At 41.6% G+C, this 57,671-nt stretch carries 54 protein-coding genes and 1 tRNA gene (1 of these 55 running past the window's edge); 32 read left to right on the plus strand and 23 right to left on the minus strand.

Annotated features, from left to right (window positions below):
- Positions 1-553 precede the first annotated feature (553 nt).
- Positions 554-1,843: a hypothetical protein gene (locus tag FWF39_RS01025; RefSeq protein ID WP_343381576.1), complete on the plus strand. Its 1,290-nt coding sequence runs from the start codon at positions 554-556 to the stop codon at positions 1,841-1,843.
- Positions 1,844-1,976: 133 nt separating this feature from the next.
- Here the strand turns inward: FWF39_RS01025 and FWF39_RS01030 are convergent, their stop codons facing one another.
- Positions 1,977-2,360 (minus strand): hypothetical protein, encoded by a 384-nt coding sequence (locus tag FWF39_RS01030; RefSeq protein WP_343381577.1) that lies wholly within the window; start codon positions 2,358-2,360, stop codon positions 1,977-1,979.
- A 151-nt stretch (positions 2,361-2,511) separates the two neighbouring features.
- Between FWF39_RS01030 and FWF39_RS01035 the strand changes: the two genes are divergently transcribed.
- A complete protein-coding gene (locus FWF39_RS01035; protein WP_343381578.1) occupies positions 2,512-2,814 on the plus strand; it encodes a hypothetical protein in 303 nt (100 codons plus the stop codon).
- 111 nt (positions 2,815-2,925) lie between these two features.
- Here FWF39_RS01035 and FWF39_RS01040 read toward each other — a convergent pair whose 3' ends face one another.
- Positions 2,926-3,345, minus strand: a complete 420-nt coding sequence (locus FWF39_RS01040; protein WP_343381579.1) for an HIT family protein — start codon at positions 3,343-3,345, stop codon at positions 2,926-2,928.
- Between the two features lie 86 nt (positions 3,346-3,431).
- Here FWF39_RS01040 and FWF39_RS01045 point away from each other — a divergent pair, with 86 nt between their 5' ends.
- Positions 3,432-3,716 (plus strand): iron-sulfur cluster assembly protein, encoded by a 285-nt coding sequence (locus FWF39_RS01045; RefSeq protein WP_343381580.1) that lies wholly within the window; start codon positions 3,432-3,434, stop codon positions 3,714-3,716.
- 16 nt (positions 3,717-3,732) lie between these two features.
- Here FWF39_RS01045 and FWF39_RS01050 read toward each other — a convergent pair whose 3' ends face one another.
- The 4 genes from FWF39_RS01050 to FWF39_RS01065 form a co-directional block, all read right to left on the minus strand.
- Positions 3,733-4,494 (minus strand): ABC transporter permease, encoded by a 762-nt coding sequence (locus FWF39_RS01050; RefSeq protein WP_343381581.1) that lies wholly within the window; start codon positions 4,492-4,494, stop codon positions 3,733-3,735.
- Positions 4,491-5,480, minus strand: coding sequence for an ATP-binding cassette domain-containing protein (locus FWF39_RS01055; protein WP_343381582.1), 990 nt, complete (start codon positions 5,478-5,480; stop codon positions 4,491-4,493). Before FWF39_RS01055 ends, FWF39_RS01050 begins: the two co-directional genes overlap by 4 nt.
- Positions 5,481-5,665: 185 nt before the next feature.
- Positions 5,666-5,932 carry a YdeI/OmpD-associated family protein gene (locus FWF39_RS01060; RefSeq protein ID WP_343381583.1) on the minus strand — a complete coding sequence of 89 codons (267 nt, stop codon included), beginning with the start codon at positions 5,930-5,932 and terminating at the stop codon, positions 5,666-5,668.
- Positions 5,925-6,152: a hypothetical protein gene (locus tag FWF39_RS01065; protein ID WP_343381584.1), complete on the minus strand. Its 228-nt coding sequence runs from the start codon at positions 6,150-6,152 to the stop codon at positions 5,925-5,927. The genes FWF39_RS01060 and FWF39_RS01065 overlap by 8 nt, the downstream gene beginning before the upstream one ends.
- Positions 6,153-6,498: 346 nt before the next feature.
- Here FWF39_RS01065 and FWF39_RS01070 point away from each other — a divergent pair, with 346 nt between their 5' ends.
- The 3 genes from FWF39_RS01070 to FWF39_RS01080 all read left to right on the plus strand — a co-directional run bounded on the left by FWF39_RS01070 (position 6,499) and on the right by FWF39_RS01080 (position 9,254).
- Positions 6,499-7,275, plus strand: a complete 777-nt coding sequence (locus tag FWF39_RS01070) for an ABC transporter ATP-binding protein (RefSeq protein WP_343381585.1) — start codon at positions 6,499-6,501, stop codon at positions 7,273-7,275.
- Positions 7,272-8,990 carry a hypothetical protein gene (locus tag FWF39_RS01075; RefSeq protein WP_343381586.1) on the plus strand — a complete coding sequence of 573 codons (1,719 nt, stop codon included), beginning with the start codon at positions 7,272-7,274 and terminating at the stop codon, positions 8,988-8,990. Before FWF39_RS01070 ends, FWF39_RS01075 begins: the two co-directional genes overlap by 4 nt.
- A 72-nt stretch (positions 8,991-9,062) precedes the next feature.
- Positions 9,063-9,254 carry a hypothetical protein gene (locus tag FWF39_RS01080; RefSeq protein WP_343381587.1) on the plus strand — a complete coding sequence of 64 codons (192 nt, stop codon included), beginning with the start codon at positions 9,063-9,065 and terminating at the stop codon, positions 9,252-9,254.
- A 126-nt stretch (positions 9,255-9,380) separates the two neighbouring features.
- On the opposite strand, the gene FWF39_RS01085 is transcribed toward FWF39_RS01080, so the two are convergent.
- Complete coding sequence (locus tag FWF39_RS01085; RefSeq protein WP_343381588.1) at positions 9,381-10,592, minus strand: hypothetical protein; 1,212 nt, start codon at positions 10,590-10,592, stop codon at positions 9,381-9,383.
- Between the two features lie 326 nt (positions 10,593-10,918).
- On the opposite strand from FWF39_RS01085, the gene mobQ (FWF39_RS01090) reads away from it, so the two are divergent.
- From mobQ (FWF39_RS01090) to FWF39_RS01100, 3 genes are all read left to right on the plus strand, one after another.
- Positions 10,919-12,556: a MobQ family relaxase gene (mobQ, locus tag FWF39_RS01090; protein ID WP_343381589.1), complete on the plus strand. Its 1,638-nt coding sequence runs from the start codon at positions 10,919-10,921 to the stop codon at positions 12,554-12,556.
- Between the two features lie 315 nt (positions 12,557-12,871).
- The gene (locus FWF39_RS01095) at positions 12,872-13,009 is read left to right on the plus strand and encodes a hypothetical protein (RefSeq protein WP_343381590.1); all 138 of its coding nucleotides are present in this window, start codon (positions 12,872-12,874) and stop codon (positions 13,007-13,009) included.
- Positions 13,010-13,683: 674 nt separating this feature from the next.
- A complete protein-coding gene (locus tag FWF39_RS01100) occupies positions 13,684-14,301 on the plus strand; it encodes a DUF996 domain-containing protein (RefSeq protein ID WP_343381591.1) in 618 nt (205 codons plus the stop codon).
- Between the two features lie 512 nt (positions 14,302-14,813).
- On the opposite strand, the gene FWF39_RS01105 is transcribed toward FWF39_RS01100, so the two are convergent.
- Entirely contained in the window at positions 14,814-15,314 is a 501-nt protein-coding gene (locus FWF39_RS01105; protein ID WP_343381592.1) for a PIN domain nuclease, read from the minus strand.
- A 296-nt stretch (positions 15,315-15,610) separates the two neighbouring features.
- On the opposite strand from FWF39_RS01105, the gene FWF39_RS01110 reads away from it, so the two are divergent.
- Both FWF39_RS01110 and FWF39_RS01115 read left to right on the plus strand, forming a co-directional pair.
- Complete coding sequence (locus FWF39_RS01110; RefSeq protein ID WP_343381593.1) at positions 15,611-16,873, plus strand: type IV secretory system conjugative DNA transfer family protein; 1,263 nt, start codon at positions 15,611-15,613, stop codon at positions 16,871-16,873.
- Positions 16,874-16,878: 5 nt separating this feature from the next.
- On the plus strand, positions 16,879-17,358 hold the full coding sequence (locus tag FWF39_RS01115) for a hypothetical protein (RefSeq protein WP_343381594.1): 480 nt from the start codon (positions 16,879-16,881) through the stop codon (positions 17,356-17,358).
- Between the two features lie 93 nt (positions 17,359-17,451).
- Here the strand turns inward: FWF39_RS01115 and FWF39_RS01120 are convergent, their stop codons facing one another.
- Positions 17,452-19,065, minus strand: a complete 1,614-nt coding sequence (locus FWF39_RS01120) for a recombinase family protein (RefSeq protein ID WP_343381595.1) — start codon at positions 19,063-19,065, stop codon at positions 17,452-17,454.
- A 72-nt stretch (positions 19,066-19,137) separates the two neighbouring features.
- Complete coding sequence (locus FWF39_RS01125; RefSeq protein ID WP_343381596.1) at positions 19,138-19,305, minus strand: hypothetical protein; 168 nt, start codon at positions 19,303-19,305, stop codon at positions 19,138-19,140.
- Positions 19,306-20,059: 754 nt separating this feature from the next.
- On the opposite strand from FWF39_RS01125, the gene FWF39_RS01130 reads away from it, so the two are divergent.
- Complete coding sequence (locus FWF39_RS01130; protein ID WP_343381597.1) at positions 20,060-20,680, plus strand: hypothetical protein; 621 nt, start codon at positions 20,060-20,062, stop codon at positions 20,678-20,680.
- Between the two features lie 75 nt (positions 20,681-20,755).
- Here the strand turns inward: FWF39_RS01130 and FWF39_RS01135 are convergent, their stop codons facing one another.
- The 5 genes from FWF39_RS01135 to FWF39_RS01155 all read right to left on the minus strand — a co-directional run bounded on the left by FWF39_RS01135 (position 20,756) and on the right by FWF39_RS01155 (position 24,866).
- Positions 20,756-22,282 (minus strand): hypothetical protein, encoded by a 1,527-nt coding sequence (locus FWF39_RS01135; RefSeq protein WP_343381598.1) that lies wholly within the window; start codon positions 22,280-22,282, stop codon positions 20,756-20,758.
- 6 nt (positions 22,283-22,288) lie between these two features.
- Positions 22,289-22,759 (minus strand): hypothetical protein, encoded by a 471-nt coding sequence (locus tag FWF39_RS01140; protein WP_343381599.1) that lies wholly within the window; start codon positions 22,757-22,759, stop codon positions 22,289-22,291.
- Between the two features lie 10 nt (positions 22,760-22,769).
- On the minus strand, positions 22,770-23,174 hold the full coding sequence (locus tag FWF39_RS01145) for a hypothetical protein (RefSeq protein ID WP_343381600.1): 405 nt from the start codon (positions 23,172-23,174) through the stop codon (positions 22,770-22,772).
- 226 nt (positions 23,175-23,400) lie between these two features.
- Entirely contained in the window at positions 23,401-23,808 is a 408-nt protein-coding gene (locus FWF39_RS01150; protein WP_343381601.1) for a hypothetical protein, read from the minus strand.
- Positions 23,809-24,107: 299 nt separating this feature from the next.
- Positions 24,108-24,866 carry a class I SAM-dependent methyltransferase gene (locus FWF39_RS01155; RefSeq protein WP_343381602.1) on the minus strand — a complete coding sequence of 253 codons (759 nt, stop codon included), beginning with the start codon at positions 24,864-24,866 and terminating at the stop codon, positions 24,108-24,110.
- Positions 24,867-25,134: 268 nt separating this feature from the next.
- Between FWF39_RS01155 and FWF39_RS01160 the strand changes: the two genes are divergently transcribed.
- Positions 25,135-26,709 carry a recombinase family protein gene (locus FWF39_RS01160; protein WP_343381603.1) on the plus strand — a complete coding sequence of 525 codons (1,575 nt, stop codon included), beginning with the start codon at positions 25,135-25,137 and terminating at the stop codon, positions 26,707-26,709.
- Between the two features lie 744 nt (positions 26,710-27,453).
- Positions 27,454-29,007: a MobQ family relaxase gene (mobQ, locus tag FWF39_RS01165; RefSeq protein ID WP_343381604.1), complete on the plus strand. Its 1,554-nt coding sequence runs from the start codon at positions 27,454-27,456 to the stop codon at positions 29,005-29,007.
- A gap of 7 nt (positions 29,008-29,014) precedes the next feature.
- Here mobQ (FWF39_RS01165) and FWF39_RS01170 read toward each other — a convergent pair whose 3' ends face one another.
- Entirely contained in the window at positions 29,015-29,614 is a 600-nt protein-coding gene (locus FWF39_RS01170) for a hypothetical protein (protein WP_343381605.1), read from the minus strand.
- A gap of 305 nt (positions 29,615-29,919) precedes the next feature.
- Between FWF39_RS01170 and FWF39_RS01175 the strand changes: the two genes are divergently transcribed.
- From FWF39_RS01175 to FWF39_RS01200, 6 genes are all read left to right on the plus strand, one after another.
- Positions 29,920-31,065, plus strand: a complete 1,146-nt coding sequence (locus FWF39_RS01175) for a hypothetical protein (RefSeq protein ID WP_343381606.1) — start codon at positions 29,920-29,922, stop codon at positions 31,063-31,065.
- A 277-nt stretch (positions 31,066-31,342) separates the two neighbouring features.
- Entirely contained in the window at positions 31,343-32,905 is a 1,563-nt protein-coding gene (gene mobQ, locus FWF39_RS01180) for a MobQ family relaxase (protein WP_343381607.1), read from the plus strand.
- A gap of 12 nt (positions 32,906-32,917) precedes the next feature.
- A complete protein-coding gene (locus FWF39_RS01185) occupies positions 32,918-33,553 on the plus strand; it encodes a hypothetical protein (RefSeq protein ID WP_343381608.1) in 636 nt (211 codons plus the stop codon).
- 552 nt (positions 33,554-34,105) lie between these two features.
- On the plus strand, positions 34,106-35,548 hold the full coding sequence (locus FWF39_RS01190; protein ID WP_343381609.1) for a type IV secretory system conjugative DNA transfer family protein: 1,443 nt from the start codon (positions 34,106-34,108) through the stop codon (positions 35,546-35,548).
- Positions 35,541-36,116, plus strand: a complete 576-nt coding sequence (locus FWF39_RS01195; RefSeq protein ID WP_343381610.1) for a hypothetical protein — start codon at positions 35,541-35,543, stop codon at positions 36,114-36,116. The genes FWF39_RS01190 and FWF39_RS01195 overlap by 8 nt, the downstream gene beginning before the upstream one ends.
- A gap of 13 nt (positions 36,117-36,129) precedes the next feature.
- Positions 36,130-36,612, plus strand: coding sequence for a hypothetical protein (locus FWF39_RS01200; protein WP_343381611.1), 483 nt, complete (start codon positions 36,130-36,132; stop codon positions 36,610-36,612).
- Between the two features lie 257 nt (positions 36,613-36,869).
- Here the strand turns inward: FWF39_RS01200 and FWF39_RS01205 are convergent, their stop codons facing one another.
- From FWF39_RS01205 to FWF39_RS01225, 5 genes are all read right to left on the minus strand, one after another.
- Positions 36,870-38,444 carry a recombinase family protein gene (locus tag FWF39_RS01205; RefSeq protein ID WP_343381612.1) on the minus strand — a complete coding sequence of 525 codons (1,575 nt, stop codon included), beginning with the start codon at positions 38,442-38,444 and terminating at the stop codon, positions 36,870-36,872.
- A complete protein-coding gene (locus tag FWF39_RS01210; RefSeq protein ID WP_343381613.1) occupies positions 38,441-38,605 on the minus strand; it encodes a hypothetical protein in 165 nt (54 codons plus the stop codon). The genes FWF39_RS01205 and FWF39_RS01210 overlap by 4 nt, the downstream gene beginning before the upstream one ends.
- A gap of 250 nt (positions 38,606-38,855) precedes the next feature.
- Complete coding sequence (locus FWF39_RS01215; RefSeq protein ID WP_343381614.1) at positions 38,856-39,062, minus strand: hypothetical protein; 207 nt, start codon at positions 39,060-39,062, stop codon at positions 38,856-38,858.
- A 140-nt stretch (positions 39,063-39,202) separates the two neighbouring features.
- Entirely contained in the window at positions 39,203-40,444 is a 1,242-nt protein-coding gene (locus FWF39_RS01220) for a hypothetical protein (protein WP_343381615.1), read from the minus strand.
- 258 nt (positions 40,445-40,702) lie between these two features.
- The gene (locus FWF39_RS01225) at positions 40,703-41,443 is read right to left on the minus strand and encodes a hypothetical protein (protein WP_343381616.1); all 741 of its coding nucleotides are present in this window, start codon (positions 41,441-41,443) and stop codon (positions 40,703-40,705) included.
- Between the two features lie 476 nt (positions 41,444-41,919).
- On the opposite strand from FWF39_RS01225, the gene FWF39_RS01230 reads away from it, so the two are divergent.
- The 3 genes from FWF39_RS01230 (at position 41,920) to FWF39_RS01240 (ending at position 44,864) form a co-directional block, all read left to right on the plus strand.
- Complete coding sequence (locus FWF39_RS01230) at positions 41,920-42,444, plus strand: hypothetical protein (RefSeq protein WP_343381617.1); 525 nt, start codon at positions 41,920-41,922, stop codon at positions 42,442-42,444.
- A gap of 18 nt (positions 42,445-42,462) precedes the next feature.
- Entirely contained in the window at positions 42,463-43,224 is a 762-nt protein-coding gene (locus tag FWF39_RS01235) for an AAA family ATPase (RefSeq protein ID WP_343381618.1), read from the plus strand.
- Between the two features lie 77 nt (positions 43,225-43,301).
- On the plus strand, positions 43,302-44,864 hold the full coding sequence (locus tag FWF39_RS01240) for a recombinase family protein (protein WP_343381619.1): 1,563 nt from the start codon (positions 43,302-43,304) through the stop codon (positions 44,862-44,864).
- A 573-nt stretch (positions 44,865-45,437) separates the two neighbouring features.
- On the opposite strand, the gene FWF39_RS01245 is transcribed toward FWF39_RS01240, so the two are convergent.
- Positions 45,438-46,754, minus strand: a complete 1,317-nt coding sequence (locus FWF39_RS01245) for a hypothetical protein (RefSeq protein WP_343381620.1) — start codon at positions 46,752-46,754, stop codon at positions 45,438-45,440.
- A gap of 411 nt (positions 46,755-47,165) precedes the next feature.
- Here FWF39_RS01245 and FWF39_RS01250 point away from each other — a divergent pair, with 411 nt between their 5' ends.
- The 6 genes from FWF39_RS01250 (at position 47,166) to FWF39_RS01275 (ending at position 51,777) form a co-directional block, all read left to right on the plus strand.
- A complete protein-coding gene (locus FWF39_RS01250) occupies positions 47,166-47,303 on the plus strand; it encodes a C2H2-type zinc finger protein (RefSeq protein ID WP_343381621.1) in 138 nt (45 codons plus the stop codon).
- Between the two features lie 29 nt (positions 47,304-47,332).
- A complete protein-coding gene (locus FWF39_RS01255; protein ID WP_343381622.1) occupies positions 47,333-47,779 on the plus strand; it encodes a YbhB/YbcL family Raf kinase inhibitor-like protein in 447 nt (148 codons plus the stop codon).
- Positions 47,780-47,845: 66 nt separating this feature from the next.
- Entirely contained in the window at positions 47,846-48,985 is a 1,140-nt protein-coding gene (locus FWF39_RS01260) for a hypothetical protein (protein WP_343381623.1), read from the plus strand.
- Positions 48,986-49,142: 157 nt separating this feature from the next.
- Positions 49,143-50,069, plus strand: coding sequence for an ABC transporter ATP-binding protein (locus FWF39_RS01265; protein ID WP_343381624.1), 927 nt, complete (start codon positions 49,143-49,145; stop codon positions 50,067-50,069).
- The gene (locus FWF39_RS01270) at positions 50,066-50,917 is read left to right on the plus strand and encodes an ABC transporter permease (protein ID WP_343381625.1); all 852 of its coding nucleotides are present in this window, start codon (positions 50,066-50,068) and stop codon (positions 50,915-50,917) included. The genes FWF39_RS01265 and FWF39_RS01270 overlap by 4 nt, the downstream gene beginning before the upstream one ends.
- Before the next feature lie 179 nt (positions 50,918-51,096).
- Positions 51,097-51,777: a DUF996 domain-containing protein gene (locus FWF39_RS01275; protein WP_343381626.1), complete on the plus strand. Its 681-nt coding sequence runs from the start codon at positions 51,097-51,099 to the stop codon at positions 51,775-51,777.
- A gap of 645 nt (positions 51,778-52,422) precedes the next feature.
- On the opposite strand, the gene FWF39_RS01280 is transcribed toward FWF39_RS01275, so the two are convergent.
- Positions 52,423-52,576 (minus strand) — tRNA-Tyr (locus FWF39_RS01280).
- Between the two features lie 362 nt (positions 52,577-52,938).
- On the opposite strand from FWF39_RS01280, the gene FWF39_RS01285 reads away from it, so the two are divergent.
- The 3 genes from FWF39_RS01285 to FWF39_RS01295 all read left to right on the plus strand — a co-directional run.
- On the plus strand, positions 52,939-53,157 hold the full coding sequence (locus FWF39_RS01285) for a hypothetical protein (protein WP_343381627.1): 219 nt from the start codon (positions 52,939-52,941) through the stop codon (positions 53,155-53,157).
- Positions 53,158-53,254: 97 nt separating this feature from the next.
- Positions 53,255-54,220, plus strand: coding sequence for an ATP-dependent 6-phosphofructokinase (locus FWF39_RS01290; protein WP_343381628.1), 966 nt, complete (start codon positions 53,255-53,257; stop codon positions 54,218-54,220).
- Positions 54,221-54,652: 432 nt separating this feature from the next.
- A protein-coding gene (locus FWF39_RS01295) for a hypothetical protein (protein WP_343381629.1) crosses the window boundary here: on the plus strand, positions 54,653-57,671 show its 5' portion. The gene runs 1,670 nt beyond the window's last position; the window shows 3,019 of its 4,689 coding nt (coding positions 1-3,019); its start codon is at positions 54,653-54,655; its stop codon lies beyond the right edge, outside the window.

The following is a 57,671-nucleotide window of genomic DNA, read 5'->3' on the forward strand; positions in this document are numbered from 1 at the left end:
ACACCTATACTGTTGGTTCCTACAAGGTTTACGTGGACACTAAAGGCAATACTCAGATTCGTGATTGCCGTATAGTGTAACAAATCAACACCTTTTTATATATTTTTTTAAAATTAAAAAAAAATGTTATTTTTGTAGAATATTGCTCTTTAATGAGAGTATGTTTTTGTATTTAATTCTGATTATTTGTAAAGAGTGCAGGGGGTGGGATTGTCGTGTTTGCGTCTGGAGCTTTTCCTCAAAGTCACGGCTTAGACTTTGAGATGGCATATTTAAACACTAAACGGAAGTATGTTGCTTATCTCTAATAAGCCTAACTTTTTCGTAATCTCAAACAAAACCACTAACAACATCAAATAGTTGTGTGATAAATATTAAAATTAAAACTCTAACTTTATTCTGGTTAAAAATCAGCCTAAACCCCGATCAAAATGTTCAGCTAAACATGCCCAAAGGGTAAACCAAGAAAACAGCTCATACCCTTTCTTTCCTCACAGCCATATTAACAAAAACTGTTTTATATGAAGAGCCCTAAATACAGATAGGGTTAAACATGAATAAAATTATCCTTTTCATGTTGCTTTTCTTTTTCATAAGCGCAACATTTGCAACAGCATTCACTTCTGTTTCTGCTTCAGAGTTAGTTGAGGATTCCTGGAATACGATGGCTCCAATGAATCACGCCAGAGCTCATTTGGGCGTTGTTGCTGTGGATAGCAAGATCTACGCAATTGGCGGCAGTCTGGCAGTGGTTCCCATCCTTAATGACGGCACCCTTAATGCAAGCATTTACATGGCCACTAACGAGTGCTATGATCCAAAGACCAACACATGGATTACTTTAACCTCTATGCCTACCCCAAGGTATGATTTTGCTATAGCGGCTTGCGAAGGCAAAATCTACTGCATCGGCGGCTATGGTTACACTGAAAAAGGGTTGACGTACAGTCCTCTCACTGTGAACGAGGCCTATGATATAGCCACTGATAGTTGGAGTACTAAAGCCGCTATACCATTTAGTGGAGGGCAAACAGAGGCGCAAGTTGTAGATGGAAAAATTTTTGTCATAGACGAAGACCTCAATACATTGTTTATGTATGATCCAGTTACGGATTTATGGATCACAAAAACCAGTATGCCCAATAGAGGAGCAGGTCTTGCTTTGGATGTGGTGGAGGGGAAAATAATAGTTACGGGTAAATTTTACTCCAACAGAGAATCTGGGGTATCCCGTGATTTGAAGGTTTGGATTTATACTCCCGAAGTGGATACGTGGAGGGAAGGAACCGCGGGATATAGAACGACGGATAGTTTTGCAGCGGGGGCAACAACGGGTCTTTATGCGTCTCAAAAGTTCTATGTTTTTTGTGGAGATGGGGCAACAAAGGCTACGTTTGTTTATGATCCTGTAGATGATGTTTGGTCAACTGTTAAAGCAAGACCGGCAGGTCGTTGGTCTTTTGGTGTTGCTGTTGTTGATGATGTTTTTTATGTAATCGGGGGATTTACCGAAGGTTTCACTGATAAGAATCCGGGGCCTTCACCGCCTTCATCGCTAAATGAGCAGTATGTGCCTCTTGGTTATCAGGGTGCTCTGTCCTCAGATCCGGGGTCTTTGTTAGATAATCTGGTTCTTGTAGGGGTAGTGGTTGTAGCGGTTGCGGCTGTTGCTGTGGCAGGGACCTTATTGTTCTTTTTCAAAAACAAAGGAAAAAATAAAGAACAACCCTTGGCGTATCTAACTTCTGTATCTACGTTATTAGCTTTTAATTTCGCCCTTTTTCCTCTTGTGTTTATTTTAAATTGGCGGGTGCTGTTGCAATATCCTTATTTTTCTAGCTAAGAAGAAAAATAACCGTAGTGCCGAAAGTGGGACACATCTATCTGTGTCTGGAGTACTTCCTCAAAATCATGGCGTAGATCCTTGAGCGTCTGTGGTGTCTGACCTTTTTGATGAGGCGCTTATTTTAATCGCCTTAAGGCTTTTGTAATGCTTTACGGAGGGTATCTGCGGTGAAGGCTCCAACTATGAATAATATGAAAAAGGGTACCCAATACTGGGCGGTCAGTGGACCTGTGAGTTCTCTAACGATCATTAGCGGTATAAGGGCGGTGAGAAAACCTGAGCAAAATATCGCACTCACTCTATCCCATAGCTTTTGCGTTCTGTTTTCATTTTTAGGAAGTTTAAAACCAGTTTTATGCATAATATATCGTAAAATCAACAGCAATATGAACCAAATAGAAACAAATGTGAGCGACCCTAAAAGATTCGTGGCCCAAACAACAAAATAAACAATAGGCACAACAAGCACTGCCAAAGCTATCAACAAAAACACAGTGCCCTTAGTTATTTTCATAAACTCAGCCCTAAGATAATATGTAAAAACATTTTTTATAACTTTTTTGTGCTTCCTACCACAAAATATGGTTACAAACCCATGATGAGTATTTGGGGTTAGTTGCCATAATTGACTTATTTTTGGGTGAGATTTTTTTATGGGGATTATTTTGGAAAAAAATGTTTTGGTAAATCTTGATGAGTTGGATGGTAAAGATGTTATTGATATAAGCGGTACCGTTCTTGGGCAGGTGAAAGGTTCTAGAGTTAGCGTTAAAAATTGGCGGATTACACATTTGAAGGTCAAGTTATCCAATCAGGCGGCTGAGCAGTTGGGGTTTAAGAAACGGTTTGGAAGTGCAAGTGTTTGTATGCCCGTTTCACTGGTCTCGGCAGTAGGAGATGTTATAACCACTGAGAGTACGCTAAGTGAATTACGTCAAACCGCCGAGATTATAGAGTGCCCCGAGTAGTTAATTACCGCTTATCGAACGGCCCCGCGTATTTACGGCATTTCACTGTTTCTAGTAAAGGTAGGTTAAACTTTTTTCGGGAACTCAGGCTACAAGGTCGAGTGGAAAGAGTTAGAGATGTTGTTTGATTTTCGCGGCCATTTCATCGAGTTCTTTGCGTTCTGCTATGTTGAGTTCAGTGAAACTTGGCAAAGATAGTCCGTTGAAACGTGAAACTATATGAACGTGATAGTGAAAGATTACTTGTCCTGCTGCTTTACCGTTTTGTTGGATTATGCTTATGCCATCGGCGTTGGTTGCATTTTTTATGGCGGTTGCAAGGGTTTTTGTTACGGCGTAGATTTCTTGTAGATCATTTTTTGGGATATCAAAGATGTCGGCGTAGTGATTTTTGGGGATAACAAGGGTATGGCCTTTGCTTAGGGGTTTTATATCAAGAAATGCTAGAACAGTGTTGTCTTCATATAGTATGCTTGAGGGGACAGTTTTTTGGATAATTTTGCAGAATATACAGTTTTCGTCGGTGTTCAATTCATATCACCAGGTGTTGTTTTTGTTGATCAAACAGTTTATATGTTGTGCACTTTTATATGTCTTTTATCTGAAGATTGATGTTTATGACTGAGCTGGAAGACAGAGTGCGTACTGAGGTGGGCAGTATTCTTGATCCTGAAACGGGGCAGACTTTTGAGGAAATGCAACTAATTCAGAGGGTTAAAGAAACTGCGTCGGGTATGGTTACTGTTGAGTTTATGCCAACTAGTCCGTTTTGTCCCATCGCCTTTAAACTTGCTGCAGACATCCGTGAGGTTGTCAAAGCTGTTTTGGGGGTAGAGAGGGTGGTTGTTTATTGTCGGGGTCATGCGATGGAAGAGCAGATTAATGAAATGGCCAACAAATAAGTTGGTGTGCTGTTGGTTATTTCATTTTGCTAAATGCCCATGTGCCGATGCCTATCATGATTGCGTCAAATATGCACAGAACGGCTATGTTGATGTAGAGGGGGTTTAGGGGTGTCCATGCTGAGCCTGAGATGACTGTGCGCAGAGCATCTACGCCGTATGTGAGGGGGTTAAATCTGGCAGCAATTTGTAGCCATTCTGGAGTGCCGGCGCCTGTAATGGGGAACAGTGAACCGCTTAGGAAGAACAGTGGCAGGTTGATGAAGGTTTGAATGGCTCCAAAGTTTTCAAGACTGCCCATGAAGCTAGCTATGATTAGGCCTATACTGACTAAACCAATGGTGATTAGTAACATGATAGGCAGAGCAGCAAATAATGAGAGTGGGTTGAAGGGGATACCCAATATGAATCCGAAGGCAAATACGATTAAGCCTTGAATCATTGCGGCTGTGCTATCGCCTAGCATTTTGCCCAGAAAGATTGTGAAGCGCGATACTGGGGAGACTAGAACCTCTTTCATAAATCCGAATTCTTTATCCCAAATTACGCTTATACCCATAAACATGGCTGTAAAGAGCAACGTTTGTCCAATGATGCCTGGGAAGAGGTACTGTTGGTAATCTATGCCCGGTATGACTAGGCGTGCTCCAAAACCGGCTGCGAAAACAACCAGCCACAATAATGGCTGAATAAAGCTAACAACGACGCGTACGCGATCGCGCAGGAAGCGTTTGAGTTCTCTTAGCCAAAGGGTGTAGAGGGCTCGTGTTTCGCTCATCGTATCGCTCTCCTGTGAATGGCCGCTAACCCATGTAGCTCTTTAGTTGAATCTGCGCGTATTGAGCGTCCGGTGTAGTGTAGAAATACGTCTTCGAGATTGGGTTCTCGAGATACCAAGGATTCGACATATATGTTGTTGTGTGCGGCTAGTTCCATGATACGCGGCATTGCAGTTTTACCATTGGGCACCGTAATTTCTATGGCGCCATCGACTATGCGGGTTTTGTTAAATCCCAGCCATTCCGTCACTAGCTTTGAGAGAGACTCAAGATCGTTTGCCTGAACGGTTATAACATCGCCCTCAAGAGTGTCCTTTAGCTTAGAGGGAGTATCTAATACCGCGATTTTGCCGTGATCCATAATTGCAATACGATCCGAGAGCCTATCGGCTTCGTCCATGTAGTGAGTGGTTAAGACAACAGTTATGTCATGGGCTTCTTTGAGTTCTTTTATGTATTTCCAAATGTGATCACGTGTTTGGGGATCCAAGCCCACGGTGGGTTCATCAAGGAACAAAACTGTAGGGTAATGAAGTAAACCTCTGCCAAGCTCAAGTCTGCGCCGCATACCACCAGAATAGGTACGCAATAAACTATCTGCTCGGTCTTCGAGCTCTACGAGATTGAGAATACGCGCGATACGATCGCGTTGCTCTGATGCCGGCACGCCATAGAGGTTGGCATGCATGTAGAGGTTTTCTCTACCGGTTAAACGGTCGTCTATACTTGGATCTTGAAAAACAATACCTATGGATTTGCGGACTTGATTGGCTTGACGCATTATATCAAAGCCATTTACTAGAGCAGTACCTGAGGTAGGTTTTAGAATAGTACAAAGCATAGAGACAGTTGTTGTTTTACCTGCACCATTGGGCCCAAGTAGCCCAAAGATTTCACCTTTCTCCACAGTTATATCTAAACTATCAACTGCTTTGAAGTGGTCGTATGCTTTTGTTAGTTTGAGGGTTTCAATAGCATGAGGCATTTTGGTCGCTCTTTTTAAAGGAAACCATGAATGATTTAAAGATATTTGCCAACATACCAGATTAGCTAGATCATTTGCGTAATACGGTAATGCACAAAGACAGTATGTAGAAGATGAGCAGCAGTCTTAGATGTTAACATACGGATAAAGATAGATAAACTATTGATATTTGATACAAATAAAAATCAGCTACATAGGTTGAGGTTTATATTTAGTCGATCAATAATCTTTGCCAAATCACGTTGTCGGGCCTCCTCGCTCTTAAACGAAAGGTATCTACCTGTGTATGAAAGCCGAACAGACGGTGGCATCTTACAAAAGTTTTCATATGCGGGAGATATACCTACCAGCTTTTCTGTGAACTCTTCGATTTGTTTGTCTGTTATCGGTTCGCGCTTTGGTGTGTCCCAGGTACCGTTTCTTTTTGCGGCCTCAATTGCTTTTTCACCCAATTTGGTCACAACTCCTTTTTCTTGTAGTGTCTCCACCGTTTTCTTGTTTTTTTTCAGACCAAGGGCTTTTTGTACGACGTTGAGCAAAATATTTTATGTATTTTGTTTCATCGATACTTTTCATCTGCCCGTCTATCCACCCAAAACAAAGTGCTTCTTCCAAGGCGTCATTTGCAGATAAAGTAATAACCGCTTTTGTTTTTCCAAATACAAGCCACACGCCGCGTCTAACTTCAGCGTTCTCTTGTAGCCATGTGCGAAAATCAGTGCGTGAAAGAAATAGCAGTTCAGGTACATCTGGGCGCATAATCAAACAATCATTTAACCGAAAATATAAACAATCTGCACTGTTCTTGTTCGAGTCAGCAACTCAAAAAAAGGATACCTATAATTGATGATGATGCACAGATCAAACAGCTACTTGTTAGTGTGGAGCCTGATCTTAAAAGTAGCCTACGTAACTTTTTCAGTTTTTTAAGCATAGTTGCTTAATTTTAGATTTTAAGCATTAGCTAACATTAGGCTTAAATACTGATAAAAACTATTTGCAATGGGCGTGTCAGAGCATGAGTAGCAGTTCAAATGCGGTTGAGTTAAGAGGCGTAACTAAACGCTTTAATGAATTAGTGGCCGTAAATAACATTAATTTAACCCTAGGTACAGGCGAAATCTTTGCCTTGTTAGGACCCAACGGTTCAGGTAAATCCACCACCCTCAAGATGTTGCTGGGTCTTTTGCAACCAACGGCGGGCTCAGTAAATGTGCTTGGGATTGATGTAGCTAAAGATCCGGTTGCAGTTAAGCGCCAAATTGGCTATGTTCCCGAGTCTCCGGATTTATATGAATTTTTAACCGGTATTGAATATCTTGATTTCATAGCTGACATCTACAATGTCTCAGCAGCTGAAAAAAAGCAACGTATCACAGAATATCTAAAGGCACTTCAGCTTGAAGGCCGAGAGGGAGACATGATAAACAGTTACTCAGATGGTATGAAAAAGAAAATCAGCCTCATCTCAGCTTTTTTACATAAACCAAAACTACTCATTCTCGACGAACCACTAAACGCACTTGATCCCCGAAGTGCAAGAATCATCAAAGACTACCTCCAATCCCTCAAATCACAAGGCGTCACAACTATTCTCTCAACCCATGTGCTAGAAATCGCAGAAGCAGTGTGCGATCACATAGGCATCATGTATCAGGGTAACATCTTGGCACTGGGCAGCATGAGTGAACTTAGAGAAAAAGCCAGCTTACCCAGCTCAGGCTTAGAAGACATATTCCTCAAGTTAACAGGAACAGGCGACCTAAAACCGGTCGTTGAGGAACTGTTAAAATGAATTGGCGAACCATCCGCTACCTAATTAGCGTAGATCGCAAATCCGAGCGGCTAATAAGAGGCGTTAAAACTACTCGATACAAGGAGCGGGGCATACTTGCCTACTGGTACTATTGGGTTGCTGCAATCATTGGTTTGGTCGGCGGATACTTAGCCACACTTTTGACTGATCTAATTTATGCAAGTCCTGAACAGATAATATCTGAGCCGCTCGATGTTGTGGCTACGGGTTTCTTTATTGCACTACCAACGCTAGTTATGCTGGGATGTATCGTTTTTACGATGTTCCAACAGATTCAACTATCAGGTAGGAAAGCTTCTCGAGTGGTGAATTATTGGTTACCCATCACTTGGCAAGAACATACGGTAGCATCAATTTTATCTAACCTGCTGGGGGTTCCCCTCTCATTGGTTATAGGGTTTTCCGCAGGTGTCCTTGTCTTTTCGGCCTTTAACGGTTTAATATTAGCAGGTATCTTGACCTCTCTGATGTTATGTGGGTCAGCATTTATCGCAAGCACCACAACAGAAATTGTCCGTATAGCACAGACAAGATTTACCGGTGCAGTTTACAAATCTAGTGGCAAAGCGGCTGTCTGGGTACGCTTTATTGGTACGCTTTTATTCTTTTTGATCTTCTACCTTGTGTACTTTGCGATAGTTCAGGGTCCCGCACAATCCATCCAAGGCCTAACAGCGGCACAGAATAATTTGTGGTTTATACCATTTGTCTGGTTTGGTCTTACCCTATTCTATCTCTTAAAGGGCATATTTTTAGAAGGCCTGCTCTTTCTTGGACTATCGGTATTATTCGCAGGAGCACTGTGCTACTTAGCCATTGCGCTCAACAAACGGTTTGGTCTCTATGAGCCGCCGGCAATTACAGTCCAGACTAAAGGAACACAATACGCACCTAAAGCAGGCATCCTAAATAAATTCGGTTTAACTAGCATTGAAACAGCAATAATTCGTAAAGACATACGGTCCTTTACAAGACGCCGAGAACTAATAACAATATTCATCCTGCCCATAGTCTTTATGATAGTACCCATTTTTACCTCCATAAACACCAGCACTGGAGGGGAAGACATGATGGCTGAAGCTATAGTTAACTTGATGTTTAGCGGTATGGCTTTTATTTTACCGGCTGCCTTGATGGCAATGCTATTGGGTAACATGCTCATAGGAGAAGAGGGCCAGGCGGTTTGGCGCATCTATGCCTCACCAGTCTCTGCCAAAAATTTGGTCAAAGCCAAATATATCTTCTTAATCGGAATGGCAACTGTTGCACTGATTCTAACAAGCACTGTCGGAGCCATCTTCTTTAAAGCATCACCCACAATGATAGCAGTTGGTGTTTTGGAAGGATTGTTTGTGCTTTTTGCGTTGGGTACAATCGGTTTGCTGTGCGGGTTTAAAGGTGCCGATTTTACTGGAACGTTCCGGCAACGAATGATCCGCCCAGAATGGGGACTAATAAGCTTCCTTGCGTGTCTGGGTGCAACTTTAGCAATACTGGCACCGCTTGTACCATATCTACTTGTAAATGTTATAGGTGGACTTTTGCCGTTACCGTTTGCACTTCCAGCGCTGGGATTAACTGAACTGGCGATTTCCGTAGGAATCAGTGGAGCCATTGCAACAGTGATTACAGTCGTTTGCTATAGAGCCAATCTAAACTATGCAAAGGAACTCATACGTAAAGCAGAAATTTAGAGGTATCTAAGAACGAAAACGTTATATGCAGATAGAGTATCAAGACAGGTTTAACTTGCTTGGGGAATCTGTATGGGAACTGAGGGGAAAGGAACAATCTTTCGCAGAAAAGATGACCGCTACCTGCTTTATCTACCTGTCCGCTTAGTAGATGACAGTATGTTTCCACTAAAATGCGAAAACTCAATGCCAGTTAAAATCCGCTTCAACCCAAACGATGGAAAACTAGTCGTTGAAAAATGGACCGAAAAAGAAAACGAATAGAACAAAATTTTTTATTTTAATTTTAGTTTAGTTAGCTCAAACTACGCAAGAACAGATAATTTCGTGTGAGCTGAGTTTTTAGTTAAAATTAAATTGCATGTTTTTTCCGTTTCCTTTGTTTAGTGGTTACAGTTTTTGTGCTCTTTTGAAATAGAAAAATAAACCTCCAACAATAACACTGACAAGTACAACTATAGAAACTATAAGCACCACATAACCCGTCAGGCTCTCATCGTTAATATTGTCGCTGTCGTCGGTAGGATATATATTGTTATACTGTGTAGCGGTGTTACCAGAAATCACACCAGCCCGCTTGTTAAATGTGCCAGCGTTATATAAGCCTCCACCAACTTCAGCTGTATTGTTAGAAATTACACCATTTTCAGACAAACTAAAAGTGCAATCATAATCATTGAATACCCCACCACCATTACCAAAAAGATCCTCAACAACTTCAGCTATATTGCCAGAGATTACACCTCCAGACATACTAAAAGTTGCATCTCTATAACCACCCCCATTGTATATGCCACCACCATCCATCGCCTTATTGTTAGAAATCATACCGCCAGACATCATAAAAACGCCTTCATTGCACACACCACCACCCATAACAAGATAGGGCGGAGATACACCGTTTCCAGAAATCTCACCACCAGATAAACTAAAATTCGCACCATTTCTACCGTTGAACACCCCACTACTTTCTAGGTTATCAGAGATTTTGCCCCCAGACATACTAAAACTACCACCGCTGCGTACACCCTCACCCTCAAAGTTGCCTGAAATTTCACCACCAGACATAGTAAAATAGCCTTGGTTAGACACACCAGCGCCAAAAGGTGCATTGTTTTTAGAAATTATGCCTCCCGACATATTAAAAACGCCTTCATTGTAAACACCCCCACTACCAAAACCGCTAATATAACTAGGCTCAAGACGATTATCTGAAATCTCGCCACCAAGCATATCAAAAATACCTTGATTGTACACGCCACCTCCACCAGCCGGGCCGTTCTTCCCTACGTAGTGGGTATTTTCAGAAATTTTGCCGCCTAACAGTCTAAAATTGCCTTGGTTCCACACCCCATATTTGTGATTGCCCGAAATTTCGCCATCAGACAGGATAAGAGCACCGCCAGAATTAACCAATACTCCCGTAGCACGATTGTCATCATCTCTATGAGTTACAATGATACCGTCAAGCAACAACGAGCCATCCGTCTCAACAACAATAATAGTGCTCTGCTCATTGGTACCAATTAATTTGTAAAATTTTGTTGCACTTGTGCTTACCAGCGTACCAAAAGAGGATTTTAGGCTGGCGGCGGCATTCAAGGGAGTATAGCCTTTATCTTAACATAGAAATCGAAATCTATATCGGAGCGTAGCAAGGTGGCGCTCCGATTTTTTGTTAGAGTTGCCGCTATTGGTGGGGCCCTTAGCTCTCGGCACGGGCGGTTGTATGTTCCAGCCCAAAAATCGCGAAAAGCGGAGCAAGTGGCTTTTGTGTCCCAAGCCTCTACTAATATCGCTCCGGCGGCGAGGTTGGCCAGCTCCTTGCGGGGCTTCGCCCCGATCATGGGCGTTGCCTGCCTTTTCCCTTTCCGATTTTTTTGTTTATTACAAAAAAACGAAAGGGCGCACCTACACATTGCCCCGCAATGCCGCACCGAGAAACCCTACACAACATGCGGCATTGCGGGTTTGTTAGAAGCTCAAAAGCGGAGGGTTCCGTAACGGCGATTTATCACCTCAACGTCCAAATTATCGGGCGCAGTTCGGGACGGTCGGCTGTTGGTTCGGCTGCGTATAGAGCGGCGGAAAAGTTAAAGGCTGTGGGCGCGGCGGCGTATCGGTCGGGACAGGATTTAGGGGGCGAAGGCGACGAGGGCAACGAAATAACCCATGACTACACAAGAAAAAAAGGCGTGGTGTATAAAGAAATTATTTTGCCCGACAACGCGCCGCCCGAATTTGCAGATAGGCAAACCCTTTGGAACGCCGTAGAAGCAAAGGAAAGACGGCGCGACGCACGACTCGCGCGGGAAATCGAGGTAGCGCTACAAATAGAGTTTGATTTAGAAGAACAAAAAACCCTGCTCCGCGAATACATAAAAGAAAATTTTGTTGACAAGGGCATGATTGTTGATTTTGCCGTGCATAACAAGGGAGACGGCAACCCGCACGCGCATTTAATGCTCACGACGCGCCATGTTACGCCCGACGGCTTCGGAGGCAAAAACCGCGACTGGGACGAAGATACCGAGCTGTTAAAATGGCGTAAAAATTGGGCGGTGATTAATAATCGCAAGTTTGAGGAAAAAGGACTTGACGCGCGTATCGACCACCGCACCCTAAAGGCGCAGGGCATTGACCGCGAGCCGACAATCCACCTCGGACACGAAGCATCGGCACTGGAGAAAAAAGGCATACGCACCGAACGCGGAGACATAAATCGCGAAATCCAACGCCGCAATGAAGCACGCGCCCAAAAGGAGCACAAGCAGGAATTAACGGAACCCGCAACAAATGAAAAAACAGTTATCGAAAAACCCACTACCGAAAAAACGGCGCAAACCCTAAACGAATTAAGAATTGACTATATCACGCTTGAAAAAAACTTGTCTGAACTAATAACACAGCGCAACGAAATCCGCGAGGAACTTCCGCGCTTAAAATTCCGCGCCGAAAATATGGAGGAACACGCCCGAAATATTGATGTGCTTCAAGGCAGAATCGCCGAACTACAGGAAAATCGCCAAAATCTAAACTTTTTGCAATGGACAAAGAAACAAGAAACAGACGAAGCAATCGAACACGCCAAACAAGAAGCACGCCGCGCCGAGATATTTTTCAAAAACCGCTTCAACGTAGACCCCGACCAAACCCCCACAGAAATAAAACGCATACAAAAAATAATCCGCGAAAAACAAACCGACCTAACCACCAAAAACGCCGCCATCCTTGACATAATGAACACACAAGACAAAATCCTATTAGAATATCACACCCAAAAACTCCTCGCCCAAACCCATTACGACAAAGACCAACTAAACACACTATTGCAACAAATAAACACCCCGCCCGAGACCATTCGCGACCGCCTGCTCCAAGAGCGCATCGACCGACGGCTAAACATCATTCCCGACGAAAGTTTCCAAAAAGTTATCGAAAGACTACCCCAAAATCAGGCGCAAACCCTAATAGACGAACGCAAACGCGCCCAAGAAAAAGAACTTAAAGAACTCGAAAAACTACGCGAGCAGACCAAAGCCCATGACTTAACGCGCAGTCGCTAATATCAAAGAAAAGCCGAAACACTTGCAATTCCGTGAATTTCAAGTTTTTAACGGCTCATTAAAACTGGATGGACGCTGACACTAATGACTATGCCATGAGAGGTAACCACTCATGGCATAGTCATTTTGTGTTGGCATCCATCCAGTGACTAAAAGTGCGCAAGGATATGTTGCTTCGCAACATCGCATAGTGGACAAACCCTACGGAATATGCTGTTTTGAGGGTTCAAGACCGCCCTCAATCGCGAAATCCAGCGGCGCAACGAAGAACTCGCCGCCAATTTTAATTCGCCCACCGAAGGTGCGGCATCAGGCGTGGGGAGTCAAAAGCGAGAATCTGCACCCATTAACGCCGCTAAAGAAACACGCGCCGCGCTAATTGACGCGAGTTTCAAAATGCGGCAAGAAGAATCGGAGTATAAAGGTATTGCAGGGCTTGATGTGGAGCGGTAAAGGCGGTGGGTTTGCTCAGCGACTGAAAGTCGCAAATTGCGGCTAAAGCCGCTTGCCCCGCTCCGAATATTCCACTTTTTAAAATGATTCGCATCCGTTCGTTCGCCTTGATTCGCTGGATGACGTAAGATAGTGGAATGTGCGAGAGGGCTTCACTCAATACATTTGTGGGCTATTGGGTATTCTTGCACTGTAGTTGGAAACGTGTTGTGAAATATGATACAGGAATCAAGGTCATTCATCATTCCGTTTCCTCTCTGCTGTGTCAATTATGCTAAAGCTTTTCGCCTAAAGGCGAAGGTTTTAAACCTGGCACATGGAAAATAAAACTCAAGCGGTCAGAGTTAGATAAAAGATACGCCCGCGAAGCAGAGATTAAAAAAGAGCTGGAGGTTATTGAGACAGAGTATCGTATTCAAAAGCAAATTGCCGATAATCACCCCGACCGTGCGCTGATATATGACTTGTTGGAACAAATGAGGGAAACACCCGCGTCAGCCCGCGCAAGTTTACAACAAATGCAACTCGAACGGCACCTTGACACAATCGCGCGAACGAAACCTTCGAAAAAACCACCGAATAACAAATAACGGTTTTCTGCGTTTCCGAAAATGAGAAGAAGACAAACGCTTTTATATTAAACATTAAATAAGGTGTATTAGGGCATAATTAAAATGAGTGATTTCGATTCAAGTAAAACTTTAGCCGGCATCGGCTCAATACTGCTAATGATTCCCCTCGCAGGCATCGTCGGCGTTATTCTCATCTATCTTAGCATGAAAAACTTTGCCGAATACTACAAAGACAACAGCATCCGCCAAAACATGCTCACAGGCGCAATCTTTTGGATAATCGGCATAATCATGAGCGGCATTGGCATACTCTTCGGGCTTACCATTATAGGCATTCTTATTGCGATACCGCTCTTTATAGTGGCAGCCGTCTTTGAGTTATTAATGGTGATATACGTCCGAAGGGCGCTACATGTATTAGCTGACCGCTCAGGTGTAAATCTATTCCGCACGGCAGGAACATTACTGTTAGTCGGCGCAATACTTACAATATTTGTTATTGGCGCTTTCTTCATGTTTATTGCATACATACTCTTAGCTGTAGCTTTCTTCTCGCTCAAACCAAACACAAACCCGCCAACATACAATAATTGTTCAGCACCGTCTCCACCGCCTCAAACTACCTCAACAGCAAGCACTGACACCAAATTCTGTACCCACTGCGGCGCACCTGTTCCAATAGATTCTGCTTTCTGCTCGCGTTGTGGAAAACAAGCATAGGCATAAAATGAATAGCTAATTCCCACACATTTTTTTATTGTTTATCCATTTTTAAGAGGCTGATGATGTCGCCGTCCCCATCGGCGGCGCTTACGCTCAAACCCCTCGCGCCCCCTCGCTCATCGCTCCGAAGTCGCGCTTCGTTACGCGAGGGGATGCTACACTTCGCTCCGCTCGGAAGTGCATGAACCGAGCTTCCGCTCGCTTGCGCGCCGCCTGACGGCGACCGTAATGAGGGCGCGCAGAGTAAAGATTCCGAAGAATGTTATTAACAGCTAACATAAGCGTACCCAAGAAGTGCAAAGAAAAAGAAGAATGCAATGATGCGGAATCATTCCCCGCAACAGCAAACCTTGTTCTCGTTTGACAGCCGTTCTCTTACCTCTTTTCTAAACGCAGAATCATTATAATATTTCAAACGCTCATCTTGCGAAAGGTTCTTTGTAATTTCATAGTTATACCTCCGCATTGCGTGAATGTCCTCAATAGTAAAATTCGGGCTGGTTACAGGCTTATTTATCTTTTTCATCCTCATCACCTCTCACGAAAAATTCAGGCGTACATATCGCGATATTATCCTTTCCATATCCAGACAACGCCGAAACAACCTTTACACCTGTAATTGTGTTGTAATTAACTATATGACTAAAATTCCAAGAAACAATACTATCACAATTATGAATCATAGCAACGGCTAAATGTAGTGCGTCATCCATGCAATTTGGTTTAAGAATACCATTATCAATAAACATCTTCGCGACACCTTCAATGTCCTTGTCAATGCTTACCATAATGTATTCTATCTCGTCAAGAAACCCTCGAAGTTTATCCCTTTTTGCTTTCTCTTTGCAATCTTCAATTTCCATTTCTACAACCGTTGACAATACAATGTCATATTTGCCGCTTTTCAAGTATTCCCAAAATTTCAAAGTGCTTGCTGTCCAGTCAGGATGATTGCTTTGGTCTAAATGGCTGATGACGCTTGTGTCAAGATAAATTTTCGGTTCCTTCAAGACAATCTACTCCTTATGCCATTTGTTATATACATCTTTATTACATTATAATATGTTTTTCATAAAAAGTCAATTTTTTATTCTAAAGTTTATAAATCCAAATGTATCTATTTTGGTATATCATGGGTTATAATTGGGATTTCGGGGCAGAAATTACTGGTTATATTATGAATTTTTTAGTGCAAATTTTTTCGAGCGTAGTGTCAGCGTTTTTGCGTCTTTTTGGAAGGCAACCGAAAAATCCATATAAAAATGCCGAGCAAATCACACATGCGGCAAAAAATCCCCCTGTCAACATGAAATTAGCAAGCTCCGAACCTCGCGGGATATTCTTTGGAAAACAGTATAATCAATATGTTGTAAAGTCCGAAGAAACCGACGGGCACGTTTTAGTCGTCGGCGGCACAGGTTCGGGAAAAAGCTCATGCGTCGCCATTCCTACGCTCCGAAACTGGCGGGGAACAATTTTCGCCGTCGATATAAAAGGCGAACTATACACAAACACCCGCCAACACCGCAGAAACATTAAACTTTTCGACCCCGAAAACAAAAGCAACCGCTATGTTTACGACCCCTATGTTTTTCTAAACCAAAGCAACAACCCCGCACAGGAAGCCCGCGCAATCGCCCAAGCCGTAATACCTCTGCCGTATGACGTAAAAGAGCCGTTCTGGATTGAGAGCGCACAAATCATCTTGACGGGTGCAATTTTGCACTACCACCACGCAAAATGCACCTTTATTGAAACGCTCCGCAACATTCAAAGCCAAAACCCCCAAGCCCTAATAAAAATCATCTCCGACAGCACAAACGACAAAGCGGCACTATGCGCCAAGTCCTTTGACGGCATGGACGGCAAAGTTTTAGCGGGAATCTTTGCCGAAATCAGCCGAGGCATAATCGCCCTTGTAACCGACGACGATATTGTTAGCGCGTTATCATATGAAGAAAGTAAGGAAATCATATCGCCGTTGGACTTAGAAAACGGTTCTGATGTATACATCAGAATCCCCGAATACTTGCTTAGGCAGTGGAAAAACCTCTTGACGCTTATGGTTAATCAGTTTATTTCATTCTTTGAGCGGCGCAAAGAAAGCACGGACAATCGCCCTATTCTGTTTTTATTAGATGAGTTTCCAAGACTTGGTAAAATTCCCGCCATGACCGACGCATTAGCGACGCTCCGCTCTAAAAAAATCACTATCTGTATAATTATTCAAAGCCTCGCCCAACTCAAAATGATATATGGACACGACGCGCAGGAAGTAATCGCGGACACATGCGCTTTTAAGGCGATATTGGGCGCGACCGACGCGAACACGCAAGAATATTTCTCAAAACTTGTCGGCACTTATGAAAAAATCCGAAGCTCCCACTCACAAAATTTTGACCCCTATATCGGTGCACCCACAGGGCACGGCACACAAACCTCCCAAGACTACGAAAAACGCATAATCAAACCCGAAGAATTCGCCACCTTGCAACACGAGCTTATCCTTTTATATCCTTTGCCCTTTAACTTTTGCAGGGTACATAAACAGCCCTATTATTTGAGGTGAGCCGCTTGGACGAGAAAGATACACGTTCCTATGTAGAAACGCTCCAATCCCTGCAACGCGACATCAATTCTTTAAAAAAATTTAGTTCCCTTCATCCTTCACTTGAAAAAACCATTGATGGTTTGCGCAATTCTCAGACCCTTCTCTATGAAGCCCTCGCCCAGCATGGCGTAACTGCCGAAGCAGTGCATAAAGTCATAGTGGAGAACAGCGACAAACAACTCATCGCCGAAATTATGCGGCTGCAAGCCGCCAAAGACAAAATCAATAAACAACTCGCCGCCCCCGACCTAACCCCACAAAAACGCCAATCCTTAGAGCACTCCTTTGCGCGAACAAAACAAGACCATGCCGACAAATGGCAAGAAATCATCAACAGCCCACGCCGCGCCGAATTAATCCGCATGACTGAACAAGCCATAACAAAAAACCTCGAAAAATCACGTACCCGTGACCGCACTCATGACCTCGACCGAAGCCACTAAAAATTATACAAAAATAAACGATTTGGTTATTTGCCACATTTTATTTTGAATGTTGTTACACTTCACAATAAAACTGCCACATGGCAAATATATTTATTGTGAAGTCAAAGTGTTTGATAAAAAACCTATAAAGCGATAAAATATTTCTACAGTTTGAGCACGGTTCTTGCCCACGCCGACAGCGTTATAGATTGTGATGTGGTCTATCAGTTCGTGCAGTATAGAAACGGTCAATTCCTTGATGTCGGTATATTTATGCACAATATCAAAGAATTTGGCGGCGTTTTCGTTGTCGGCTTTTTGCTTTAGTGTTTTTTGCTGTAGTTCCGCGATTTTGGTTTGTAGTTCTGATTGTTCGGTTTCATATTCGCGTGAGAGGGTTAAAAACCTCGATTCCGCCAGCATACCCAGCGCGTTTTGCTCAAACAGACGCTTTATAATCACGTCCAACTCGGCGGCTCGGCTCTGATGCTTCCCTAAATCGCTTTGGGCTCGGCGAATATCGCGCTTGTTTTCCTCCGCCGACAACTGACGCGCATATTCCGCGAGATTTCCTTCATGCGTTTTCGCGAACTCTGCCTTTTTACGTATATCGTCCAAAACCAACCGCTCTAATGCGGGCACGGTGATATAATGCGAGGTACAGCGTTTGGTGTGCCGCTTGTAGAGATTACAAGAAAAAAACGGCGGCGTGCGGCGTTGCCCGGGATTACAGCGGGACAAATTATTGCCGCAGTCGGCGCATTTCAACAGCCCCGCGAAGATATTTCCCTCTTGTATCGAGTACGCGCCGCGCTTGGTTTTGATGAACCCCTGCACCTTGTCAAAGGTCTGTTCGTCGATTAATGCGGGGTGCATGTCCCGAACCTCGACCCACTCATCTTTTGGGCGGTATACGCAAGTTTTGTTTTTGAAGGATTTCGTCGTCTGCTTTTGTGACACCACATGCCCAAGGTATCCGCGGTTTCTCAAAATTTGCTGAACCGTCGTAAGTTCCCATTGGGTGGGATATTGCTGACATTTCAGCATTTGATATTTCCCGAAGGTTTTCGCCAAATATGCCCGGGGCGTAAGGATTTGCTGTTTTGTCAAATAAACGCGAATACTGTGGGGCGCAATACCCTCAGCCGCCATTTGGAACATTTTTTGTACAATCGGCGCGGTTTCGTAGTCCACAATCAGACGGTGCTTGTCGGCGGGGTCTTTCATGTAGCCATAGGGCGCGTGGGGTGCTTTGTATTCACCTTTGACCGCCATATTCCGCATGGTTGAACGGATTTTCTTTGAAATGTCCCGCGCGTAATACTCGTTTATTATGGACTTGAAGCCCATAATTTCATTCTCACCGTGAAAAGTGTCAATGTTGTCATTTACCGCGATTAGCCGCACATTGTTATCGGGAAAGAAAAGTTCCGTATAATAGGCGACCATAGCGTTATTTCTGCCCAGACGCGATAAGTCTTTGCACAGCACCGCCCCTATTTTCCCCGCTTCAATGTCCGCGACCATGCGCTTAAATGAGGGTCGCTCGAAGGTTACGCCCGAAATTCCGTCGTCCACATATTCATCATAAATTGTCAGCCCGTGCTCCAGTGCGTAACGCCGCAAAATGTCGCGCTGATTGCCTATACTGTTGGATTCAGCGTCGCCGCCGTCGTCACGCGAAAGGCGGCAGTAAATCGCCGCGTTGTTTGCCTGCTGTTTCATTAGTCAGCCTCCTTTTCAGCGGCAAACAACCAAATCATTATATGGTTATTATACCCTAAAAATTTTTGAAAATCAAGCTTCTTTTTCCTCGTTTTTGATTGCTTCGACATCACGTTTGACGGCGGATTTTATGACTTCTATCAAGGATTTTTCGCCTATGTATCTTGTAATTACCCGAAATGTCGTATTGCCAATTATTGTTTCGTAGGCTTCACAGTTTGTATCAGCACTATCAAACATAAGACAATCCCCCCTATGTTTAATTTTATCTGTAAGGGATTGTCCAATATTACACGCAGGAAGATAATTTGGAAAATAAGGTTGTGATAATGTGAGTAACTCTCAACATACGGAATATCAGGGTGTAGCGGTGAATTTTAAAATTGGTATTCTAAAGGAGTTGCATAAACGGCAACTAATAACCCGCGATGAAATGGAAAGGGCTATAAAAAGCATAAATGGCAAGAACGATTGAGCCTGCGAAGGACGACCCATTCTCAAAGGTTTTATTTTTATTTTGATGTTTTTGTGTTGCAACCGACCGAACGTTGCGGTTGACGGTTCAAGTTTGCAAGATTATGACTGAAGCTAAAAAAACGACGCATTCAGCGGGTTTATTCCCGTTTGATAGTTTGGGCGAATAAAAAATAACTATCAACACGACGTTAATACCATATAATATCAAAATGTCGATAACTTTTTTGGAAAATTTTAAACTGAGGTATTGACAGGGGGGGGCAACCGTGCTATAATAAATATTAGAAAAGTAGTTTTGCATTAAAACATGCGGATTTTTCGCCCTTGAAGTTAGATTTGCAATTTCTGAATTTTAAAAAGGGGTTGCTGTTTCAGGAATACAACACGAAGCAATTATATTGTGCGTGAGGTATATATTATGTAATGCTACTTTATAAACGGTTGGGGCGTTAGTGTGCTTAGTGTTTGAACTCTGCCGGTTTTTGCTCAAAATATACAACTAGAGAGGATTTTTTATGTGAATGATTTAACGCAACGTATTAAAACTAAAGAAATTCAGGCATTTCAAACCCTTCAGAACGACTACATAAGCATTTTTAATGACATAATGTTTCTTTTTGATGATTCCGCTACTGGTGTCCCAAGCGGTCGTGGAATTGTAGGTATGTCGATAAAGAAGATGCCATACAGCAAAACACTAACAGTAAAAGACATAAATGGCAAAATTCTCATCAATGCTTCAAAAAATACTGAACACAAAACTAAAAGCATATCTTCACTCAAAATCGGAAATCTTAAAATTTTATTTAAAGAAAACGAGTTAGTCGAAGTGTCAGAATATGCAAAAGGTGTAAAAGGTGCATTAAGTAACGTGCGGTTCACTCCCAGCGGGAAACTAACAGGCGAACGCTTGGATGCCGTTTCCCTTTCCTCGAAACCATTTGAGCCGATTCGACAGGGCGACGGTCATCTTGTTCAGCAAAAAGTCGTAGAGGCTATGAAAGAAATTACGCCTCGCATACCTTCGCGTGTGCCTTGGGGAAATATCGAAAATATTTTTACTATGCCTTCGAGTGAAACATTGCACCCCGTCTATAATTCGCAATTGGAAAAGCTTATGCGTTCATCTATTCGTTGATTTACGATTTTTGATAAAATAATGAGGATTTTATAAAAGGAGCGGGCGGGGTGTGTACGCCCCCATTTTTTTTGACTATTCTATGTCAGAATGTGCTTTAGAAATGGTACAATTTTCATTGTATAGCATTCCGAATTTATCTGCTTTTTCAGCCAAACCACAATCTTGTGTTAAGATACCTTTAGCACATACATATTCGTAAAAATATTTATATGCGTTCTGCGCGTCCTCATATGCGTCTTTAAAAATAAGTGTTGTAATTTCTTCATACAATGGAGGCTGACGTAAGTCCTTTAAAGTTTTAAATTTCTCATTGCTATAATTTACATCCTCTTTGTGGTAATCCGCATAACCTAAGTTGATTTTCATAACGTGGTTAATGAGCGGGAAAATTTCTTTTTTGAAGTAAACTAAAGCTGAAAAATAGTCATAAACTGCTATTAAACAGCTTTTTACAACTTCCGCGTCATTGCAGTGATATTTAGCGGATGTAAGCCTCATAGAATACGACATATCGTAACAAACCTTTTTCAGCTTTTCAAGGCATTCTTGACCCTTTTCAAAATAAACTGTTTTTTTCTCTAATTTTGCATAATCAAGCCCCTCTACCAAACCATGTTTTAACAAAACAAGAGCTGTTATAAATTGGGGGCAACATGAATTGTTTTCTCTTTTAAATGCCATTGTAGCTGGTCTTGAATTACAAATCAACCTAACAGGCTTTGAATATTCATAACGATGCAAATATTTTGAGTAGTCATAATACAAATCAAGATACATAGTTTCTCCTGTTAAATAAGAAACTATTGCAAGGTTGAATGCACGCAATTCATTATCAACATTTTTTCTTTGTTGGCTATGTTCATTTAATCTTTCTAAGGCTTCAATATATTGAGATACTTTGTAGGGGATGCGTTTATTTTTGCCTGTAAATGTTTCTATAGGTTCAATGACTTTATTTTTGAGCAGTTTATTAACGGCTTGAAGATATTGCCTTAATTCATCATTCGGTTCATTCGCTAGAGCTTTATCGACAATACCCTGCAAACCGCCTGCTTTATGATAGCAATCTGTTAATTTATCAAAATCAATTTCGACTACTTCTTTATTTACGCATTTGTAGAAGGGATTAATTTGCTCATCATCAATGAATGCCTTAAAATCAGGGTGTTTTTTAAATATATGGTCAACCAATGCCCATGTAGTCGTTGGCAATATGCAGTATTTATGAGTTACACTTTTATGATTAAGTATGTAACGAACGCAACCGACATTGTCCCTATCTTCTAAACGGGTTTTACTAGGGTTTAAGAAAACGTCAAGGACTGAAAAAGGAACGCTGAATAGATGGGGAAAGTTGTCGTCATTGTTTTTTTCTTTGCAGTGTTCTTTTGCTAATGCGAATATTCTCCGATATTTGGAGAGAAGTGAGTAAAACATACGTTCCCTAGCATCTTCGAGAGCCTCTCTATCCTCTTTTTTAAGATTATTTAATATATCTTTAAATTTGTGTTCAGAAAAACCAAATTCGGCTATTGTTACGTTATTAGATGCGGATTTATTAACTTGCTCTTGAGGTTGAATGTTAAAAGATTGAGTCATTGTGTATCACGCAACTTTAAATATGTTACCTTCCGTTTTAAACGGTCTGCCTTCAACCAGCCTTAAAACAGAAAAAAACGCAAACCAAAAAAGCAGTATCTGTCTCGTTTGAATAGGTGATATTCCATCTCTGTCCATACGATCAGCAGCCCTTTTAGCCGCATAATTAAAGTTATCTGCAAAATTCGTTTCAGCTAACCAACGCTTATTAGCTTCGTCAACTTCCCTGCAGTCACTAAATACATCTTTTTCAAGCCACTGTTTTGTTGCAGAAATAGCTTTTGACAAATCTAATGGCGCAAGAGGGGGCACTCCGTCAAGTTGATTAGTGAGTTTCTTGCGTAAAGCTTCTTGGTATATTGGGTCAATTATTATATCCTTTAATGTGCTTGCATTTAAATAATACTCCGGACTGCCCGGAATATTACCCATACAAGTTGTTATGTCCATTCTTGCACAATATTGTTTATCACACATTTTACACATTTTATAGCATCCTCGACGTTAGTCTATATATGCAAAGAATAATTACGTTGGCAAGTAACAACGCCAGCACCAACGGCACGAGGTATAGGGCGAAAGTCAACCATGGGGTGATCTCTGTAAAAATATAATATACTGAAACTAGTCCAGATATCACACTCATTGCAAGAATTAATATTGATGCCCCAATTATTATTGCATAACCTTTTTTGATAGCCCGAATGTCATAACGGATGGCTTCATGATATCCTTTCTCAGCTTTTCCCAACACAAATATTGTCACTCCCGACAAGGGAAAAGTCATAGTTGCAAATATTTTTGATATGCCATCAGTATCCTTTATTAAATTGACATCGCCAAAGCCGCTCCGCCATGTAAGAAACAGAACTACGATAGTAGTAATCGCCATTAGGAATATGGGTAAATTTTTCTTCCCAAATGCGACTATATATCTCATCATGCCTAGTTTGCGCTCGCTCGCTAATTTTGAAGTAAGTGTATATTTTTGGACATATATATTTTTCGCCGAATATACTGTTGTTTAAGCTTATTTTTCGCAAAATTAGACTTATATTTACAATATTTAGATGTATATAGTGCAGAAAACAAGTGAATGTTATGGTTTTTAAACCATATTATAATAGCATTCTAAATCGTCCTTGCGTGATAGCAAATAATAACGAATAGTGAGCAAGCCAAAAAAACACCCATATCCTAACCTCAATTTTCGACATCCCCAACTCAATATCATCACTACGACATATTATTTTTATTCCGCGATTTATCTTATCCACCCAGTTATTCCAATTTTCTTGACAGCTATGAGAATCATAATGCGCACAAATCATGTCAAGCCAATTTTTTGTTATTAACAACGCCTCCGACCAACATAAAGCGTCCTCAGAAATACATTGAGAAGAAAGGCGACGCGATAGTTGCTCTTGATAATCCGCCGATTTTACTATTTCCATTAGTCCCGTTTTTCTTAACAAATTTTCTGGTGGATAATTTGAAATATAGCGGAATATATCATTTACAGTCATTGGAACACCTGAATAAACAACAAACATCAGCCATATAATATAATATTTTCTAAGAATTAGTAAAAATTATGTTCGTATTACGCCCTCTTTCTGAGCAATTAAACAAATCCATTCCGAATCAATAACCCTGTTTGAGGCTGTTTCATCTGGACGTTTGGATAATTATAAACCCATTTCTACAAACTGACATCATTAATTGTTTTAGGCGAATGATATTGAAATATCCGTTCGCCTAACCCTTCCGCAACCCCATCAAGCAATAATTTTTCATTTGTGTTGTCTGTTTTCCGTAGACTTTTTCATAAGATGCCTTTGTACATGGTCGAATCACACGAGAATCTCACTAAGTTGTTTTTCTGATGTTTATCGAACCACTCTTGCAACCTCGAACGCATAATTTCATAACCCTGTTCGCCTTCAACGGGAGAATAATTCGCGGATTCCGCTAATTGTAAAACTGTTTGGAAATCTAAATATCTGTCGTTTGGATATGATGTGGTTTCATATTGGGCAAAGAATATACCGAATAAATCTGGTTTCATCTTATTTTCACGTGATATTTCTTTAGTCGCACATTCGCGAATCAAGTCGTAATACTCTTTCATTGCAGACTCTCTTTTAATCGCGTACCAATTCCAAACTAAACAGACCTTACCATCATTTTTTAAAATTCTGCTAAATTCTTTTTTACATTCGTACTCATCGAACCAGTGGAAAGAATGAGCGGCTACAATTAAATCTGCCATGGCGCTCGGCAACGTGGTTTTCTCTGCTGTTGCCGTAATAATATGCAAATTTGGATTATGACCGTACGCGAGCGTCAATTGTTCGCGCATCGCTTTATTAGGCTCAACGGCATAAACAATACTCCCTTGTTCAAGCAATAGACTTGTAAATTTTCCCGTTCCTGCGCCGACATCAATAACGACAGGAGGCATATTAGTATTATTTATATTTTTAAACACCTCTCTCACTATCTCTTTGGGATAAGAGGGGCGTGCTCGATGATAAACGCCAGCTTTCTTACTAAAACGTTCTTTACCATCTGAAATTAACATATAAATTTCCTTGCTGTGTGTGTTTAGTTCACGGTAGGAAGGTGCTTCTTTTATATTTAAGTTTATTACGAATTTTTAAAATATATTTATTTTCTGTTCTCTCAAATTTTACAAACGATTATTATGTACGACACTTCTAATATCATGCAAAATTTCAAAGTTGGTGTGTTGAAGGAGTTGTATAAACGTAATCTCATAACGCGCGAAAAGCTTGAGCAAGCTATAAAAATCTGTAAAAGGCAATAATATCACGTGGAAGTGTGTTCTTATGAAGCGCGTGGCAGCTTATTGTCGGGTTAGCACCGAAGCGGACGACCAGTTAAATTCGTTAGAGAATCAAAAAAGGTATTTTGAAAAATATATCGAAAATAATATTGAGTGGGAATTTTGCGGACTTTATATTGATGAGGGTTTGAGCGGCACAAGTGTTGATAAGCGCGAAGGGTTTAAGCGGATGGTCGCTGACGCTGAAAATAAAAAATTTGATTTACTGTTGACAAAGGAGATTTCACGCTTTGCGCGGAATACTTTAGACAGCATATTTTATACGCGAAAGTTGAAGGGGTTAGGCGTTGGGGTGGTGTTTATGAATGATAACATAAACACGCTGGATTCAGACGCAGAATTAAGATTAACAATTATGTCGAGCATAGCCCAAGAGGAGAGCCGCAAGACAAGCGAGCGGGTGAAATGGGGACAAAAACGGCTCATGGAAAGAGGCGTTGCCTTCGGCGCAAAAGCATTAGGATACAACCTAAAACACGGCAAATTGACAATTAACGAAGATGAAGCAAAAATTATAAGATTAATTTTCGACCTGTATTTGTCGGGCATGGGAGCACACAACATAAGCAAAGAGCTTGATAATCGAGGAATCCCCACGCCAAACGGCGGCACACGCTGGAACGCTGTTCGCGTATTGCGAATCCTCAAAAATGAGAAATATATCGGCGTGCTGAAACAGAAAAAGAAAATAACGGTAGATTATCTAAGCCACAAGCGCAAAACCAACGAGGGCGAGGAAAATTTCATTATCGTGGAGAACAGCCACGCGCCCATTATCGAGAAAGAAATATTTGACAGGGTGCAAAATGAGATTGTGCGCCGAAAAAATGTAACCGTTGAAAAAAGCCGATACTCCAACCGTCATGTGTGGAGCGGTAAGGTCAAATGCGCTTATTGTAATTCGTCTTTTAAGCGGAAAATTAACAACAGTACGTCGAATAGTCCGCAGATTATTTGGCAATGCTCCGAGGCTGAAAAGTACGGCAAAGAAAAAATCAACGCGCAGGGCAAAAAGGTTGGCTGTAACTGTAAAATCGTTCCTGAGTGGGTCTTGCGGGAAAATTTCTTAGCCGTCCTAAATGTGGTTATTGAAAACAAAGATTTTGTTGTGCGGGAACTAAAAGAGCGTGTGCGCCGCGCTATTGCTGAATGTCCCAACAAAGGGGACGAGTTAAAGGAAGTTCTGATGGGGCTTGATAAATTATCTGATAGAAAATCAAGGTTAATCGAGATGCACCTTGACAGGCTGATTAGCCTTACAGAATATAAAAAAGCCTATGCACAGTACGAAAAACAGCAACAAACCCTGCAAAAGCGTCTGTCGGTCTTGGATGGTGAAAATAAACTTGCGGCAGATTTGGAACAGAAACTTGACAGCGTAGACCAAGCAATCGAAAATTTGGCGCGGCTTATAGAATTCGGAGATTCAATATGCTCCGAGGTGCTACACAAGGTTGTTGTTGAGGGCAGGGATAAAATGTCATTTTACCTAACGACAGGCGAAAACAAAAACCCCGCCTTTTTTAAAATACCCCTTTTGATACGCCAAGACTTGTGAGTGAGATATCTTTGTTAGCAGATATATTGAGCGCAGAGTCGGTTAATGTGATATCCTTATCCAGTGCGATAACTGTAGAGCCTACAGCATTATTTACTGCATTACCAAAAGAGGTATAACGGCAGATTTTGCTTGCCGACGAAGTCGGAAATGACGCCGACATGCGGCATTTCAAAATCAACCACTAAAAAGCGGTTTACCTCGGCTTATTATTCCCGACTTTATCAAAACATAACAATAGAAGTCTATATCGGAGTGTAGCAAGTTGGCACTCCGACTTTTTATAAAAATTCTTGTTCCTACTGTGAGTGTTTCCAATTCTTGGCAGGGGTGTTTTTTTGTTTGTGTTTCTAAGTTTGGGCGGGGTGCGTTCGCGTCGCCAAGCGGTCGCTGTCGCGCCGATCAGCGCCGCTCACGCATTATCCTAACACCGAAGAACACGCGGCAGGGGCGTTTTTTTGTCCTCACTCAAAAATCGCAAAAAGCGGGACAAGTGGTTTTTGCGTCCGAAGCTCCGACTAATGCCGCCCATGTGGTGGGAATTGTCCGCGCCCTACGGGGTCTTTCACGGAGCTTCTCCCTACAGACAGCGGTGAGGGCTAAAGTCCCGACTAATGCCGCTCCCATGGCTGGATTTGTTCGCTTCCCGTGGGGCTTTTTGTGCTTTTGGCTAAAAAGTGCGGGAAGGGCGCACTTACACAATCGCACCGCGATTGTCCAACATTCATGCGGGTTTGAGGGTTCTTGCGAGCTGAAACGTCGGAGGTATTTTTAACGCCGATTTATCATCTCAGCGTTAAAATTATCGGCAGGGGGTCGGGGCGGTCTGCTGTGGGTGCGGCGGCGTACAGAGCTGGGGAGAAGCTGAAATCGGTGGATGCGGCGGCGTATCGGGCGGGCGTAGAGTTAGAGGGCGACGAAATAACCCACGACTACACAAGAAAACAAGGCGTTGTGCACAAGGAAATAATTTTGCCCGATAACGCGCCCAAAAATTACGAAGACCGCGAGACCCTGTGGCGAGCGGTAGAAGCAAAGGAAAAGCGGCGCGACGCAAGGCTGGCGCGGGAAATCGAAGTCGCGCTACAAATAGAGTTTGACTTAGAAGAACAAAAAGCCCTACTCTGTGAATACATAAAAGAAAATTTTGTTGACAAGGGTATGATTGCCGACTTTGCCGTGCATAATAAAGGCGACGGTAATCCCCACGCGCATATTATGTTGACTACCCGCCATGTTTCGCCCGACGGTTTTGGGGGTAAAAACCGCGACTGGGACGAAGACATTGAGCTTTTAAAATGGCGCGAAAACTGGGCGAAAATTAATAATCAAAAGTTTGAGGAAAAAGGGCTAGATTTGCGAATAGACCATCGCTCATACAAGGAACAGGGCATTGACCGCGAACCGACCATACATTTAGGACACAAGGCAACGGCGTTAGAGAAAAAAGGCATACACACCGAGCGCGGCGACAGAAACCGCGAAATCCAAAAACGCAACGCCGAACGCGCCAAACAAGCGGAGCGCAAACAGGAAGCCACTGAAATTCCCGACATTGAACCTACCACCGAAAAAACCGCAAAACACCTAAACAAATTAAGAGATGACTACATCACGCTTGAAAAAGACTTATCCGAGCTAATAACAACGCGCAATGAAATTAGAGAAGAAATCCCCCGCTTAAACTTCCGTGCCGAAAATATGGACGAACACGCCAAAAACATTGAAGCCCTACAGAGCAGAATCGCAGAACTACAGCAAACCCGCCAAAACCTAAACTTTTTACAACGGACAAAAAAACAGGAAACCAACCAAGCACTCAAACACGCCGAACAGGAAACACGCCGCGCCGAGATATTTTTCAAAAACCGCTTCGGCATAGACCCAAACCAAACCCCAGACGAAATCAAACGCCTACAAAAAATAGTCCGCGAAAAACAAACCGACCTAAACACTAAAAACGCCGCCATACTAAACATCATGGACACCCAAGACAAAATCCTCTTAGACTACCACACCCAAAAACTCATCGTCCAAACCCGCCCCAACAGCCAACAAATAGACAAACTTTTGGAACACATGAACACCCCGCCCGAATCCGTCCGTGACCGCCTCCTCCAAGAACGAATCGACCGCCGCCTAAACATCATCCCCGACCAAGATTTCCAGCGCGTTATCGAAAAATTACCCCAATACCAAACACAAACCCTAATCGAACAACGTAAACGCGCCGAAACGGTCAAGCGTGAACAAGAAAAATCGAGGGAGCGCATCCGAATAATCGAACGAAGCCGTTAGAAAGAAATCAACTGCGAAAATTTTTAATTTCCCCTAATTTATATATCTCCATAGAACTCCGTGCCTTAATTGCCTTAATTTCCGCTTCATTATCTAATAATTTTTGCATAGATAAGTGCACCGCTTTTTCAAAACGCTGAACAAAACCCGTATCTTTCAAAGATATATTCGGCAGGGTTTCTTCAAAAATATTCGCCCAGATTTTATCTGCAACAATTTTACCCTCATCTTTAGTAAATGGTTCTAATGGTTGTCCGTTTATTTGCTTACCTTCAGCAGTATATGTTGTTTTACTCCATTCACCTGTTTTATCCAGTTCGGACAACGTAACACTAACATTGCGGTTAATATGAACTCTAAGGGTGTTTGTTTCGAGCGAAGCCGTGCCACCCCAATCCCTCCAAGACGCCGCCAAAACTTCCTTGCCATCACCTTCCTTTATCCTATGCTTATGCCCGTGCCCCTTTTCTTTAGTGCTTGTTGAATAAATAGGAATACCGCGACGATTTTCTTTGACTTTAAGGGCGTTTGTTACGCTGTTCGTCACCAAATAACCGGCCTTCTGTACAGCCAAAAATGCCTTAAATGATTCGATAGGTTTATACATTTTAAAATCACCTTCAACTTTCCTTGCAAATTTACGAATCCAATTACGCAAAATTCATTGTTAAAATTAATCGGCAATCTTTAAAAAAACACTTTTTTATGAATAAATTATATTTTTACCACATCAACTTCACACCACATATTCTATCACATTATTTTAGCTTTTACAACATATTTTTCAAAATAATATTGTAAAATATTTTTTTGATTTTTAATTTGCCTCTATTTACAATTTCTTTCAATAAAGTTTATAAATTATCGGTTATACATAAAGTAGGCATGATAGATTCGCGTATATCGAAAACGATGAATCGCATAGCGAACAATAAACACGCTGAAATAATAAACCTATTATTATCCATATTCATGTTTCCCGTTGGACTTTTCGTAATTAAAGCGCCTATTGCTGAAAGCATATTATTATCAGCTTCATTTTTTTTGGTTACACGAATTTGGATAATTCATTTTAAAACTTCTGAAATTAACGAGGATACATCTTCTGACATCGGAAAGCTTGAAAATGTCAATAAAAATGTAAACGCAATGAACACTACTGTAAACACAATAAACACTAATACAAACACAGCAAACGATACTGTAAATACAATAAGCGACAATGTAAATATGTTAGCTGTTTCAATAGGTGAACTGAGCGCTATTACTAATTATCGTAAAATAGTTCTAGAAAATTTAGCAGATACAGCACAAAACCTAAGCAAGTTAAGTGATACAGAAGAACAAACATTTTTTTATCAGTGGTATAGAAAAGAGTTGACAAAGCTAACAAAAAATCTGCGCAATACTAATGACAGCAAATACGTCAGGTTTATGGTCTATAGATTGCACGACGAGGAACATCAAATCTATAAAGTATTTGAGAGTAAAAGGAATAGGTTTTTCTATGCTCCTTGTACCTGCAAAAGCATCAAATGGTGGTTAAACCCCTATGGCGAGTGTTTCACAAAGTTTATTCATAAAAATGTCCAAAGCGGAAATATCGAACAGGTTCGCCGAATTTTTATTTATGAAAATGAAAAGGAGTTCCGTAGCGCACTTGTTAAATTTGCCTTTGTCCTTCATAACAATGGCGTATACAAATTTAAAATAATTTCAAAAACAAGATTTGACGCCCGTTTTAATACAAGAAATGGAACCGGCAATCACAAAGCGGATTTTGGCATATTCGGAGAAGAATATGTGTGGGAAGTTACAAATGGTACTGATGAGGGCGGCCCAATAAGTGGCGATTTTTCTATGGATGAAAATAAGGTTAATTGGTATAAACAATTTTTTAACGAGATGTGGGATGAATTGGACGATTACAAATTTAATGACAATAAGATAGGTAATGAAATAGTACTAGCATGTGCAAAATATGCAGAACAGGGTATCACAAAGTTACCTAAACTTTACGAAGATTACGAAAAAGAAAAAGCCAGAAAAACAGCTTGATTGTTTAAAAATAAGTTCTTGTGCAAATTAAATCAACATGCGGAAAATAACAGTTGTGTTTAAAGAGAAAAACTAAAAAATCTGGATGGACGCTTACATTATTGCCTCTGCATTGAGCGGTAGCCGCTCTTGGCAGGGGCATCTGTGTTAGCATCCTTCCAGTTAATGGGAGTGCGCAACTATACAATTTCTTCGAAATTGTATGTATTTTTGAGATAATGGACAAACCATGCCGAATAAACTAATTTCAAGTACGTTAAGGCAGGGGGCTCGTAAGATGGCGATTTTTTACATGGATGTAAAGATTATCGGCCGCAGTTCGGGACGCTCCGCGATCGGCGCGGCGGCATATCGAAGAAGCGCAAAAATGCACTCAATAGCCCATGCCGCATACCAAAGAGGCGAAAAAATAATCGGCATAGGCGATAAAGTAACCCACGACTACAGGTCAAAGGGTGGTGTGGTGTATAGTAAAATTATGTTGCCCGATGACGCACCACCCGAATTTATAGACGCGCAAACCCTTTGGAACGCCGTCGAAGCAAGCGAAACACGCAAAAACGCCCAACTCGCACGCGAAATAATAGTCGCCCTGCCCAAAGAATTCAACCTATCAGAACAAAAAGTGGTTTTAAGGCAGTACATAAAGGAAAACTTTGTCAGTAAAGGTATGATTGCAGACTTTTCTATCCATGACAAAGGCGACACCAACCCCCACGCCCACATAATGCTCACAACCCGCAATATTTCACGAAATGGCTTCGGAAATAAAAACCGCAACTGGAACAAAAAAGAAAACCTATTGGAATGGCGCAAAGCTTGGGCACATATAAATAATGATATGTTTAAACGCAAAAGACTAACCCAACGCATAGACCACCGAACACTCAAAGCACAGGGCTTAGACCAAGAACCGACCATCCATTTAGGACATGAAGCGGCGGCATTAGAAAAGAAAGGCATCAAAACCGAGCGCGGCGATTATAACCGCGAAATCCAACGACGCAACACCGAGCACACCAAAAAGGAGGCAGAAATCATGGAATTACAAAAACCAGAAATCGACGACCCAAAGAAACTCACACAAAAACCGGAACACATAAACAAATTAGCGCCCGACCCTGCACCAAACGAAATAATCACTAAACTAAAAACCGCAAACCGCATGAACCAATTACCCCAACAACAACCGCCCACACCAACAACCCAACCCACAAAAAAACCAAACATCATACAAAGAGTAAATCACACAAAGCAACTACGCAAAAAATATACCCGACCCATACATGATTTACATATCCTGACAGCGGAACGCAACATCAATAAAAATGAAAGCTTGCATTTAAAATTACACTCCGAAGAAATGGACGAACACGCCAAAAACGCCCAAACAGCAAACCAACATATAGCGGTGTTGGAAGCAGATTTTAAAAATTTGCATTTTTGGGAAATCAGACGCAAACAAAAGTTAAAAAAGACAATAGAGCAAGCAAAAACCGACAGCCGCATAGCAAACTATCACTTTAAAATAAAATACCGCATTACACCCGACCAAGCCCCCTCGGAAATCAAGCGGATACAAAAACAAATCCATATCCTTGAGTTTAAAATTGAAAAGCAAACCCACCAAATAGCAAGACTTTCACAAGAAGTTGACATTGCCAAACGCGAATATCTCCGACAGGGGCACATGGTCAAAAGACGTTCCAAGCAACCCAGAGTTTTAACAAGCCGCCGTCAAAGCGTTTCTGAGCTAATAGGCAAACTTCGCGAAAAAACAGGAAAAGCAAGGGGGAAAGCTGTCAAGCGAATTAAGTCAAATAAAAATAAAACATTCTAAGGGGCATCTATTATGATGGGCAAAGAACCAAATGTTCTAAGATATAAATTTGATGAAGACAGAGACGAAGCTGAGGGTATATTTTTTTATCGCGTAGAAAATATTGATGCACCTGTCAAAAGTATAGCGGAAATGCAGGGCAGGTCGGCGCAGTCGCAAGAAAAACGGCGAAAGCTACGCACTTGGATAGCGCATGAGAAACAACTTGATAGGGAAATCGAACAATTAGAGCACGAAATAAGGATTGCGAAGCGTGATTTTAAGGAAAATTTCGGTATTGAACCCGAAGAAGCTCCTGCTGAAATAGAGTGCATACGAGAACAAATCCGCGAAAACGAACATGCCAACAACATCCGAAACGCCCGAATATCAGAGCTTACAGAGTTACAAGAGGCTATTGAATTAGAGTATAAAACGCAAATGTTACCTTTTGACCTTCTCCCCGATAAAGAAGAAATGTATAGATTGTTAGAAGATCTGGAGGAATTAACAAAAGACACTGATGAAAAACAAATATATAACGAAACTAAAAGTCTGATAAACACCATCACGGACGAGACTTTCAAAAAAAGTATTGCAAAGTTGCCAATAGAACAAGTTCAGGTTCTAATAAAAGCTTGCAAAACAAAGGGAAAACACAACCTGTAGCGAATCTGATGAACATAAATTGACGTGGGCTATAATGTCGCCGTCCCCATCGGCGGCGCTTACGCTCAAACCCCTCGCGCCCTCTCGCTCATCGCTCCGAAGTCGCGCTTCGTTACGCGAGGGGATGCTACACTTCGCGCACGCGGAAGTGCATGAACCTTCGCTCCGCTCGCTTGCACGCCGCCTGACGGCGACCAGAAAGAGGGCGCGCAGAGTAAAAGAAAGATTCCGAGGAACGTTATCAACATCTAAAAAGGAATTAGCGAATACTTAGAAAGAATGTAACGGAGAGGAAAGAAGCGTTAAATAAGTCATTAGGTTAATTAGTTTACATAAAATCTCCTGAAAAGCAATCCCCGAATTTGAGCGCGTCCGATGTGTGTTCTTCCCGCATGTCGGGCGCGTTCTTTGCTAACAAAGTTTTCAAAATCTGTTGACTGCCGCCTTATTTTGGGATATAATTTAATAAGTTTATAAATCCAAGCGGCGCAAATAATTTGATATATCATGGGTTATACGTGGGATTTCGGCGCAGAAATTACAAGTTATATTATGAGTTTTTTAATTCAAATTTTTTCGGGTATCGTGTCAGCCTTTTTGCGTCTTTTCGGAAGGCAACCCAAAAATCCCTACAAAGCCGCCGAACACACCACACGCGCAACAAAAAATCCCCCCGCCAACAGACAATTAATGAGCGCGGAGCCTCACGGAATTTTCTTTGGGAAACAATACAATCAATATGTCATAAAGCCCGAAGAAACCGACGGACATGTTTTAGTGGTCGGGGGTACGGGCACGGGAAAAAGCTCATGTATCGCCATCCCCACACTCCAAAACTGGAGGGGAACAATATTTGCAGTTGATATTAAGGGTGAGTTATACAAAAACACCAAAGACAACCGCAGAAACATTAAACTTTTCGACCCCGAAAACAAAAATAATCGCTATGTATATGACCCCTACGTTTTCTTAAATCAAAGCACCAATCCCGCGCAGGAAGCCCGCGCGATCGCCCAAGCCGTCATACCCCTGCCCCACGATGTAAGAGAGCCGTTTTGGATTGAGAGCGCACAAATAATTTTAACAGGCGCAATTCTGCACTATCACCACGCAAAATGTAGCTTTATCGAAACCCTCCGCAACATTCAGAGCCAAAACGCCCAAACCCTAATAAAAATCATATCCGAAAGCTCAAACGACAAAGCAAAACTATGCGCCAAATCCTTTGAGGGCATGGACGGCAAGGTTTTAGCGGGAATTTTCACCGAAATCACACGAGGCATAATCGCCCTTGTGACCGACGACGATATTGTCGCGGCACTATCTTATGAAGAAACTAAGGAAATCATATCCCCGATGGACTTAGAAAGCGGCACGGATGTTTATATCAAAATCCCCGAATATTTCTTGACTCAATGGAAAAGCCTTCTAACCCTCATGGTTAATCAGTTTATCAGCTTTTTTGAGCGGCGCAAAGAAAGCCCTGACAACCGCCCGATATTGTTTTTATTAGACGAGTTCCCGCGCCTCGGCAAAATCCCTGCCATAACCGACGCATTAGCAACCCTGCGCTCCAAAAAAATTACTATCTGCATAATTATTCAAAGTTTAGCCCAGCTCAAAATGATATATTCGCACGATGCGCAGGAAGTCATCGCCGACACATGCGCTTTTAAAGCCGTATTAGGCGCGACCGATGCAAACACACAAGAATACTTCTCAAAACTCGTCGGCACATACGAAAAAATCCGAAGCTCTCACTCACAAAACTATGACCCCTACATAGGCGCACCCACAGGGCATAGCACCCAAACCGCGCAGGACTACGAAAAACGCATCATAAAACCCGAAGAATTTGCCGCCCTGCAAGACCAACTCATTCTGCTATACCCTCTGCCCAAAAACTTTTGCAGAGTGCGAAAATTGCCATATTATATAAACAAGGGCCAATCTAATTCTACGCCAAACGCTTCGGGAGATATGCCGCTTGAATAATTCCCCTGTCCCATACATCAAAAAAAATATAGGCTATAACACTTTAGGCTTTTTAGTACTGATAACATTAGGCTTCTACGTCCCATATTTCTATAGTAAATTCATACCGAAAATAAACGCCATGACGCAAACCGCGTTCGGCACGAAAATCAAGGAATTTAAAACGGGCCTTTTTGCGGTAGGCTGGGGCATAATTCTTTCGCCTTTTTCCTTTGTGCTTGCAAAGGCGCTCATTTCAAATGAGGGGCTTAACTCAACAGTCACAGCGATACTGAACTCAACAAATACGCTGGTGCTTGTCGGGGTTATAGCGGCGTGGTTGGTTTTGGTTTTTGTTATGTATGGTTATGGCATGGGCGCGGTGCGCGGCTGTAATAAGCAGTTATTACAACTTGCAGAGTATTATATGTGTGATGAAGTAGAGAAGATATTGGACGATTATGGGTACACTTTGGAAAATCTGAAACCCTTAGAATCAAAGGGTATTGCTATGGAGAAATTTAATCTTGCAATGGCTAACGCGCTAATAGAGGAGCATAATAAAAGTCTCCTGTTCGGGCGCGATTAGGGGCGTGTCATGCTTGGACGAAAAAGATAAACGCACCCATGTAGAAACGCTTCAATCCCTGCAAAGGGACATCAACTTTTTAAAGAAATCCAGCGCAAATAATCCCTCGCTTGAAAAAATTATAGATACCTTGCGAAACTCCCAGACCCAACTTTACGAAGCCCTCGCCCAGCACGGCGTAACAGCTGAAGAAGTGCATAAAATCATAGTTGAAAACAGCGACAAACAACTCATAAACGAAATAATGAAACTACAAGGTCTAAAAGACCACATCAATAAACAACTCATTAACCCCGACCTAACCCCCGAAAAACGTCAGTCCCTCGAAAAATCCCTCACCCGAACCACCCAAGCCCACGCCGATAAATGGCAAGAAATCATCAACAGCCCACGCAGAGCCGACCTAATCCGCAAAATCGAGCAAGCCCAAGCAAAACAACTCAAACGACAAAACCGCACACGCGACCGAACCCCCGACCACGAACGCACACGTTAAAATTAACACACATGAACTATGTGGGAAACTGCCAAGTTACCAACAGCCCACAAGCGGAACTATTTATAACTTCAAGCACAGCAGTTAGGCACAAAACCCAAAGACAGCTAATAAAAAACCACATACATAAAACAACGTAATTTTTGGGGTAAGCAGATAATCATTCAAATCACCACTTCATTTTTTAGTTTGCCCCCATTTCATGCGGATTTTTTGGACAATCGTAAACGCCTATACATACTTCCATATAATGGAAATTACGTTTGTCCTAATTTTTCCACAGAAATAAAGGGATTTTTGAAATTATAGGTGATAAAAATTTCTTTGTCTTTGGAGATTTCAATCTTGTCAATCAGTTTCATTAAAATGGATTTATCCACAATGTCAAAATGGGATAATTGTTTAATCAGTTCCTTGTAGTCGCTTTTTGTTGCGGGGCGGGTCTGCTGTTGTTCCAATTCGGCAAGACGGCGTTGCAACTGTTGCAACTCTGTTGAATATTTGCGGGATACTTCAAGCAAAATAGTCTCATCAATTAATCCTTTGAGCTTATCAACGTACAAGTTTTTGATTATTTGGCGAGTATCATCTAATTTTGCCTTAACTTGCTTTATCTCCTCGCTTACGTTACCCTGTTCTTGCGGCTTCAGACACGAAAACTGTTCACAAAAATCATCTTTTAACGTCTGCTTTGCAATCCTCTGCAATTCGTCAAGAACGTATTTTTCAACAAAATCTTCCCGCAAAGCGTTACTATGGCATGCTTTAAGCCCAAATCGCGAATAAGCAAGACATAAAACATAGTAACGAGGCATACCGCCTCTATAGGTCATTTTTCCGCCGCATTCCTTACAAAACAGCAAACCATTCAACAGATGGCTTCTCTTTCCGTTTTTCACATAATTATTTGCCTTTTTGTTCAGCAAAATTTGTGCGCTCTCGAAGTCCGCAACTGAAATAATGCCCTCATGTGTAGCTTCTGCCGTTACCCATTCTCTAAAGGGTACAATTCGCGTTTTATTAACCTTATAATTGACTTTTTGCGTTTTTCGCTGTGTTAAATTTCCGCAATAAGTAGGGTTACGCAATACCGCCCGAATATTTTCCCTGTCCCACAAAAAATACTTCACATTGATTGTTTTGTAGGTGGGAAGTGTGCGTTTCTTGTGCGCCGACGGACACTCCACGCCCTCGTCGTTTAAGATTTCCGCAATAGCGACCGTGCTTTTGCCGCTCAGAAACAGCGCATAAATTTGCCGTATTACACCCGCCGTTTCTTCATCAATTAAAAGCCGATTGTTATTAGTTGGGTCTTTGATGTATCCATACGGTGCAAAACTCCCGATAAACTGCCCCGTTTCCTGCTTGGTCTTAAAACACGCCCGAACCTTTTTTGATATATCCTTTGCATACATATCGTTAATTACTGCTTTGAAGGGGCTTATGTCGTTGTTTATCATATCGGACATTGTGTCAATGCCGTCATTTAGGGCAATATATCGCACATTTTTTGTTGGAAAATACCGCTCCAAGTAATAGCCCGTGTCGATATAGTCGCGCCCAAGTCTTGACAAATCTTTTGTGATTACAAGATTGATTTTCTTTTTTTCAATGTCTGTTAGCATACGCTTAAAGTCGGGACGGTCATAATTCAAACCGCTAAAACCGTCATCAATGTAAATCCCCGCAATATTCCAACCCTGCTCCAACACATATTGAGTTAGAAAATCACGTTGGTTGATAATGCTCTCAGACTGTTTGTTTACTTCATCCTCCTTTGACAGCCTTAGATACAAGGCGGTATTATATGTTGTTAGATAATCGTTAATCATTGGCTCACTTCCTCTCTCGAAGCGGCGTTTGATGTGATTATCTGCTTGTGGATATTTTCAAGATTGACTTGGCGAATAGCTTCGGCAAGCAACCCCTCAAAATCCATCCCACAATCAGTATAACAGGTATGTATTGTTATGTCAACTCTGCGAAAAACCATAAAAAAATCACCCTGTACATATTTATGCGCTGTATGGCGGGGATATTTTCAGTTTTTTGCATTATGTATTTTGCACCATATATTTTTATAGTTGCAACCGACCAAACTTTAAGAGGTTAACATGTCCAATTATGCGAGCTTGGAAATGAGGTTCAAAATTGGCATACTAAAAGAGTTACACAGTCGGCAACTCATAACGCGCGAGGAATTGGAAAAAGCTATTAAAAATATGGGTTAGAAAAATTTGTCTTTATGCGGTTGGCAGGGTTTTGGATGTTGACTTGCGGCTTACAAGGTACATCCCGGAGCCTATCAACAGCAGTCCAACACCCATTAAACTTAATTCTAAACCAAATGAGAATATTGCTTGAAAGACAAATATTGAGCCAAACACCATAAAAATAAGCGCGGTTGTCATTAATAGCGATTTATAGTATACTTCATTAGTAATTCCCATTTTTAACTCCTCAAAGCAGTTGCCAGTTATGTCTTTTTAACTTTTCCTTTTTTGCTGAAAATAATAAATAAAAAACGGTGGTGACACCGCTGTGGTTTATTTGTGGTTTAATTGCTATCACCGTAGTTTTGTCTTTCGTGCTAATTGTATACGCCGATATTATCAATGTATATCCAAGACATGCGATTATCGTAATAGCAAGCTATTGCAAGATATTTGAAACTGTCAGTCGTTTTCCCGCAATCAATGTATTCGTCGGTATTTTTGTTGATATACATTTCTTTGACTAAAGACCACGGTCCGCTAGTACTATTGGAACGATAGACATACACATGACTACCCCCGCCGGTTACCATCGAGTGTCCATATATGTAAATATGCCCTTTTACGCCCGCACTTGGCGTCATCGTTACAAGTGCCGTTGCATGGTAACCGAAACCGCCTGAATTTATATCACCGAATTGCGTATCGGGATGGTCTCCCTGCATCAATGAAGGGTCACGGACAAAAGCGCCGCCGCCGGTAGCTGTATTATCCTGCGCCACATGTGCCGCCCAACCTACTGTTGCAGGGCCTCTGAACTCATAAGTTACCTGTTGAGTAGTCGATGTGGTTACAGGTGTCCCTAAGCCGCCGCCCGGAATCACAGTAGCCACTGTTATGTCATATTTAACGTTGATAGTATATATTCCGGGAAGGTCGGGGTCGCAGTGCAATTTAAAGCTGTATTGAAACCCTCGCTCTTTCTGTGATGCCGATACAAAATTTGTTGCTGAATATTTTGTCCATGCAGAGTTGGAATTATAGTCGTGTTCGACTTTAAAGCCGAGCGTAGGGTCACCGAGAAAACCGCCGCCAAGACCTTGACCCATAGTTACAGCAGTAGTTATCATTGTTGGGTCTAGAATCATAATTGCACTGTAGATAGCGGCCAACGCTCCGCCCCATTCCTCGCCATTAGACGCGGGGCTGACTAAATGCTTTCTTTCATCAAAATCCAAGCCGCTAACAGCTTGACCGTTCGGCTTTGTCGCAGATACAGTAATTTTCATCTCAGTAATCATTTGACCGCCTGTGTATGCGACTTCCAATGCCGGATAAAATTTTGCGTCATTTTCTCCGCCCACTCTGTCTTGGGCTATCTGGACACCGTAATAGCCGGATGCAACCCCATTAACTGTGCCTGTTTTAACAGGGATGCTCACAATACGGCTGGGCGATGAACCGCTATCTTGCAACTCATCGTTTCCTGTGTAGGCTGTTCGATTGTCGTCTGTATACAAATTTGAGTCTGTATCTGTACCGCTGACACCGCCAATTAAAAATAACGATGCCATAAGGACAGTTACAAGACAGATACTTATTATTTTAATCGTTTTCATATTTTTTCACTTTTCATCTTACTCATAATATGAGTGACGAGAGAAATCATAAAATACATATTTAAACTTTTGGAAATAATAAAAATAGTGTAAAAAAATGCTTGACAAAGGCGGGGGGGGGTGCTATAATGTATAATAGGAGTAGCGCAACTGCATAGTTTTGTATCAAATTTAACAGAATAAATAAAACTTTGGGGTATCCCTCTGCGCTTACAATATTTGATTATGGATAAAAACACGCCAACTGAATGGCGCGATTTAAGTCCTTTTATTTCTGTGTGCCAGTGCCGGTAAAACTTTTTTCACTGCTTTAATTATGGGCGGTCCGGCTAACAAGATAAAAGGTATTTCTGTGGCTACTGTCCAAACAAAAAGGGGCAAGACGTAAACAACATCGAAAGGCACTTTGAAGTGGACTAAAAACAAGGGGCTCACAAGCCACACTGTTACAGAAAGCAAAAGACCGCCTGTGATTTGCCCGACTACGGCACCTATAGCGTAACTTCGCCATTCTTTCCAACGAATAGAAACCACTGCAATAGCAATTAAACTTACAATGATGGTTGATATAAAAATAATTAAGAATGTGTTGGTTGACACCATTCCATAAGACGCAATGTCGGGAAGCAAGACAATCGAAAGAATCAACAATCCGGCAGTTGCTAAAGACACGCATGTAAGGGCTTGCTTCAAACTAATGTTTTTGGCTGACAAGTAACCAATAAGGAAAAACAAAATAAAATTGGCAGGAACACCCGCTATTAAACTTAAGAGGGGATTTCCGTGTGAAAATATGTCCATTATAAATATGCCCATCGCGCCGCTTATGCCGCCAACCCACGGCCCATAAAGCACAGCAAAAACCGCAGGAATAACCACTGCGGGAAGAAACGCTACGCCTAAAAAATTAATTTGCGCCGTTGCATATCCGAATGCCGCATAAAGTGAGGAACAAATAGCTATTACCGCGATGTTGTGAGTTGTAAGATTGATTTTCAATAGATATCCCCTAAAGTTGAAGGCACTTTAAATATTGTAAGTCAAATAAGTATTTCGTTTATTATGTTTAAACATGTCTAAACATTATGAATAAGGATAAAGTCAACTTGTGAAGAAGTGTCCAAAGCCATAAAAATCATAAACGGCAATAACGGTTGAGTTTGCGAAAAATAACCCATTGTCAAAGGCGTTTATTTTTTAGTTTGATGTTTTTAGTTGCAACCGACCGGACCTTGCGGCTATCCTGTCCAATCCTGCGAGTTTGAAACGGTGTTTTAAACCGGTATGCTGAAACCCGCATAGACGGCGACCTCTAATTTGTGCAAGATGAAAATGCCTAAAATATCAAACAATAAAAATTTTGTACAGACATTGACTCGGCGAGCATGATATGTTAAAATAGAATATGTAAAAAGTGGCAACTCACCATGCGCGAGTTTCGAGTTTTCGAGTTTTGATAGAGAGGAAGAAATTATGTGTCTAATTCTAAATATGCAAGCGTTGACGAGGCGGTAAAATGGACTATGGGGTTGGGTGAAAATGTTTTTAAAAATGCTCACAAATACAAAAATAAAGATAATATTTTGGAAGCTTTTGATGAAAAATTGCAATATGCAGATATAGCTAACTGGTACCCGAATAAGGAAATATTTTTTAAAGATTTCCCCAAAGAACTAAAAAACAGACTCATAAATAAAATAGATGAGAAAAATAAGTTAAGCAGAAAAATCTCACGACGCATACGTGATTTTCGCGCTAAGAGAACTATTGATAATAGTGTTGATTTACAAGAAACCGTTTTAGAAGCTCTCTTTATCTCGTCTCTACCTAACTGGTTAGCAAAATTTATAGACAAAGACAGTAAAGTAACGTCTACTCATTTTAACGGAAAAACTCATCATGATTGGAAGCATTATAAAAACGCAACATATACTTTAAAAAATCCAAATACATTTAGCACAAATTTACCGCAACTGCCGCAAAAAACATTAATACCTTAAAAGTGTAACATAATTTAAATGTCTTTGCAAACGGCGATTATAGTAGTAACGAGTGCTATATCGGGAGTAGCAGGGACTCTAGCGATTATTAGTTATTTTACTGATAAGATGGATTTCTTTTTTATTAGGCTACGTGGCGGAGTTCCAAAAGGCTTTTTGGTATTTATTACGGGAACAAATGGTGTTGGAAAGACAACCGTATCGAAAAAAGTAGCTAGAAAATTAGGAATTGAATATATTAATGTTAATCATTTAAGAGAAACTCTTCGTGCGGAAGAACATCTTTTCCAATCAAATTATCGTTATTCGATTTTAAAATCTTCTTCATATTTGTTGCCAAGTTCAGAGGAGTTTAAGATACAATGTGAAGTAATGAGTCCGGCAATCAAACAACTTTCGATATATCTTCAAAATATGGGTGAGAGCAGTGTGTTTGATGGAATAAACATTTCACCTGCAAGATTACTTGTGTCCGGATTATCCGCTCATTATATACTGTTTGTAAATTTACAGGTATCAGAGGATAAACAAGGAAAAGAGAAATTGTTAGAAAGGCTAAACTCCAAAAATATAGAAAACAAGGTTAAAGAAAGAAATTCATATCTCAATAACATAGACAAAATAATGGCAACACGTCATGTAATAGATGAGGATTTTGCCACAGTTAATGAAAAGATTACTAGCAATCACAATATACACACAAAAGTGATAGATACCACAAATATATCTGCGGAAAAGGTTGCGGGCATGATTATGAGTGAAATTCGCAAAATTAGATGATGCCAAATTCACACAAAACCTACTAAAACTATAAAAGTAATATAAGAGTAGTTATAACACACGGGTGCTGTGTTTTTATGAAGCGTGTCGCGGCTTATTGCAGGGTTTCGACCGAGCAAGATGACCAGTTAAACAGCTTAGAGAATCAGAAAAGGTATTTTGAGCAGTATATTGGCGGAAATTTTGACTGGGAATCTTGCGGTTTATATGTTGACGAGGGCATAAGCGGCACGAGTGTTGAGAAGCGTGTTGAATTTCAACGGATGATAACGGACGCTGAAAATAAAAAATTTGATTTGTTGCTCACAAAGGAAATAAGCCGTTTTGCGAGAAACACGCTTGACAGCATATTTTACACACGCAAGTTAAAGGGGTTGGGTATCGGGGTGGTGTTTATGAATGACAACATAAACACGCTTGATTCTGACGCAGAATTAAGACTAACAATTATGTCAAGCATCGCCCAAGAAGAAAGCCGAAAGACCTCCGAGCGGGTACGCTGGGGACAAAAACGACGCATGGAACAAGGCGTAGTCTTCGGGTCGGGCGTATTTGGGTATCATCTCGAAAAAGGCAAACTCTCCATAAAAGAAGATGAAGCCAAAACCGTCCGACACATATTTGACCTGTATTTGTCAGGCATGGGAATTCACCGCATAAGCAAAGAGCTTGAAAACAAAGCCATACCCGCACCAAAGGGTGATGAGCGATGGAAAAACGCGACTGTGTTGCGTATGCTCAAAAACGACAAATACACAGGAACACTAAGACAAAAAAAACAGATAACAACCGACTTTCTAAGCCACAAACGCAAAACCAACGAAGGCGAAGAAAACTACATCACCATAGAAAACAACCACGAACCCATCATAACCACCGAAACATTCAACAAAATACAAAAAGAACTTACACGCAGAAGAAACGCTACAATAGAAAAAGGACGATACTCCAACCGACATGTATGGAGCGGAAAAATCAAATGCGCTTACTGCAACTCAACCTTCAAGCGCAAGGACATGAAAAACGCTGACAGAACATTTTGGCAATGCACCGAAGCGATGAAGTACGGCAAAGAAAAAGTCAACGCCGCAGGGCAAAAAGTGGGATGCAACTGTCAAACGGTACATGAGCAGTTTTTGAAGGCAAACTTTTTAGCTGTGCTGGATGCGGCTATTGAAAACAAAGATGCGGTTGTGCTGGAGCTAAAAGAGCGGGTACGCCACGCCATAGACGAAAGCCCCAACAAAGGAACCGAGCTAAAAGAGGTCATGGCTGATCTTGACAAAGTTGCCGCTCGCAAGTCAAAGTTAATAGAGATGTATCTTGACGGAATGATAAAGCGTCCCGAATTTGAAAAAACCTTCGCGGGATATGAAAAACAACAAAATCACCTGCAAAAACGGCTGTCGGCTCTAGATAGCGAAAACAAAGTTGCGGAAGATTTACGCCAAAAATTAGAGAACATAGACCAAGCCGTTGAAAATTTGGCGCGGCTCAAAGAATTTGGCGATTCGATATGCGGCGAAGTGCTTGCCAAGGTCGTGGTCGAGGGCAGAGACAAAATGACATTTTACCTAACAACGGGTGAGAATACAAACCCCGTCTTTTTTAAAATACCACTTTTGACAACACAGTATTGACAGCATTTCTAAGTTCCCTCTCGGTACTAACCACTCTATCAGATGCACCCAAAACAAAAGGAAAAACACCACCGCTAAATACAGAAACAAAACAAGAAAAAAACAACACCACAACAAACAATAAAGAAACAAAAAAAGCCACACTATAGAAACAACAGAAATGGACATTAGATTTAACAGCCATATACATTGAGATAACCTCGCAGTGGTGTATCTTAGAATTCAACATACTTTAAAGACAGGTTATATAATTTACTACAAAAAACCCACTGAAAACACGGTTTTAGAGTTCTCCCAGTATCGGTTCACAGCCAACGGTACACCCTAATACAAAGGCTCAGAAACTATACCACGATCTTGAGGATAAAACCCTGTGTTAGTCGGATGAGACCCACTTTCAGCTTTAGCCTTTAGATAGAGGATTATTTGATCACTCAAATTTCTTTTAAGTGACAAAAGTACAGTTTAGGTTTTAACAGACAAGCTTACTTTGACTCATAAGTCTGCTCTTTGGCATAAAAACAATCAGCAACACTTGAAAGAACCAACGATAAGGTACTCCACATTAATGCACTACCATCTTGTAAACGGAAAAGTTGGAGCTCCATGGTCCACAACGCTGCCACTGGCTACATCATTACCTTTGGAGACAGCATTATTATTAGTAATCACACCACTTGCCCTGTTAAAAATGCCATCATTATTGTATACACCACCACCGTAAATTGCTGTGTTGTTAGTAATTACGCCATTAGACATACTAAAAAGACCAGACACGAAAAAAGTATCATCAGGCTTAACTTCAGCAAAGACATTAGAGTTATACACACCGCCTCCATGACCTCCAGCGTCATCTATGGCTGTGTTGTCAGCGATTACTCCACCTGACATAGTAAAGTTGCCATTGTTACATACACCGCCTCCATCTAGAGCTGTGTTACCATAAATTTTGCCACTTGACAACTCAAAGGATCCAGGTCCCACATATATGCCACCGCCATTACGGTTAGCTGTGTTATTAGCAATTAGCGCATCACCACACATTTCAAACGTATTACCACCATATACACCCCCGCCATTTTCAGCCGTATTATTAACAATCACGGCATTATCTGACATACTAAAAGAACCCCCACAACTAGTTAAAGCATGATTCACAAATACACCCCCGCCATTTTCAGCCGTATTATTAACAATTAGCGCATCACCACACATTTCAAAATGACCCCCAAATGCACACACACCACCACCACACCCAGCGGTGTTGTTAGCAATCACACCACCAGACATCACAAAAGAACCCCAATAACCAATATTCACGCCACTATCTTTGTTGTTAGAAATTATGCCACCAGACATCACAAAAGAACCCCCGTGAGCAGCATATACGCCATCACCAACATATCTAGTGGCCAAGTTTACGCCACTATCCTCATTATTAGTGATTAGACCGCCTACCATCTCAAAAGTGCCAAAATTTGCCACTCCGCCACCACCAAATAACCCCATAGTGTTACCGGAAATTTCTCCATCCAACAAAATGAGCACACCATCAAACTCAACAAATACGCCCCAGCCCTCAGCACCTGACACATGAGTTACAATGATGCCATCAAGTCTCAATATGCAACCATCATTAACAATAATAGTATCCTGTGGATTATCGGGATCATGTTTACTTGCTCCAATTAGTTTAAAAAAATTAACGTTGTTGTTGCTTGTTAGGGTGATGTTTTTATTGGCAGAAATAACAAGTGACTTTGCAAGTTTGATATCTTTGTCAAGTGTGATAATTGTAGGTTCCAGGGCATTATCGACAGCATTTCTAAGTTCTTTTTCGCTCCTAACATGTATAGTACCATCCAAGATAGTATCCTCTGAATTTATCATAAATGCACAAACAGCCAACAACGAAAAAATTAACAACACAACTATCAGGGCAAGTAATATCATAGTGTTACGCGAATTATGAACCTTAAACTTAGACCCAACAGCCATACGCATATGTCATCTGCCTTGTATAAACACACAATAATGCAGAGTGCTAATGTATCTTGTGTTTTTGGAGGCAAAAGAGTGGAAGTATAATTGTGAAGCAGAAGATTTCTACGTTACTTAGCAACCAACAGGTTAGAATCTGCCTAAGTTGTGGTCCGACAAGTTCTCATGGAAAGTAAAGACGACAAACTATGCATTCAGTTCAACTCATAAAATGTTTGTTTTTACGCAACTGAGTATCATATTGCAGTCACAAATTTATTTAAACGCTCAAAAGTCTCTGCTGACAAAGGAGGTCACATTATGCCTATGAACATATATGAAACCTTCAAGTGTCCCATCTGTAAAACAGAATTCATAAACCCTGAAGAACTTCGAGTTCACAGAATCAACACCCACAAAGGCCAAATCCACGAAATCGGTCTGGGAGCTTTCCCCTAAACACCAACCATGTTTAATTGAGGGTATATATGAAGCCACTAATAACACTAACTTGTTCTGCCTTCAAAGAAGGGGAAACCATTCCAGAAAAATACACCTGTATAGGTCAAAATCTAAATCCACCCCTAAACATTGAAAACATACCTAAAAATACAAAAGGTCTTAGCTTAATTTTTGAAGATCCCGATGCACCAAACGGTGTTTTTACTCATTGGCTAGTTTGGAACATTCCCGTCTCCACAAAGAGCATATCTGAAAATGCCAAGCCGAGAACAGAGGGATTAAACAGCAACGGCAAAATTGGATACATGGGACCCTGTCCACCCAGTGGTAAACCACATCGATATATCTTTAGAATTTATGCGCTTGATATTGAATTAAAGCTTGAAGCCGGATCGGATAGAGATGCTCTTGAGCGGGCAATGCAGAGCCATATCATCGCAGAAGGCAATTTGAGAGGGATATTTAGCCGATAATTCAATGAGAATCGAGTTTTCAAAAGTTAAATATGGGTTCTTTGTTTGTGTGTTTAGTTGAGCGATTTGAACCGTAGAGTTGTTCTTTACATTACTTCAGCGGCCATTATCGTAATTATTTTCTCGCTTTTTTTGGGTCTTAACTGGACAGAAGTTAATCAAGCAAGTGAGAGGGAATTCTATGTTGGGGTTGAATATGCTTATGGCGGCCAAGTTGAGGAGGTTAAAGCATTGGTGGATAAAGTTAGAAATTATACAAACTTGTTTATCATGGGCTCAGTCGATGATAATTTTAAAACAAACCGTAGCGCATTAGATGAAGCCTGTGACTACATAGCTGGCGCCAAACTACACCTTATAGTTCTATTTACGGATAGCAACCAATACAACTATTCCATCTTTGATTGGATGACTAAAGCTGAACAGAAATATGGTAATCTGTTTCTGGGTGTTTATCGCTATGATGAACCGGGCGGTAACCAAATAGACACCGGACCCACAAGCCTCATCAAATCCGGTACAACCTACACCGAAGTCGCTGAGAACTATACTAACACAATAAAAACTATCTTTGTTGACAACTATCTCAAAGCGGCACCCCGCATTTTTACTGCCGACTATGGACTCTACTGGTTTGATTACAAAGCAAATTATAGCACCGTTTTTGTTGAATACGTTGGCAATGAGAGCCGTGCACGCCATATTGCACTAGGCCGAGCGGCGGCAGAAACCTTTGCTAAAGACTGGGGAGTCATCGTCACATGGAAATATGAACAACCACCCTACATAGAAAGCGGAGAAGAACTCTATAGCGATCTCGCATTAGCTTATGCATGTGGCGCCAAATACGCAGTTGTTTTTAGCTATCCCCAAATCGGTGAGTATGGCATTCTAACCGAGGAGCACTTTGAAGCTTTAGAGAAATTCTGGCATACCCGCCACAATAATCCAGATAGCTTAGGCTCCAGCCCAGCCAATATCGCCTATGTGGTGCCCGCGGATTATGGATTTGGCTTCCGCCGCCCCAACGACACCATCTGGGGACTATTTCCTGCTGATGAATTAGCTGAAAAAATCTACACAGACATAGAAACCCTGACCAATAGATACGGAGCACAACTAAACATTTTTTATAATGAACCCCAAACTGAGGCCATACTAAAGAACTACACAGAAGTTTTCTATTGGAACCAAACCCGCCCATAAAACCAAGGCATAGTAACTGTTAGAAACTAAGGCAACAACTTTTGACGACTTATGCGCTCAAAAAAGATAAAAAAAGATAACTTTACAACATATTGTTTCTTGTGTGCACAGCTCATGTGTATTTTTATGTTTGGGAGTTCATCTAATATTGATGGATATGTCGTCCAGTGAAGTTCTCATCGAAGCTTCAGGTTTAACCAAGAAATTCGGTGAATTTGTTGCGGTTGATCATATCGATTTTGAAGTGCATCGAGGTGAATGTGTCGGTTTTTTGGGGCCAAACGGCGCTGGCAAGACCACGACTGTGCGTATGATGTATTGTTTTCTTATGCCTACCTCTGGTGTACTCAAAGTGGCGGGGTTAAGCGTTAACACTAGTTGTCGGGAGATCAAAGCATTGGTTGGTGTGGCGCAACAGGAGGATAACTTGGATCCTGACTTCTCAGTTATAAAAAATCTCACTGTGTATGCGCGGTATTTTGATATTCCCAAAGCAGAGGCACTCAAACGGGCCGAGGAGTTGCTTAGGTTTTTTCAGTTAGAAGAGAAACGTGATGTTTCGATAATGGCGCTCTCTACGGGTATGAAGCGCCGATTGATTTTTGCTCGAGCGTTGCTCAACAAACCCCAAATTCTGCTCTTAGATGAACCTACTACGGGACTAGATCCGCAGGCACGGCATTTGGTTTGGGATGAGGTTCGGTTGCTCAAAAAGCAACAGGTGACGGTGATTTTGACTACGCACTATATGGATGAGGCGCAAATTCTCTGTGATCGCATCTTAATTGTGGATCAGGGTAAAATCATCGAGCAGGGCACCCCTGCTGATCTTATCAAAAAACATGTGGGTACCGAAGTTTTAGAAATGGACTATGATCAGAAATTGATGCCGCTTCTCAAGGAGGCGTTTGGGGAGGCTCGTATGGAGCGTTTGGGGGAGCGGATACAAATATTTACTGATCAACCGCATGGAGTGTTTGAGGGGTTTCTTAATGAACATAAACTCCAAAATGTATCGATACGTAATGCCAACATTGAAGATGTTTTCTTAAAATTAACCGGCAGAGGCTTAAGAGAAACATGAGTGAAGGGCACATCCGCAAATCACCCGCAAAATTCTCCATACCCCGCCTATCGTATCGTGTCTGGAGAGTATGGCGCCGCAACATTGATGTATTTTTCAAAACAGTCAAAGTTAATTTTTTTCCATCTCTTTTGGAACCGATGCTCTATCTCTTTGCCTTTGGTTTTGGTTTAGGCGGCTTTATACCCAATATAGCTGGACAGCCATACATCAATTTTATCGCGCCTGCATTGGTGGCGGTGGCCATCATGAATGGTGCTTTCTATGAGTGTACATTTGCATCGTTTGTACGTATGTATTTCCAGAAGACCTTTGATGCTATAGTTGCTACGCCTGTGAGTGTGGAGGAAGTTGTTGCCGGTGAGCTACTATGGGGTGCTACCCGAGCCACTATAAATGCGTCGATTGTTTTGTTGGTTGTTGCTATGGCCGGTTTGTTTACACCTGTACCGTTGGTTAGCTCGCCGTTGTTTTTGCTTGCGGTACCCCTTGCGTTTTTTGGCGGGCTTCTTTTTGCATCCATTGCTATGTGCTTTACTGCCGCGGCATCCAACATTGATTTCTTTAATTACCCCACCTTTCTCTTCTTAACGCCTATGTTTTTTTTGTGTGGGACTTTCTTTCCGTTGACTTCTCTGCCGGTTGCCGCGCAAGGATTAGCCATGGCGGTTTTGCCGTTAACACATGTCATAAATGCAACTCGTGCCCTTTTGGTTGGTACTGTGGAACCAATTCTGGGTTTGAGCACAAGCACGCTTCTCTTAGTAAGTTCCATTTGGCTGGTAACTGCTACCTGTTTCTTTTTTGTATTAAGCATCAATTTAATGAAAAAACGCTTAACAAGCTAGGCATAGACCACGGTATCCGCATATATTTTTTGCACAGTAAAAACAACCTACATAACATCAATACAAAATGTAACGTAACAAAGATATGCTTAAATTAAGTGCCTTGTGATAGCGAGTTGCCGCATAATAGACAAACAACTAAATAGCCGTTTATCTAACAGCTTTTCAGAGGAATAACAATGAGCTTAGACATTAACACAAGTAAAACAATAGGCGGTATAGGTGCACTTCTGGTATTTATCAGCGTATTCACAAGTTTCTTGCAAATTCTCTATGTTCCCAACATCATGATGGTTTTAGGAATAATTCTGATACTAACTGGTTTATACGGTTTAAGCATCCACTATCGCGATACGGGCATCTTTAAAAAATCACTCATTGGCACAGTCATGGGGATAATTGGCATAGTTGTAGCAGTAATCATCCTTTTTGCTCTGCTTCTGCCAAGTCTTGTCCCTCTTGTACAAATGTCGTATCCTGGATGGGATGGCAATTGGAACACACTGCCAAACATGACGCTGGACACAAGCTTAATGGATTCAAATGCAATTTGGGACACTCTTTCCCCAATACTCACTAACATAATTATTTTATTTGCTGTTCTGTGCATTTTTTCTATAATTGCAACGTTCTTTATCAGACAATCACTAAAACAACTGAGAGAAAAATCAGATATTGGCTTATTTGAAACTACAGGGACATTGATGCTCATCGGAGGATTCTTGACCATCATCTTGATAGGATATATTTTAATTTGGATATCGGTTCTGCTTTTAGCAATTGCATTCTTCCAGATTAAACCTCAAGAACCAACACCCCAGTATGACACATATCAGCCATCGCCACCACCAATCCAATAACTGCCCACCACTTTTCTTTTTTTCAAACGGTTTGAGCATTTGGCAACAATCCATGGCGCTGTTTGCGATTTCCAGGGTACTATACCTTTTAAGTGCGTATCGTTGGATTTTAGCAATACCTTTACAGGTTCGATGGATTAAGCGTCCACCGTAATACATACCTTCACCCTTGTCTTTTCATCCACATAGAGCATAGGCCTTATGGCTCACGTAATTTTTGTGATGTGATTAAAAATATTTTGAATTTTATAAAAGAAATGCTTGACCAAATTAGGATTTGCCTACATTCTGTAACGCTTCAATTTCATAAAACCGACATTCATCAGCATTTTTAATCTGTATCAAAGCTTGATAATATGCCCAATTTAGTCTAAAGTGCAATTCGCCAATCAGTGATTAGCGGTTTACATTCTCAGGTTTAGCATAATTTAATTGTTGAATTGATGGACATAAATTTGGCAGAACTGGCCGGCATTTTTTAAATTTTCTGGACAACAACGGAAAAAATGATAGCTATCCATAATAACACAAAAATCGGCCATCAACCATCATCAACCGTAAAGGCACATAACTGCGATTATTTGCATAATTTGATGGTGGTTGAGTATCTAAAATAAGCACAAAAACTACCTGATAGATTTTTTTTGGTCGGGAGAGCAGGATTTGAACCTGCGACAGCTCGGTATCTGTGGCCTAGACAGGCTAGAATGAAGCCCACCATGGGTAGACCTCTACAGCTTCTCCACATACTAATCAAATTAGTATGCTCGAGAGCTCTGCCAGGCTGAGCTACCTCCCGCAAGATTCCATAAAAACAACGTGAGAGCATTTATGTGTTTTGGAAGACTAGACCCAGAATAGAGCAATTGACGGTAAAATGATTAGATCAAGGTCTTAATTGCTCCAAAGATACGATGAGTACCATGTGTGTATATCCAAAAGTCGGCCAGCTGAACTTGGTTTTGTGAATATAGAATTTAACGATAGAACAAAGACAAGGCTTCATTTGTTTAATGAATAATTTGCGATTTTTAGAACAAAAAACGCAAAGATACATACAACAGTATCATACTGCAATGCCTAAAACAAGTAATCGATGTTAAATGATAAAAAAGGGTTATTAACATCGAGCAAACAATAAGTATCTGGAATTTGAAGACTTTGAATAAATTTGGTAAACTAGTAGCAATACTTGCAACATGCCAACTTATAGCAGGGTTGTTTGGCGTAATAGCGTTATCTCTGGGATTATTCGGTCCGTCAATTTATGCTTTAGAACTTACTGAGGGCGTGTTGTTGTGGCCGGAGCTTTTTGCGCTCTCGATAGGATTGGTCGTAACGGCTAGCATATTTTTAGTCCACATCCGACGCAGAAAATAACCTCCTAAAGATTGTTCAGTCGCTAAAGTGTTTACAATGGGTAAACTAAACGTTTTAATCTTTAACAATGCTGAAGATAGAGACAGAGGATAGGGCAATGACTAAAACTATTGGGGTTCTCACATCAGGCGGTGATGCGCCAGGTATGAATGCGGCCATTCGTGCGGTCACTCGAGTCAGCTGTTTTAGGGGTTTTAGTGTTATCGGTTTTGAACGGGGTTGGGATGGTCTGCTGACTAACTGTCATCGCAAACTTACGCCGCGCAGTGTTGGCGGTATAATTCAGACTGGGGGCACCATACTGCATACTTTGCGGTGTTCTGCTTTTGAACAGTCTCATAATCAAGAAATTGCGGCTGAAACGCTTCATAAAAATAATGTTGATGCTTTGGTGGTGATAGGGGGGGATGGTTCGTTTAGGGGTGCTTTGGATTTGAGTAGAAAAAGCGGCATTCCCATGTTTGGTATCCCCGCAACCATAGATAATGATGTTTTTGGTACCGATGAAACTATCGGATTTGATACGGCAGTTAACACTGCTGTTGAGGCAATTGATAAAATTCGTGACACTGCCATAAGTCATGAGCGTATTTTCATAGTAGAGGTTATGGGGCGTAAAAGAGGATTTTTGGCGCTTCAAGTTGGCATCTGTGTGGGCGCAGAGGTTATACTCATTCCCGAAAAGCCCCTAGACACCAAAGAAGTAATTAAAATCATGGAAGCAAACGCTAACAAAGGTAAACGGGCAGGGATAATTGTTGCCGCTGAGGGGTTTGGAGATTCAAGTAAACTTGCTCAAGATATACAACAACAAACAGAGTCCGAGGTTAGATTATCTATTCTGAGTTATGCCCAGCGCGGGGGTAGTCCGACAGCGCGCAGTCGGTTTTTGGCGAGTTTGTTTGCTGAGCATGTGGTGGATTTAATCAGGGCAGATAAGAGCAACCTTGCAGTGGGACTGCAAAACGGTGCAGTAACCAGCATCCCACTGGAGCTATCTGCTCGGGAACCTAAGATTTTGGATTTACGGTTGCTCAAAGTTGCGGAAATGCTCTCGATTTAGGTTCATCCGTAAACTAGTTGTGAAACTTGGTCGACAACTCACTTTGTCTTGGCACCAAATTCACTCCTCAGTTCTAAATTCACCTTTTGCGGATATATCCAATCCTTACATAAGTAGATGCAATTTAGTGTGAACTAAGAAATAAAACGAGCTTAATTATACGATACAAGTAATGCGGGCCATATATGGCTATATATAGAATATTTAATATATAGACAATCCTAATATTCTTATTTCTAACATACCGTGCATCAATATAGGCCATATACGAATCGGGAGCGCATAGTATGAACCAGCTAACTAATTTTATTCAGCCAATAAATAGTTGGCACCTTATCATAAATCCTGTTTTCAAGAGCTTAATTGCAAACACCTTGTTTGCACACTCAGCATTAATTCAAACCACCCCTAAAACTTCAAATGTGAGAACCAATGTTTAACCAAAAACTAAACAAAACCATAAAATCAAACACATACACAAACACTAGCCCTAAAACAAGCGCACAAAAACGCTATCGAAAAAACACCATGCTCACACTCCTAACCTTAATGTTTGTGCTAGTGTTAGTTTCGTCTGTTGTTTATACGACAACATTTAAAGGTGATTCCCAATTTGCCTCAGCATACACGGTTAATAGCTCGGTTAGTAATGAGCTAGACCTTAGAACTGCTGTTGCTACCTCAGGAACAGTTGCAACTCAATATGTTATCGCATTAACAGATAATATAGAGCTTACCAGTTCTACACTTACCATACCTGCAAACGCAAACGTTGTGTTGATAAGTGAGAATGTTGGACCTTGGAAGCTTATTGGACCAAATGGCGAGAGCACTATTACTGTAACAAGTGGTAGTGAATTGGTGCTTGATGGGATTGTTGTTACTCATAAAAGTGGTGATATAGGTAGAGGCGTATATGTTGAATCGGATGCTAAACTTACCCTAAATAGTGGAGAGATCTCAGAAAACAACATAGACTATGAACCTCATAGTGACGATACTGATGGCGGAGGCGTTTATAACTGGGGCAAATTTATCATGAACGGGGGTACGATCCAAAAAAACTCAGCTTATAATGGCGGCGGAGTGTATAACATAGTCGCCTTTGAGATGAAAGATGGAACTTTATCGGAAAACACCGCTTCTGGTGCCGGCGGCGGAGTTAGTAACTTGGGCATTTTTGTGATGGAGGAGGGTATTTTCTCTAAAAATAAGGCCGAAGATGGCGGAGGCGTTTTAAATGGTGTTAAAGGTACATTTACATTGATTACGGGCACTTTTATAGAAAACAAAGCTGGATCGTATGGCGGCGGAGTGTATAATGATGGCCCCGATGGCACTTTTACCACTCTTTTCACCATGAGAGATGGCACTTTCTCCAAAAACCAAGCTGGTGCGGGTGGCGGGGTGTATAACTTGGGCACCTTTGAGATGTATGGAGGTATTATTGGCAGTACAACTGTAACCGATGGCAATATCGCCGACGACAGCGGTGGAGGGGTCTTCGATGATGGTTATAATAGTGTTTTTAACATGTATAACGGCAAGATCTCCAACAATGTTGCACACTTTGGAGGTGGGGTAGACGGTGATGCTGGCGAATTTAATATGTTGGATGGTACAATTTCAGATAATACTGCAACTTATGGTGGAGGCGTTTTAGTTTGGAACAGTATTTTCAACATGAAGGGTGGTGTAATTTCTGATAATACAGCCACTAAAGACGGCGGAGGCGTGTACAATTGGAAAAGTGTCTTTAGTATGTTTGACGATGCTGTCATCTCAGATAATAAGGCCGATAATTATGGTGGAGGCGTGTACAATGATGTCGCCGCCACATTTAACCTGAAAGGTGGTGTGATTTCGGGCAACACTGCCGCTGAAGGTGGTGGGGGTGTGTATAATGTGGATATATTTAATATGTTAGGTGGTGTGATTTCGGGCAACACAGTTTCTGGCACTAGTCATAGTAACCGTGGCGGGGGTGTGTATAATATCGGTTATGACGCCATTTTTAATATGGTTGGTGGCATAATCGGTGGAAGTTATAGTGAGAGTAATTCTGCTTATGACGGCGGAGGCGTGTACAATGAGGACCAGGGCACCTTTACAATGTCGGGTAATGCAACCGTATTGGGTAATAGAGCTACTTTTGGCGGCGGAGTCTACAATGATGACAGCAAATTTGTCTTAGGTGACCCCACATACCCAGAGATAGTCCGCATCTCAGGCAACACAGCCTCAAGCAACGGCGGAGGAGTATACAACGCAGGCAAAACAGCCCTCTTCAACATGTATAGCAACACAATCATCTCAGATAATACAGCAGGCATCGACGGCGGGGGTGTGTTCAATGTCAACGCAGGCGTCTTCAACATGTATGGCGGCCAAATTCTAACCAACTCAGCAGGCACCGGCGGCGGAGGAGTAGACACAAGCGGCGAATTCACCATGTATAGTGGAAGAATCGCATACAACACCGCACTGGGAGCCGCAGGAGTACTAAACTACCGCCACTTCAACATGATAGACGGAGAAATCACCGATAACACCTCCACCGGATACGCCGGAGGAGTAGAAAACAATGGAAGTAGCGCACTAGGACTTGCCACCTTTAACATGCAGGGAAACGCAATCATTGCCAACAACACCGCTGATTATGGTGGAGGAGGTGTATACAACGCATACAACGCCATATTTAACATGCGTAACAACGCTCTAATCACAAACAACAAAGCGCTAAGCTCCAGCATTTCAGCAGGCCGAGGCGGTGGCGTACACAACAGCGACAACGCCACCCTAAACATGTATGACAACACCATTATTTCAAACAATTTAGCCCTCTATGGTGGCGGCGTATTTAACGACTTCAACACCACAACAAACATGGCAAATGACTCAGCCGTCAAAGACAACACGGTTTCATTTTATGGCGGCGCAGTATACAATTGGAACCCCTACACCACTGCACCATCACTCATCAGCATGACTGACAGAGCAACCATCTCAGGCAACACCGCAAACTGGTATGGCGGAGGCATACAAAACACCAACAGCAGCATTATTCGCATATCAGGCCAAGCAGTCATCGCCAATAATTCGGCACCCTATGGCGGCGGCATATTCACCATAAGCACACTACCCAACGCAGTTACCATAAATGGCGGCACCATAGCCAACAACACCGCAAGTCTTGGAGCAGGAATATACACAAACAGCCAACTCACCATGACCAACGGCATCATCGCAAACAACACCGCAACTGTTGACGGCGCAGGCATCTATATAGCCCCAGCAGGCTTTGTGGAGCTACGAACTGGATTGGTTTATAGCAATATTGCAGACAACAACGGTGGAGGAATATGGATAGCCTATGCAAACCTAAACCATCTCTTTGTCTATGACGGTATGGTATTTGCAAATAACCGTGCCTCAATGGCATACAACCGAA

The sequence above is a fragment of the Candidatus Bathycorpusculum sp. genome (assembly GCF_009778815.1).
GTDB classification, from domain to species: Archaea; Thermoproteota; Bathyarchaeia; order Bathyarchaeales; family Bathycorpusculaceae; genus Bathycorpusculum; species Bathycorpusculum hydrogenotrophicum.

What these genes read in the sequence shown, in the direction of transcription:
- FWF39_RS01210 (WP_343381613.1), bottom strand. Translation starts at nt 38,605, where the DNA reads ATGGTTTTTCGCAGAGTTGACATAACAATACATACCTGTTATACTGAT.
- FWF39_RS01265 (WP_343381624.1), top strand. Translation starts at nt 49,143, where the DNA reads ATGTCGTCCAGTGAAGTTCTCATCGAAGCTTCAGGTTTAACCAAGAAA.
- FWF39_RS01220 (WP_343381615.1), bottom strand. Translation starts at nt 40,444, where the DNA reads ATGAAAACGATTAAAATAATAAGTATCTGTCTTGTAACTGTCCTTATG.
- FWF39_RS01155 (WP_343381602.1), bottom strand. Translation starts at nt 24,866, where the DNA reads ATGTTAATTTCAGATGGTAAAGAACGTTTTAGTAAGAAAGCTGGCGTT.
- FWF39_RS01205 (WP_343381612.1), bottom strand. Translation starts at nt 38,444, where the DNA reads ATGATTAACGATTATCTAACAACATATAATACCGCCTTGTATCTAAGG.
- FWF39_RS01275 (WP_343381626.1), top strand. Translation starts at nt 51,097, where the DNA reads ATGAGCTTAGACATTAACACAAGTAAAACAATAGGCGGTATAGGTGCA.
- FWF39_RS01110 (WP_343381593.1), top strand. Translation starts at nt 15,611, where the DNA reads ATGAAATTAGCAAGCTCCGAACCTCGCGGGATATTCTTTGGAAAACAG.
- FWF39_RS01175 (WP_343381606.1), top strand. Translation starts at nt 29,920, where the DNA reads ATGAATCGCATAGCGAACAATAAACACGCTGAAATAATAAACCTATTA.
- FWF39_RS01190 (WP_343381609.1), top strand. Translation starts at nt 34,106, where the DNA reads ATGAGTTTTTTAATTCAAATTTTTTCGGGTATCGTGTCAGCCTTTTTG.
- FWF39_RS01240 (WP_343381619.1), top strand. Translation starts at nt 43,302, where the DNA reads ATGAAGCGTGTCGCGGCTTATTGCAGGGTTTCGACCGAGCAAGATGAC.
- FWF39_RS01075 (WP_343381586.1), top strand. Translation starts at nt 7,272, where the DNA reads ATGAATTGGCGAACCATCCGCTACCTAATTAGCGTAGATCGCAAATCC.
- mobQ (WP_343381607.1), top strand. Translation starts at nt 31,343, where the DNA reads ATGGCGATTTTTTACATGGATGTAAAGATTATCGGCCGCAGTTCGGGA.
- FWF39_RS01055 (WP_343381582.1), bottom strand. Translation starts at nt 5,480, where the DNA reads ATGCCTCATGCTATTGAAACCCTCAAACTAACAAAAGCATACGACCAC.
- FWF39_RS01125 (WP_343381596.1), bottom strand. Translation starts at nt 19,305, where the DNA reads ATGTTTGATAGTGCTGATACAAACTGTGAAGCCTACGAAACAATAATT.
- FWF39_RS01030 (WP_343381577.1), bottom strand. Translation starts at nt 2,360, where the DNA reads ATGAAAATAACTAAGGGCACTGTGTTTTTGTTGATAGCTTTGGCAGTG.
- FWF39_RS01070 (WP_343381585.1), top strand. Translation starts at nt 6,499, where the DNA reads ATGAGTAGCAGTTCAAATGCGGTTGAGTTAAGAGGCGTAACTAAACGC.
- FWF39_RS01140 (WP_343381599.1), bottom strand. Translation starts at nt 22,759, where the DNA reads ATGTGTGATAAACAATATTGTGCAAGAATGGACATAACAACTTGTATG.
- FWF39_RS01160 (WP_343381603.1), top strand. Translation starts at nt 25,135, where the DNA reads ATGAAGCGCGTGGCAGCTTATTGTCGGGTTAGCACCGAAGCGGACGAC.
- FWF39_RS01185 (WP_343381608.1), top strand. Translation starts at nt 32,918, where the DNA reads ATGATGGGCAAAGAACCAAATGTTCTAAGATATAAATTTGATGAAGAC.
- FWF39_RS01270 (WP_343381625.1), top strand. Translation starts at nt 50,066, where the DNA reads ATGAGTGAAGGGCACATCCGCAAATCACCCGCAAAATTCTCCATACCC.
- FWF39_RS01250 (WP_343381621.1), top strand. Translation starts at nt 47,166, where the DNA reads ATGCCTATGAACATATATGAAACCTTCAAGTGTCCCATCTGTAAAACA.
- FWF39_RS01215 (WP_343381614.1), bottom strand. Translation starts at nt 39,062, where the DNA reads ATGGGAATTACTAATGAAGTATACTATAAATCGCTATTAATGACAACC.
- FWF39_RS01120 (WP_343381595.1), bottom strand. Translation starts at nt 19,065, where the DNA reads ATGAAACAGCAGGCAAACAACGCGGCGATTTACTGCCGCCTTTCGCGT.
- mobQ (WP_343381589.1), top strand. Translation starts at nt 10,919, where the DNA reads ATGCCGCACCGAGAAACCCTACACAACATGCGGCATTGCGGGTTTGTT.
- FWF39_RS01025 (WP_343381576.1), top strand. Translation starts at nt 554, where the DNA reads ATGAATAAAATTATCCTTTTCATGTTGCTTTTCTTTTTCATAAGCGCA.
- FWF39_RS01245 (WP_343381620.1), bottom strand. Translation starts at nt 46,754, where the DNA reads ATGATAAATTCAGAGGATACTATCTTGGATGGTACTATACATGTTAGG.
- FWF39_RS01080 (WP_343381587.1), top strand. Translation starts at nt 9,063, where the DNA reads ATGGGAACTGAGGGGAAAGGAACAATCTTTCGCAGAAAAGATGACCGC.
- FWF39_RS01045 (WP_343381580.1), top strand. Translation starts at nt 3,432, where the DNA reads ATGACTGAGCTGGAAGACAGAGTGCGTACTGAGGTGGGCAGTATTCTT.
- FWF39_RS01255 (WP_343381622.1), top strand. Translation starts at nt 47,333, where the DNA reads ATGAAGCCACTAATAACACTAACTTGTTCTGCCTTCAAAGAAGGGGAA.
- FWF39_RS01145 (WP_343381600.1), bottom strand. Translation starts at nt 23,174, where the DNA reads ATGGCGATTACTACTATCGTAGTTCTGTTTCTTACATGGCGGAGCGGC.
- FWF39_RS01290 (WP_343381628.1), top strand. Translation starts at nt 53,255, where the DNA reads ATGACTAAAACTATTGGGGTTCTCACATCAGGCGGTGATGCGCCAGGT.
- FWF39_RS01150 (WP_343381601.1), bottom strand. Translation starts at nt 23,808, where the DNA reads ATGACTGTAAATGATATATTCCGCTATATTTCAAATTATCCACCAGAA.
- FWF39_RS01170 (WP_343381605.1), bottom strand. Translation starts at nt 29,614, where the DNA reads ATGTATAAACCTATCGAATCATTTAAGGCATTTTTGGCTGTACAGAAG.
- FWF39_RS01235 (WP_343381618.1), top strand. Translation starts at nt 42,463, where the DNA reads ATGTCTTTGCAAACGGCGATTATAGTAGTAACGAGTGCTATATCGGGA.
- FWF39_RS01050 (WP_343381581.1), bottom strand. Translation starts at nt 4,494, where the DNA reads ATGAGCGAAACACGAGCCCTCTACACCCTTTGGCTAAGAGAACTCAAA.
- FWF39_RS01135 (WP_343381598.1), bottom strand. Translation starts at nt 22,282, where the DNA reads ATGACTCAATCTTTTAACATTCAACCTCAAGAGCAAGTTAATAAATCC.
- FWF39_RS01100 (WP_343381591.1), top strand. Translation starts at nt 13,684, where the DNA reads ATGAGTGATTTCGATTCAAGTAAAACTTTAGCCGGCATCGGCTCAATA.